General features: G+C 59.2%; 57 protein-coding genes and 2 tRNA genes (1 of these 59 cut by a window edge). 25 read left to right on the top strand and 34 right to left on the bottom strand.

What is annotated here, in order from left to right:
• Window positions 1-20: 20 nt before the first annotated feature.
• The 4 genes from V7660_RS12130 to V7660_RS12115 all read left to right on the top strand — a co-directional run bounded on the left by V7660_RS12130 (window position 21) and on the right by V7660_RS12115 (window position 2,839).
• Complete coding sequence (locus V7660_RS12130) at window positions 21-929, top strand: ribonuclease E/G (RefSeq protein ID WP_335603308.1); 909 nt, start codon at window positions 21-23, stop codon at window positions 927-929.
• Complete coding sequence (locus V7660_RS12125; protein ID WP_335603307.1) at window positions 926-1,135, top strand: DNA gyrase inhibitor YacG; 210 nt, start codon at window positions 926-928, stop codon at window positions 1,133-1,135. Before V7660_RS12130 ends, V7660_RS12125 begins: the two co-directional genes overlap by 4 nt.
• Before the next feature lie 57 nt (window positions 1,136-1,192).
• Window positions 1,193-1,267: transfer RNA gene (locus V7660_RS12120), tRNA-Phe, on the top strand.
• A gap of 177 nt (window positions 1,268-1,444) precedes the next feature.
• Window positions 1,445-2,839: a dicarboxylate/amino acid:cation symporter gene (locus V7660_RS12115; RefSeq protein ID WP_335603306.1), complete on the top strand. Its 1,395-nt coding sequence runs from the start codon at window positions 1,445-1,447 to the stop codon at window positions 2,837-2,839.
• Window positions 2,840-2,865: 26 nt separating this feature from the next.
• On the opposite strand, the gene V7660_RS12110 is transcribed toward V7660_RS12115, so the two are convergent.
• Both V7660_RS12110 and V7660_RS12105 read right to left on the bottom strand, forming a co-directional pair.
• The gene (locus tag V7660_RS12110; RefSeq protein WP_335603305.1) at window positions 2,866-3,498 is read right to left on the bottom strand and encodes a GNAT family N-acetyltransferase; all 633 of its coding nucleotides are present in this window, start codon (window positions 3,496-3,498) and stop codon (window positions 2,866-2,868) included.
• Window positions 3,495-4,073, bottom strand: a complete 579-nt coding sequence (locus V7660_RS12105) for a hypothetical protein (RefSeq protein WP_335603304.1) — start codon at window positions 4,071-4,073, stop codon at window positions 3,495-3,497. The genes V7660_RS12110 and V7660_RS12105 overlap by 4 nt, the downstream gene beginning before the upstream one ends.
• 64 nt (window positions 4,074-4,137) lie before the next feature.
• Between V7660_RS12105 and V7660_RS12100 the strand changes: the two genes are divergently transcribed.
• Window positions 4,138-5,082, top strand: coding sequence for a LysR family transcriptional regulator (locus V7660_RS12100; protein ID WP_335603303.1), 945 nt, complete (start codon window positions 4,138-4,140; stop codon window positions 5,080-5,082).
• 7 nt (window positions 5,083-5,089) lie between these two features.
• Here the strand turns inward: V7660_RS12100 and V7660_RS12095 are convergent, their stop codons facing one another.
• Together V7660_RS12095 and V7660_RS12090 are read right to left on the bottom strand one after the other, a co-directional pair.
• Window positions 5,090-6,130: an acyl-CoA dehydrogenase family protein gene (locus V7660_RS12095; RefSeq protein WP_335603302.1), complete on the bottom strand. Its 1,041-nt coding sequence runs from the start codon at window positions 6,128-6,130 to the stop codon at window positions 5,090-5,092.
• A 4-nt stretch (window positions 6,131-6,134) separates the two neighbouring features.
• On the bottom strand, window positions 6,135-7,328 hold the full coding sequence (locus tag V7660_RS12090) for an acyl-CoA dehydrogenase family protein (RefSeq protein WP_335603301.1): 1,194 nt from the start codon (window positions 7,326-7,328) through the stop codon (window positions 6,135-6,137).
• 113 nt (window positions 7,329-7,441) lie between these two features.
• Here V7660_RS12090 and V7660_RS12085 point away from each other — a divergent pair, with 113 nt between their 5' ends.
• Complete coding sequence (locus tag V7660_RS12085; protein WP_335603300.1) at window positions 7,442-8,206, top strand: crotonase/enoyl-CoA hydratase family protein; 765 nt, start codon at window positions 7,442-7,444, stop codon at window positions 8,204-8,206.
• A gap of 3 nt (window positions 8,207-8,209) precedes the next feature.
• On the opposite strand, the gene V7660_RS12080 is transcribed toward V7660_RS12085, so the two are convergent.
• Together V7660_RS12080 and V7660_RS12075 are read right to left on the bottom strand one after the other, a co-directional pair.
• Complete coding sequence (locus V7660_RS12080) at window positions 8,210-9,433, bottom strand: TIGR03862 family flavoprotein (protein ID WP_335603299.1); 1,224 nt, start codon at window positions 9,431-9,433, stop codon at window positions 8,210-8,212.
• Window positions 9,426-10,187, bottom strand: coding sequence for an RNA methyltransferase (locus tag V7660_RS12075; protein ID WP_335603298.1), 762 nt, complete (start codon window positions 10,185-10,187; stop codon window positions 9,426-9,428). The genes V7660_RS12080 and V7660_RS12075 overlap by 8 nt, the downstream gene beginning before the upstream one ends.
• A gap of 76 nt (window positions 10,188-10,263) precedes the next feature.
• On the opposite strand from V7660_RS12075, the gene V7660_RS12070 reads away from it, so the two are divergent.
• A complete protein-coding gene (locus V7660_RS12070; RefSeq protein ID WP_335603297.1) occupies window positions 10,264-11,484 on the top strand; it encodes an NADP-dependent isocitrate dehydrogenase in 1,221 nt (406 codons plus the stop codon).
• Between the two features lie 171 nt (window positions 11,485-11,655).
• Here the strand turns inward: V7660_RS12070 and gmk are convergent, their stop codons facing one another.
• From gmk to fabD, 7 genes are all read right to left on the bottom strand, one after another.
• Window positions 11,656-12,309 carry a guanylate kinase gene (gene gmk / locus V7660_RS12065; protein WP_335603296.1) on the bottom strand — a complete coding sequence of 218 codons (654 nt, stop codon included), beginning with the start codon at window positions 12,307-12,309 and terminating at the stop codon, window positions 11,656-11,658.
• Window positions 12,299-13,186 carry a YicC/YloC family endoribonuclease gene (locus tag V7660_RS12060; protein ID WP_335603295.1) on the bottom strand — a complete coding sequence of 296 codons (888 nt, stop codon included), beginning with the start codon at window positions 13,184-13,186 and terminating at the stop codon, window positions 12,299-12,301. The genes gmk and V7660_RS12060 overlap by 11 nt, the downstream gene beginning before the upstream one ends.
• Window positions 13,183-14,211 (bottom strand): endolytic transglycosylase MltG, encoded by a 1,029-nt coding sequence (gene mltG / locus V7660_RS12055; RefSeq protein WP_335603294.1) that lies wholly within the window; start codon window positions 14,209-14,211, stop codon window positions 13,183-13,185. Before mltG ends, V7660_RS12060 begins: the two co-directional genes overlap by 4 nt.
• Window positions 14,212-14,273: 62 nt before the next feature.
• The gene (fabF, locus tag V7660_RS12050) at window positions 14,274-15,560 is read right to left on the bottom strand and encodes a beta-ketoacyl-ACP synthase II (protein WP_335603293.1); all 1,287 of its coding nucleotides are present in this window, start codon (window positions 15,558-15,560) and stop codon (window positions 14,274-14,276) included.
• Window positions 15,561-15,575: 15 nt separating this feature from the next.
• On the bottom strand, window positions 15,576-15,809 hold the full coding sequence (locus V7660_RS12045; protein ID WP_027839729.1) for an acyl carrier protein: 234 nt from the start codon (window positions 15,807-15,809) through the stop codon (window positions 15,576-15,578).
• A gap of 114 nt (window positions 15,810-15,923) precedes the next feature.
• Complete coding sequence (fabG, locus tag V7660_RS12040) at window positions 15,924-16,661, bottom strand: 3-oxoacyl-[acyl-carrier-protein] reductase (protein WP_335603292.1); 738 nt, start codon at window positions 16,659-16,661, stop codon at window positions 15,924-15,926.
• 5 nt (window positions 16,662-16,666) lie between these two features.
• A complete protein-coding gene (gene fabD, locus V7660_RS12035) occupies window positions 16,667-17,617 on the bottom strand; it encodes an ACP S-malonyltransferase (RefSeq protein WP_335603291.1) in 951 nt (316 codons plus the stop codon).
• Between the two features lie 208 nt (window positions 17,618-17,825).
• Between fabD and rpsF the strand changes: the two genes are divergently transcribed.
• From rpsF to V7660_RS12015, 4 genes are all read left to right on the top strand, one after another.
• Window positions 17,826-18,164, top strand: a complete 339-nt coding sequence (gene rpsF / locus V7660_RS17285) for a 30S ribosomal protein S6 (protein WP_034815377.1) — start codon at window positions 17,826-17,828, stop codon at window positions 18,162-18,164.
• 15 nt (window positions 18,165-18,179) lie between these two features.
• Window positions 18,180-18,437, top strand: a complete 258-nt coding sequence (gene rpsR, locus V7660_RS12025; RefSeq protein WP_034815380.1) for a 30S ribosomal protein S18 — start codon at window positions 18,180-18,182, stop codon at window positions 18,435-18,437.
• A 12-nt stretch (window positions 18,438-18,449) separates the two neighbouring features.
• Window positions 18,450-19,037, top strand: coding sequence for a 50S ribosomal protein L9 (rplI, locus tag V7660_RS12020; protein ID WP_335603289.1), 588 nt, complete (start codon window positions 18,450-18,452; stop codon window positions 19,035-19,037).
• Between the two features lie 133 nt (window positions 19,038-19,170).
• The gene (locus V7660_RS12015) at window positions 19,171-20,667 is read left to right on the top strand and encodes a replicative DNA helicase (RefSeq protein ID WP_335603288.1); all 1,497 of its coding nucleotides are present in this window, start codon (window positions 19,171-19,173) and stop codon (window positions 20,665-20,667) included.
• A gap of 3 nt (window positions 20,668-20,670) precedes the next feature.
• Here V7660_RS12015 and V7660_RS12010 read toward each other — a convergent pair whose 3' ends face one another.
• On the bottom strand, window positions 20,671-21,639 hold the full coding sequence (locus tag V7660_RS12010; RefSeq protein ID WP_335603287.1) for an alpha/beta fold hydrolase: 969 nt from the start codon (window positions 21,637-21,639) through the stop codon (window positions 20,671-20,673).
• An 8-nt stretch (window positions 21,640-21,647) separates the two neighbouring features.
• Window positions 21,648-22,559 (bottom strand): crotonase/enoyl-CoA hydratase family protein, encoded by a 912-nt coding sequence (locus V7660_RS12005; RefSeq protein ID WP_335603286.1) that lies wholly within the window; start codon window positions 22,557-22,559, stop codon window positions 21,648-21,650.
• Window positions 22,560-22,709: 150 nt separating this feature from the next.
• On the opposite strand from V7660_RS12005, the gene V7660_RS12000 reads away from it, so the two are divergent.
• The 9 genes from V7660_RS12000 (at window position 22,710) to V7660_RS11960 (ending at window position 31,961) form a co-directional block, all read left to right on the top strand.
• Complete coding sequence (locus V7660_RS12000; protein ID WP_335603285.1) at window positions 22,710-24,011, top strand: Xaa-Pro dipeptidase; 1,302 nt, start codon at window positions 22,710-22,712, stop codon at window positions 24,009-24,011.
• Between the two features lie 123 nt (window positions 24,012-24,134).
• Window positions 24,135-25,064, top strand: coding sequence for a sterol desaturase family protein (locus V7660_RS11995; RefSeq protein ID WP_335603284.1), 930 nt, complete (start codon window positions 24,135-24,137; stop codon window positions 25,062-25,064).
• A gap of 110 nt (window positions 25,065-25,174) precedes the next feature.
• Complete coding sequence (locus tag V7660_RS11990; RefSeq protein ID WP_335603283.1) at window positions 25,175-26,722, top strand: acyl-CoA synthetase; 1,548 nt, start codon at window positions 25,175-25,177, stop codon at window positions 26,720-26,722.
• A 59-nt stretch (window positions 26,723-26,781) separates the two neighbouring features.
• Window positions 26,782-27,294 (top strand): aminotransferase class V-fold PLP-dependent enzyme, encoded by a 513-nt coding sequence (locus V7660_RS11985; RefSeq protein ID WP_335603282.1) that lies wholly within the window; start codon window positions 26,782-26,784, stop codon window positions 27,292-27,294.
• 31 nt (window positions 27,295-27,325) lie between these two features.
• Window positions 27,326-27,925, top strand: coding sequence for an aminotransferase class V-fold PLP-dependent enzyme (locus V7660_RS11980; protein ID WP_335603281.1), 600 nt, complete (start codon window positions 27,326-27,328; stop codon window positions 27,923-27,925).
• 110 nt (window positions 27,926-28,035) lie between these two features.
• Window positions 28,036-28,491 carry a MaoC family dehydratase gene (locus V7660_RS11975; protein ID WP_335603280.1) on the top strand — a complete coding sequence of 152 codons (456 nt, stop codon included), beginning with the start codon at window positions 28,036-28,038 and terminating at the stop codon, window positions 28,489-28,491.
• A gap of 147 nt (window positions 28,492-28,638) precedes the next feature.
• Window positions 28,639-29,043, top strand: coding sequence for a peptide-methionine (R)-S-oxide reductase MsrB (msrB, locus tag V7660_RS11970; protein WP_335603279.1), 405 nt, complete (start codon window positions 28,639-28,641; stop codon window positions 29,041-29,043).
• 64 nt (window positions 29,044-29,107) lie between these two features.
• Window positions 29,108-31,348 (top strand): S9 family peptidase, encoded by a 2,241-nt coding sequence (locus tag V7660_RS11965; protein ID WP_335603278.1) that lies wholly within the window; start codon window positions 29,108-29,110, stop codon window positions 31,346-31,348.
• A 151-nt stretch (window positions 31,349-31,499) separates the two neighbouring features.
• Window positions 31,500-31,961: a helix-turn-helix domain-containing protein gene (locus tag V7660_RS11960; protein WP_335603277.1), complete on the top strand. Its 462-nt coding sequence runs from the start codon at window positions 31,500-31,502 to the stop codon at window positions 31,959-31,961.
• Window positions 31,962-32,007: 46 nt separating this feature from the next.
• Here V7660_RS11960 and V7660_RS11955 read toward each other — a convergent pair.
• The 6 genes from V7660_RS11955 to V7660_RS11930 all read right to left on the bottom strand — a co-directional run bounded on the left by V7660_RS11955 (window position 32,008) and on the right by V7660_RS11930 (window position 35,680).
• Window positions 32,008-32,084: transfer RNA gene (locus tag V7660_RS11955), tRNA-Pro, on the bottom strand.
• Window positions 32,085-32,137: 53 nt separating this feature from the next.
• On the bottom strand, window positions 32,138-32,602 hold the full coding sequence (locus V7660_RS11950) for a MerR family transcriptional regulator (protein WP_335603276.1): 465 nt from the start codon (window positions 32,600-32,602) through the stop codon (window positions 32,138-32,140).
• A gap of 16 nt (window positions 32,603-32,618) precedes the next feature.
• Window positions 32,619-32,912 (bottom strand): integration host factor subunit alpha, encoded by a 294-nt coding sequence (locus V7660_RS11945; RefSeq protein WP_335603275.1) that lies wholly within the window; start codon window positions 32,910-32,912, stop codon window positions 32,619-32,621.
• Between the two features lie 103 nt (window positions 32,913-33,015).
• Complete coding sequence (locus V7660_RS11940) at window positions 33,016-33,987, bottom strand: beta-ketoacyl-ACP synthase III (RefSeq protein WP_335603274.1); 972 nt, start codon at window positions 33,985-33,987, stop codon at window positions 33,016-33,018.
• A 23-nt stretch (window positions 33,988-34,010) separates the two neighbouring features.
• Window positions 34,011-35,036, bottom strand: coding sequence for a phosphate acyltransferase PlsX (plsX, locus tag V7660_RS11935; protein ID WP_335603273.1), 1,026 nt, complete (start codon window positions 35,034-35,036; stop codon window positions 34,011-34,013).
• A 92-nt stretch (window positions 35,037-35,128) separates the two neighbouring features.
• Window positions 35,129-35,680 (bottom strand): ubiquinol-cytochrome C chaperone family protein, encoded by a 552-nt coding sequence (locus V7660_RS11930; RefSeq protein WP_335603272.1) that lies wholly within the window; start codon window positions 35,678-35,680, stop codon window positions 35,129-35,131.
• A 75-nt stretch (window positions 35,681-35,755) separates the two neighbouring features.
• Between V7660_RS11930 and V7660_RS11925 the strand changes: the two genes are divergently transcribed.
• Window positions 35,756-36,232, top strand: a complete 477-nt coding sequence (locus tag V7660_RS11925) for an outer membrane protein assembly factor BamE (RefSeq protein ID WP_335603271.1) — start codon at window positions 35,756-35,758, stop codon at window positions 36,230-36,232.
• A gap of 447 nt (window positions 36,233-36,679) precedes the next feature.
• Here the strand turns inward: V7660_RS11925 and V7660_RS11920 are convergent, their stop codons facing one another.
• Complete coding sequence (locus V7660_RS11920) at window positions 36,680-36,865, bottom strand: NepR family anti-sigma factor (RefSeq protein ID WP_335603270.1); 186 nt, start codon at window positions 36,863-36,865, stop codon at window positions 36,680-36,682.
• A gap of 275 nt (window positions 36,866-37,140) precedes the next feature.
• On the opposite strand from V7660_RS11920, the gene V7660_RS11915 reads away from it, so the two are divergent.
• On the top strand, window positions 37,141-38,007 hold the full coding sequence (locus tag V7660_RS11915) for an alpha/beta fold hydrolase (protein WP_335603269.1): 867 nt from the start codon (window positions 37,141-37,143) through the stop codon (window positions 38,005-38,007).
• Between the two features lie 77 nt (window positions 38,008-38,084).
• Entirely contained in the window at window positions 38,085-38,825 is a 741-nt protein-coding gene (locus V7660_RS11910) for an SDR family NAD(P)-dependent oxidoreductase (RefSeq protein WP_335603268.1), read from the top strand.
• Here the strand turns inward: V7660_RS11910 and V7660_RS11905 are convergent.
• Window positions 38,822-39,988: a CaiB/BaiF CoA transferase family protein gene (locus V7660_RS11905; RefSeq protein WP_335603267.1), complete on the bottom strand. Its 1,167-nt coding sequence runs from the start codon at window positions 39,986-39,988 to the stop codon at window positions 38,822-38,824. The genes V7660_RS11910 and V7660_RS11905 overlap by 4 nt on opposite strands.
• Before the next feature lie 545 nt (window positions 39,989-40,533).
• Between V7660_RS11905 and V7660_RS11900 the strand changes: the two genes are divergently transcribed.
• Window positions 40,534-41,577: a LacI family DNA-binding transcriptional regulator gene (locus V7660_RS11900; RefSeq protein WP_335603266.1), complete on the top strand. Its 1,044-nt coding sequence runs from the start codon at window positions 40,534-40,536 to the stop codon at window positions 41,575-41,577.
• 276 nt (window positions 41,578-41,853) lie between these two features.
• Here V7660_RS11900 and V7660_RS11895 read toward each other — a convergent pair whose 3' ends face one another.
• A complete protein-coding gene (locus V7660_RS11895; RefSeq protein ID WP_335603265.1) occupies window positions 41,854-43,116 on the bottom strand; it encodes an MFS transporter in 1,263 nt (420 codons plus the stop codon).
• A 415-nt stretch (window positions 43,117-43,531) separates the two neighbouring features.
• On the opposite strand from V7660_RS11895, the gene V7660_RS11890 reads away from it, so the two are divergent.
• On the top strand, window positions 43,532-44,941 hold the full coding sequence (locus V7660_RS11890) for an alpha,alpha-trehalose-phosphate synthase (UDP-forming) (protein ID WP_335603264.1): 1,410 nt from the start codon (window positions 43,532-43,534) through the stop codon (window positions 44,939-44,941).
• A gap of 9 nt (window positions 44,942-44,950) precedes the next feature.
• Here V7660_RS11890 and V7660_RS11885 read toward each other — a convergent pair whose 3' ends face one another.
• The 10 genes from V7660_RS11885 to V7660_RS11840 form a co-directional block, all read right to left on the bottom strand.
• Window positions 44,951-45,202 (bottom strand): hypothetical protein, encoded by a 252-nt coding sequence (locus V7660_RS11885; RefSeq protein WP_335603263.1) that lies wholly within the window; start codon window positions 45,200-45,202, stop codon window positions 44,951-44,953.
• A gap of 64 nt (window positions 45,203-45,266) precedes the next feature.
• The gene (gene arsB, locus V7660_RS11880; protein ID WP_335603262.1) at window positions 45,267-46,289 is read right to left on the bottom strand and encodes an ACR3 family arsenite efflux transporter; all 1,023 of its coding nucleotides are present in this window, start codon (window positions 46,287-46,289) and stop codon (window positions 45,267-45,269) included.
• 9 nt (window positions 46,290-46,298) lie between these two features.
• On the bottom strand, window positions 46,299-47,690 hold the full coding sequence (locus V7660_RS11875) for an alginate export family protein (RefSeq protein WP_335603261.1): 1,392 nt from the start codon (window positions 47,688-47,690) through the stop codon (window positions 46,299-46,301).
• A 45-nt stretch (window positions 47,691-47,735) separates the two neighbouring features.
• Window positions 47,736-48,146 (bottom strand): hypothetical protein, encoded by a 411-nt coding sequence (locus V7660_RS11870; RefSeq protein WP_335603260.1) that lies wholly within the window; start codon window positions 48,144-48,146, stop codon window positions 47,736-47,738.
• 75 nt (window positions 48,147-48,221) lie between these two features.
• Window positions 48,222-48,557, bottom strand: coding sequence for an ArsR/SmtB family transcription factor (locus tag V7660_RS11865; RefSeq protein WP_335603259.1), 336 nt, complete (start codon window positions 48,555-48,557; stop codon window positions 48,222-48,224).
• 349 nt (window positions 48,558-48,906) lie between these two features.
• Window positions 48,907-50,457: a carboxylesterase/lipase family protein gene (locus V7660_RS11860; protein ID WP_335603258.1), complete on the bottom strand. Its 1,551-nt coding sequence runs from the start codon at window positions 50,455-50,457 to the stop codon at window positions 48,907-48,909.
• A gap of 107 nt (window positions 50,458-50,564) precedes the next feature.
• Window positions 50,565-51,449: an SDR family NAD(P)-dependent oxidoreductase gene (locus V7660_RS11855; protein WP_335603257.1), complete on the bottom strand. Its 885-nt coding sequence runs from the start codon at window positions 51,447-51,449 to the stop codon at window positions 50,565-50,567.
• 67 nt (window positions 51,450-51,516) lie between these two features.
• Window positions 51,517-53,013 (bottom strand): MFS transporter, encoded by a 1,497-nt coding sequence (locus V7660_RS11850; RefSeq protein WP_335603256.1) that lies wholly within the window; start codon window positions 53,011-53,013, stop codon window positions 51,517-51,519.
• A complete protein-coding gene (locus V7660_RS11845; RefSeq protein WP_335603255.1) occupies window positions 53,010-54,296 on the bottom strand; it encodes a serine hydrolase domain-containing protein in 1,287 nt (428 codons plus the stop codon). The genes V7660_RS11850 and V7660_RS11845 overlap by 4 nt, the downstream gene beginning before the upstream one ends.
• A gap of 34 nt (window positions 54,297-54,330) precedes the next feature.
• Window positions 54,331-56,216, bottom strand: the 3' portion of a protein-coding gene (locus V7660_RS11840; protein ID WP_335603254.1) for a TonB-dependent receptor domain-containing protein. It continues 766 nt past the right edge of the window; 1,886 of the gene's 2,652 nt are visible here — the last part of the coding sequence; the start codon falls outside the window, past its right edge — the gene reads right to left on this strand; the stop codon is at window positions 54,331-54,333.

The raw sequence follows: 56,216 nt of genomic DNA, 5'->3' as shown, positions 1-56,216 counted from the left end.
GGTCGGATGAAGCTGGTCGTTTGAAACTAGGCCACCGGGTCAGCGCACGCATCCGCTCTCTCAAACCTGACCAGGGCGGCGCATTCGTTGAGACGTCTGAACAGGCAGAAGCATTCCTGCGCCTGCCTGCCGGACACGGCCTGACCGAAGGCCAGCTGATTGAAGTCACCGTCTTGTCTGAAGCCCGGCAGGACAAGCTGCCACGTGTCTCGATGAAAAACGCTGACGCAGGATCTCTCGGAATTGAGCCCTGGGACAACATCCCCGTCGAAGAGGTCAAAATCGGGGACGAACAGGTCGAATCGGCTTTTGAAGACGCGTTGTCCCCTGCCGTGGTCATTCCGAATGGGGGACGATTGCGCATAGACCGGACCCATGCGCTGGTTGCCGTCGACATCGACTCCGCCGGGCGCCGCGGCAAAGGCAGCGCGGCAAGTAAAGCGCTCCAGCTGAACCTCGACGCCTGTAACGCGCTCTCGCGCCAGATCGGGCTTAGGAAGTTAGGCGGCCTCATCATCCTGGACTGCGTCGCGCCCCTGAATGCCGGGTCGCGCCAAAAATTACAAAACGCCATGAAATCCCACCTTGAAAGAACCGGATTTCCGACGGCTACGGTCCTTGCGCCCTCCCAGTTGGGGCTCATGGAAATGTCCCTGCCCTGGCGCGAAACCCCACTCGACGAGCGCGTACTAGATGAATGCGGGGAGTTCTCCGACGAATCGCTCTGCCTTGCCGGATTGAGACTACTCGAACGCACGGCCACGAAGAGTCCGATGGAAAAGCTCACCCTGGAGCTGCCTGAACGGGCCATGACATGGCTCGAAAGCCGGGGCGCGTCCTTGATGGCGATGCTCTCTGAAAAATATGGTCATCGCGTCTCATACCTGGCCTCGACTAAGCCCGCGCCAATCGTATATCAGGCCCCATGAGCAAACCTGTTTCCCCGAAATCCACCCAACCGAAATGCGCCCAGTGCCGGAAGAATCCCGTCTCTGCGCAGTACCGGCCTTTCTGTTCGAAACGTTGCGCAGATGTCGATCTGAACAAGTGGCTGTCGGAGGGATACGCCATTCCGGGCGCACCCGCCGACCTTGCCGACGACGTGCCCGGCCAAGAGATGTCAGAAGATGACTGAAAACAGCATGGACAAGATTACAAGCCTTCGTTAGATACCGCGCTTCCCCAGTGGCCCGCCCGGGTAGCTCAGGGGTAGAGCAGCGGATTGAAAATCCGCGTGTCGGTGGTTCGATTCCGCCCCCGGGCACCATCTTTTCAAGATACCCTCCCAGCATATTGTGTTTCCTACATTCCGCGCGCCACCGCGAAAGACCCTGAGTTCAGGGGGAAACAGGCCCCCTTGACCTGTATCAACAATATAGAGTGCTGCCTCCCATAAGGCGCTGTCTCGATATGAGTCCCTGACATATATTCTAGAGAGGATCGGATGGCAGCACCGAGGTTTACCTATCGACGACTGAACCGGCGCCTCGATGTCCTGGTCAAAGGACGGCTCTGGCTTCAGGTCATCATCGCCCTGGTCGCAGGCATCTCGCTCGGCTTGGTCCTCGGTCCAGACCTGGCGCTCATCCCGCGCTCCCAGGCAGACCTCATCGGAGACTGGCTGGCCCTGCCTGGAAAGCTGTTTCTGGCCTTGATCCGCATGGTGATCATTCCGTTGGCTTCCAGCTCCATTGTCCTTGGCATAGCTGGGACAGGCGGTGGCGAAGCGCTGAAAACCGTCGCCCGGAAACTCATCAGCTTCGTACTCCTGACGACAATTGCGGCGACGGTCATTGGTGTATCGCTCGCGCGCATGATCCGACCGGGCCGCTCGCTTGACGAAAGCCTCCCCCTGCCGCCGAGCCTCAAACCCGAACATCTGGAACTTGCCGAACCGGCCCCTTCTACGCTGGAGGAAATTACCCACAGCCTGCCGGACCTCATCACGAATTTGATCCCGCAGAACGTTACCGCATCCCTGCTTGAACAGGATATGCTCGCCATTGTCGTATTTTCCTTGTTCGTCGGCATGGCAGCAATCACGACCGACAAGCGCGAACTGACCCGGCCACTCGTGGCCCTGGCTGAAGCGGTGCTTGAGATCAGCATGACGGTCATCCGGACAGCCATGCGGTTCGCACCCCTGGCCGTGTTCGGCCTGATGGCCGAGACAATGTCGGCCAGCGGTATCCGGACGCTTGCTGACCTTGCGATCTATTGCGGCATCGTGCTGAGCGGTCTGGCCATTCTTCTGGTGCTCTACATCCTGATTGCGGCCGTGCTGGGCAGGATGGGCCCACGAGCCTTTCTAAGTGCCGTGGGACCTGTGCAGCTCCTGGCGTTTTCGACGTCCAGCTCTGCAGCGGTCATGCCGCTCACCATGAAAACTGCGGTCGAAAAACTAATGACACCGCCTGCCCTCGCTGGCGCGATTGTGCCGCTGGCCTCCACCGTCAACATGGCCGGCACAGCACTCTACCAGTCTGTCGCAATCGTGTTTCTGGCGGATATTGCCGGCGCGCCCCTGTCATATAGTGACCTCGCCCTTGTCATGGTGACGCTGACCGGCGCATCCATTGGCGCGCCCGCAGCCCCCGGCGCCAGTATCGCCATCCTGTCGGCCACCGCTGCCAGCTTCGGCGCCCCTCTCACAGGGCTGGCGCTGGTCATTGGCGTCGACCGTATTCTCGACATGGCACGAACCCTGGTGAATGTTACCGGCGATCTCGTCCTGTGCCGTATCCTTTCCCCAAAGGCAGGTGCGCTTCCGCCATCCCATGAAGCCAAAGCAGATTCAGTTTCGGATCGACCTCCCCCGCTGGCATCGACGCAAGTATAAGCGCGACTATCCGCAGGGAGCGTCCTTCAGGCTGCCTTGCTGCCCTTGGTCGGCGGCAGAACAGAGGACTCCAATATTCCGGGCTCATCCCAAGCCCCTTCTGGACGAATGATCCGATAAGGGTCTTCATCGAAGGCCAGTTTTTGCGGATGCTGCGGAATGGGAATCTCGATTTCACGGTATTCATAGCCAGAGAACCAGAAAGGCGCGCGGCCCTCGATCAGGCGGCATTTGAACGTCCGCGACCAGACCGGCCAAAGCCGTGCCTGTATCTGACCGACCATCCGCGCATAGCCCTTCCGGGAGACGATTTCGAAACCGGCAGCGAGCAATACCCGCAATCCGGGACGGCCCCGTTCGCTCGTCAACAGGGCGATCCGCTCCAGCTTCGCAAACTCGGCAAACCAGCGGATGCGCAAAGTCCCGACCGGACGGCCATTTGTCCTCAGGATGAGATGAGTGGCGCAGAGATCATTGCCGTCAAATTCCTCCTCATATGGACAATTCTGTTCCGTGAGGAAAACAGCTGACCGGATCGCGCTGACCTGGTGATAACCATCCAGAGTGCGAACCACATCCGCTGAGTAGGTCTGATGAGCTTCCGGTGGCACCGGCCGGAGAAGCACCGATTCCCCGACCTTGTTCCGAGGGCGACTCACGAAGCGTGATCCATAATTTGCTGGAAGGGAGGTTGGACATACAAATCTGAAAGCCCCCCCTCAAATTTCTGAAACCCCAGACTCAGCATGGAACGCCGACCATCCTCGGTAGCCCCGCGCGCATAGGCGGGGAATACGCCGAACATTTCCACCCGCAGCACCGCCGACGCGGTCATGATTTTCTTCCGGGCCTCACGCGTCTTGCCCGCATAGACGCCGACATAGAATGCCGACACGCCCTCCCCCTGTGCAGCAAGATGTTCGCGACGGGGCGCTGCGGGGTCATATGACCCGTCTCGCACGGCATTCTCGCCAGCCTCCGTCAGCGGGAGGGTGAGGAAGATCCCATCCACAGGATCGCCCGTTACCCAGGCCGTCATGCCGGTTTGCGCGTTCATCCTTGAAATCGAATCGACAGACGCAAGTTTCCCATGAATCAGGGTTTCCGCCATGGAAACCGCCGCCTCCAGCTCCTCGCGAGTCGCAAGCCGGAACCCGAAATCTTTCGCACGTGCAACAAGCGCTACAGGGTCCACATTGGCCAAGACCATTTTTCTAGTCTGCGTTGCATTCATGAGATTTCTCCATTACATGGTTAATTTTCATGACACAGTTCTGAGCGGGTGACTTCGGCAAGAAATGAAACGGGGGCTTTCACACGCGGAAGACGATCACGCGCCTTTTGACAGGTTCGACTGGGATCGGCTGAGGGTCTTTCGCGCCGTCGCGCGGACGGGCAGCATGAGCGCGGCGGCAAGTGTGTTGGGAGGGTCACTTCCCACGATCAGCCGCCGGGTGACCGATCTCGAAAGTGCCCTGCACACAGAACTCTTCCACCGGCATCACACAGGCGTTGACCTCACCGAAGCGGGCCGCACCCTTCTGCGTCATGCTGACTTGATGGCCGATACGATCCAGGCTGCTCAGGACGAAGTCGGGGGCGCCGCAAATGACGAGGGGAACTACCTCCAACTCATCTGCAGCGAAGCGCTCGCCCTTTATTGGATTGCGCCCCGGCTCTCAGAATTCCAGCTCAGCAATCCTGATCTGGTGATTGATCTCACAATCACCGACACGCCGTCCGATTTTCACCGACTGGCCGGGGATATCGCCTTGCAAATGTCGCGGCCGACTGAGTCCGATCTGGTGGCCCGCCGCATCGGCCGGTCACATTATGCCGGATTCGTGTCCAGCGACTGGCAGGCGACCTATCCCCTGCCAAGTTCCCTAGCCGACCTCGCGCAAGCCGGAGCCCTGATACATGCACCTTATACGGAACACCTTAATCGATCCGGAAACGCTCTTCCCGAACTCAGCATGATGCGCCGGATGAATGCCATGGAAGCCATGGTCTCGTTCTGTCAGTGCCGCGTGGCTCCGGCCTTGCTACCGACACATTTGACGGACAGATTTGCGCAACTGGTCGCCTGCCCGGCACCCCGCATGCCGGCGCTGGATATCTGGCTGTACCATACCCCGCGCGCACGCAAATTGAAGAATGGGGGCCGCTTGCTTGACTGGCTGCACGGCATATTTGCGCCGGAAGAAAGCGACTGGTTCCGCCAAGTCGACGTGACGCGCTAAGGCCGCCCTAGGCCACCAGCCCTTGCTGCCGTGCTGCGAGTTCTCTCAGTGCCATGGGCGACCCCATGACCTGCCGGTTCACGCCAATCCGCTTGTACCAATAGTGCAAGCCCACAAGGTCCGTGAACCCCATGCCCCCGTGTACTTCGGTCGAGGTTCTCGCAATGAAGGTTCCCACCTCCGAGATGTGCGCTTTCGCCAGGAATGCCATGGCCAGCGCCTCTTCATCCTCGACATCAATCGCATGAGCGGCATGCCAGAGCAGCGCCCGCGCGGGCTCAAGCTTCGCCGCCATTTCTGCGCAGAGATGTTTGACAGCCTGAAAGGATCCGATCACCCGGCCGAATTGTTGTCTTTCGGCGGCATAGGCGACCGCCTTGTCCAGCATGCATTGCGCCGCGCCGAGTGTGTCGGCTGCCATCAGGACGCAAGCGACCGCGAAGACCCGGTCCACATCCCTGACCTGAATACCCTTGTCGATACTTGCCAGGCCAAGCTTTGAAAACACCCGTGTACGGTCAATGGTCTTGACGGGCTCTGCGGCTCCGGACTCGCCAGTATGGATCGCATCATTGGCAAGGCAAAGCATATGTGTTGCCCCGCGCACATCCATGGCCATTAGCGTGCTTCCGGCCACGGTATCGTCATGAATCAGGAGGCCGGAACCATCACGCCTCGACGTGAAATCATTGAGGGCGATCCCGAAACGGGTCTCGCCGGTGGCAATACCGTTAACAAGGGCTGAGCCGGTATCCCGCAGGGCGTATGCGGCCACCGAATTGGAGAGAAACCAAGCGGGCACGATGCCGTAGCCGAAACACTCCTGCACCAGTATGGCGTCCAGCACACCCAAGCCCGAGCCGCCATCCGCTTCGGTGACCAGCAACCCGTCCAGTCCGAGTACGCCGAGGTCGGTCTCAAGCTTGACGGTTGCCGCCTCGTCGCCGTCAGCTACTTTCCGAATCAGGTCGAGCGGCACTTCCTCTGCCACAAACCGACGGACGGTTTCCTGCAACATGATCTGGTCTTCTGAGAGTCCGAATTCCATGTGTCTAGCTCCTCGCCGGCCGGGGTTCGCGCGGCATGCCGAGCCCGCGTTCCGCAATGATGTTCTTCTGGATCTGCGCCGTCCCGCCGCCAATAATCAATCCGAGATCATACATATAGCGCCACTGCCAGCTGCCGCCCGATCTCAGATGCTCTCCCTCCTCGTAAAGGATGCCCAGTTCCCCCAGGGCATCAATGGCGAGCCCCGCAATCTGATGGTTCATCTCGCAGCCTTGCAGCTTCACAACCAGGCCTGACAGGCCAGGTGACTCGCCTTTCAGCCGGTTGGTGGTAATTCGCAGGCCATTCGCCTGCATCGCATAGACTTCCCCTTGCAGTGCCATGAGCCGGTCTCGCAGCACGGGATTATCGATCAGGCGCTGGCCGTTGACAGTTTCTGTCTTCATCAACTCAACCAGCTCGACGAAGCGCGCCTTTGTCGCGTTCGGGTCCCCCAGCATGCCGCGTTCATGGGTCAGCGTGGCATTGGCAACCTGCCAGCCCTTGTTGACCTCGAACACCACGCCGCTCTTCGGGACACGTACGTCTGTGAAAAACACTTCGTTGAAGTTTGCCGCGCCGGTCATGTCGACCAGAGGCCGAACCTCGATGCCGGGGCTGTCCATCGGGAACAGGATATAGGTGATGCCGTGGTGTTTTTTCGCCTCGGGATCGGTACGGACCAGGCAGAACATCATGTCAGCCTGGCGCGCTGTGGAGGTCCAGATCTTCTGACCGTTGATGACAAAATCGTCGCCGTCCTCGACCGCCCGAGTGCGTAATGCGGCAAGATCAGACCCCGCGCCCGGCTCTGAATAGCCTTGGCACCAGATCAGCTCGCCTTTCAGCGTCCGCTCAATATACGCCTCTTTCTGTTCCGGTGTACCGATCTCCAGCAGGGTCGGCACCAGCATTGAGATGCCTTGCCCGGCCAGTGGCCTTGGCAGGCCGGACCGCGCGAACTCTTCCGCGATAATTCGGGATTTCAGAATATCGGGCTCGGCGCCATAACCGCCATATTCGGTCGGAATGGTGCGCGCCGTCAGGCCTTCCCGGATCAGGAACTCCTGCCAGGCAAGGCGTTTTGGATGCTTCAGCCCCTTGTCCTCAGGGCCGGGCGCAAGGTGGGCATTGGCTTTCAACGTGTCCGCAATCTGGTCGCGGAACGCGGCGTATTCGGGGCTAAGTGTCAGGTCCATGAGACAAGTCTCGAATGGCTTCCCCAAGGTCTGGCAATATCTAAATCGAACTCTGCCTTGCAGAACCTTGCGTAAGGCCTGCTAGCGATGGCTCCAGTCAAAGGAGGACACTCATGCCCGTCGAATACAAGAAACAAGGCAATGTCGCGATCATCACCATGAATCGGCCGGACGCGCGTAACGCTATCAATGCTGAAATGGCCAGCACAATGGAAGCCGCCATCGACCAGATGGAATCCGATCCTGAAATCTGGGTTGGCATTCTGACCGCTGTTGGCAAAGCGTTCTGCGCTGGCGCGGATTTGAAGGAAATCTCGGCCGGCAATGGCGCCGGCCTCTCCACCAAGAAGGGCGGATTTGCCGGCATTGCACGTCGCGAACGGACCAAGCCCCTGATCGCTGCCATCACCGGCTCGGCGCTTGCGGGCGGCACCGAGATCGCGCTCTCATGCGACATGATCATCTGCGCCGACAATACCAATTTCGGTCTGCCTGAAGTGAAACGCTCTCTCGTCGCAGGGGCTGGTGGCTTGTTCCGCCTTCCCCGCGCTGTCGGCCGTGCCGTGGCACTGGAAGCTATCCTGACAGGCGATCCGCTCCCGTCCCAGCGCGCCTATGAACTTGGCATGGTCAATAAGGTGGTGGCTGAAGCAGAGGTTATGGGTGAAGCCGAAGCGCTTGCTGCCAGGATCACCGCCAATGCCCCGCTCGCAGTGGCCGCCAGCCGGGCGGTGGCGATGGATGCCACCAGCAAGACCGACGACGAGCTCTGGAAAGACAGCGGCAAGGCGTTTGCAGGCATTGTTGGCACTGAAGACTTCAAGGAAGGCCCGAAAGCCTTCATCGAAAAGCGCGCCCCTGTCTGGAAGGGCCGCTAACGACTATACCTGTGATCTGAGCCACCGGACCGCGCCCAACCCGGCCGCGCGTCCGGTGGCCATGCAGGCCGTCAGCAGATAACCGCCTGTGGGTGCGTCCCAGTCCAGCATCTCGCCGGCGCAGAACATGCCGGGCTGTTGCTTCACCATGCAATGATCGTCCAGCGCATCGAAAGACACGCCGCCCGCCGTGGAGATCGCTTCGTCCGGCGGGAAAGGCTTTTCGAGCGGGATCGGCAGACATTTGATCAGTCGGGCAAGACGTTCCGGCTCATTGGAAACATCCAACCCACCAAACTCAAACAACAAGGCGCGCTTCACACCTTTCAGGTTTGCCACTTTGCGGAGATGATTTGAAAGTGACTGCTTTCCCCGGTCTTGTTTCAGGCGGCTGGCAAGCGTTTCCTCCGTGAGGTCGGGCGCGAGATCAATCTCCAACGTTACCTGACCGTCGGTCTCCAGCCGGTCGCGAATAGCAAGGGACAGGGTGAAGATCGCGCCGCTTTCCATGCCCCGGTTGGTCACGACGAATTCTTCCCGGCTGGTCTGGTCCCTAAAACGCACGGCCACATTCTTCACCGGCGTGCCGACAAATTCCGTCTTCATGTGATCTGACCAATCTACGGTGAAGCCGCAATTGGACGGCCGGAAAGGCTCTGTTTGTATACCCCTCTCGGCGAACACAGATGACCAACTCCCATCCGAGCCAAGCCGCTTCCAGCTTCCCCCGCCCAGAGCGAATATCTGAGCGTCTGATTGCACAGAGATGGGGCCCTCAGGCGTGTCAAAGATGAGGTCGGCATTGTCGCTCCACCCCGTCCAGCGATGCCGCGTGTACAACTGGACACCTTGGGACCGCAGCCGTGCGAGCCACGCCCTCAGGAGCGGCGATGCTTTCATTTGCACCGGGAACACGCGCCCCGTCGGCCCAATTGTCGCCTCAATATCAAGGCCCAGCATCCATGCCGCGATGGATGCTGGGCCAAATTCGCCAAGGGCACTTTTCAGCAAGGGCACCACATCTGGATAGCGCGAGATAAAATCTTCCCCCTCACGCATATTGGTAATGTTCAGGCCGCTCTTGCCGGCCATCAGGAATTTCCGCGCGGGGCTAGGCATCGCTTCATAGAGAGAAACCGAATACCCGGCGTCTGACAGGATTTCCGCTGCCATCAGGCCAGCCGGCCCCGCGCCGATGATGGCAACCCTCGGCGAGTGCTCAGTCATCACGATTGACGCGCGCCTTGCCCCGGCCGAGGGCCAAGGCCTTGATGGCGCCCCGGAAGGTCTGCACTTCTTGCCGCGTCCAGTCAGCCCGGATCAGGGCAGCGCGCAGATTGTCTTTCATCAGCGGTGTCTTTTCCGGCGGGAAGAAATAGCCTGCGCGTTCCAACTCCTCCTCAAAATGCTCGAACATGCGGAAGAGCTCATCGCGCGGGGCAGGCTCGCCCAATTTCGCCTTGTCCTGTGAGATTACCAGATCCGACTGCTCGCGGCGCTTGCCCCACTCGGCGCAGAACACGCAGACGGCTTGGGCAAGGTTCAGGCTCTTGAACTCCGCATCCACCGGATAGGTCATCAGGAAGTCTGACACAGCCACGGCATCATTCGGCAGGCCGGATTTCTCGGCGCCGAACATGATGGCGGACTGGCCCGTCTTCAGCCGCTCATATGCCAGATCAGCCGCTTCGCTCGCGTCCCCTACACGCTTTTCAATGCCGCGAAGGCGGGCTGTGGCAGCTACAAGCCAGGTGATGCCCTCCAGCGCCTCTGGCAAAGTCTCGAAGACGCGCACCACCACGCCCGACTCGAACGCTCCCGCAGACATTGCATCTGCGGCAGGATTCGGCCAGCCATCCCGCGGCGCAACCAGACGAAGGTCCGTCAGTCCGAAATTGCGCATCACCCGCGCCGCAGCGCCGATATTCTCACCCAATTGGGGGCTGTGAAGGATAATTGCGGGGTTGCGCTGATCTGACATGGTTTTCCCTGTTTTGACGCGGCTGTTGGCTCTGCTATAGCCCTGCGAGAATAGTGCAACCGCAGGGAATACAAACATGGCGAAAATCAAGGTCAAAAATCCGATCGTCGAGATGGACGGGGACGAAATGACCCGCATCATCTGGCAGATGATCAAGGACCGGCTGATCCATCCTTATCTCGACATCGACCTCAAATATTACGACCTGTCGGTCCAGAAGCGTGATGAGACGGACGACCAGATCACCATCGACGCAGCCAATGCAACCAAACAATACGGTGTTGCTGTCAAATGCGCCACGATCACGCCGGACGAAGCCCGCGTTGAAGAGTTTGGCCTGAAGAAGATGTGGCGTTCGCCAAATGGCACGATCCGCAACATTCTCGGCGGCGTTGTCTTCCGCGAGCCAATCGTGATCTCCAATGTCCCACGTCTGGTGCCAGGCTGGACGAAGCCGGTTGTGGTCGGCCGTCACGCCTTTGGCGACCAGTACAAGGCCACGGACTTCCTCGTTCCAGGCAAGGGCAAGCTGACCATGAAATGGGAAGCGTCCGACGGGTCCGATTCCAAGGAATTCGAAGTCTTCGACTTCCCGTCCTCCGGCATCGCCATGGGCATGTACAACCTCGACGAGTCCATCCGTGACTTCGCCCGCGCCAGCCTGAACTATGGCCTGCAGCGCAAATGGCCGGTCTACCTGTCGACCAAGAACACGATCCTGAAAGCCTATGATGGCCGCTTCAAGGACATTTTCCAGGAAGTGTTCGACGCTGAATTCGCAGACAAGTTCGCTGAGTTCGGCGGCACTTACGAGCACCGCCTGATCGACGACATGGTCGCAGCGGCCATGAAATGGTCCGGTGGCTATGTCTGGGCCTGTAAGAACTATGACGGCGACGTTCAGTCCGACACGGTCGCCCAGGGCTACGGCTCGCTGGGTCTCATGACTTCCGTTCTGATGACGCCGGATGGCAACACGGTTGAAGCCGAAGCTGCCCACGGCACGGTCACGCGTCATTACCGCAACCACCAGAAGGGCGAAGCGACCTCGACGAACTCCATTGCGTCGATCTTCGCCTGGACCCGTGGTCTCGACCATCGCGGCCGAATGGATGACACGCCTGACGTGCGCGCCTTCGCCCAAAAACTGGAAGAGACCATCATCAAGACCGTCGAGAGCGGCCAGATGACAAAGGACCTCGCCCTGCTCGTCGGTCCGGATCAGGAATGGCTCACGACCGAAGGCTTCATCGAAGCCGTCGACAAGAACTTCCAGGAAGCCATGTCGAAATCCTGATAGGCTCAGGACTTACAGAACAAAGCCCCGCAACTCGGTTGCGGGGCTTTCTTGTTCAGGCAATGAATTTGGCGACAAACCATGCCCCCAGCACGATCCCCAGCAAAGGGATCAGCGCAATCAGCCAGATGGGCCGCGCCTTGATGTTTCCAAGCTTTTCTTCCGGGTCCATCATGCCTCTCCCAACAATATGCGCACATGGTCCTCCAGATCGAGCTGGCGGAGGCGTTTGAGTCGTTCCGTCAACAGAATGCGGCGGAGGCGCTGATAGGCAATTTCGAGATCGTCATTAACGATCACATAGTCATAGCGTCGCCAATGCATGATCTCGCGCTTGGCATCTTCCATGCGGCGCGCCACGATCTCCGGCGTGGATCCCGGCCGTGCCGCCAGGCGCTGTTCGAGCGCGCTGATGCTGGGGGGCAGGATGAACACCGAGACCACATCATTAGGCATCTGGTCGTGCAGCGCATCCGCGCCTTGCCAATCCACGTCGAAGAGGACGTCTTCCCCGCTTTCAAGCTTGGCCACCGTGTCGGCCTTTGGCGTGCCGTAATACTTGTCAAAGACGTGCGCCCATTCGAGGAATTCGCGCCGCTCAATCATGTGATGAAACTCATCAACGGACCTGAAATGATAGTCTTTTCCGTCTTTCTCCCCAGGCCTTGGCGGACGCGTGGTCGCCGAGACTGACAAGTTCACATCATCGAATTCCTCGATCAACTTCTTGGCAAGCGTCGTCTTGCCAGCGCCGGACGGGCTCGACAGGACCAGCATGAGTCCCCGGCGATGGCCGTGGTCCTTTGGATGTCCGCTATTCGACATTGGCTGACTGCTCCTTGAACTGGTCTATTGTTCCTTTGAGGCTGAGACCTGCATTCGTCAAATCCAGACTGACGGATTTGGAGCAGAGCGTATTGGCCTCGCGATTGAGTTCCTGGGCGAGGAAATCGAGCTTCCGGCCCACCGGTGAGTCGCCTGAAAGCAATTTCCGCGCAGAGTCGAAGTGTGCGAGCAAACGGTCCAGCTCCTCGCGGACATCGGCCTTTGCAGCAGTCAGTGCGAGCTCAGCCGCCAGCCGTTCGGGGTCCACCTGCTGGTCTGCCCCCAGTTCTTCCAATTGCTTCGACAGCCGCGCCTTGAGCAGTGCAGGCTGGTCCCCCGCGAGTGAAATAGCGGCATCCGTCGCTGACACCAGTTCGTCGACGAGACCGGAGAGCATCGTTTGCAGCGCGCGGCCCTCGGCTTGGCGGGCCTGGTCCAGCTCCGCAAGCGCCGCACCCGCAGCCGATTCAAGTTCAGCCATGACGTCCGGATTCGCCGCAACGTCCCGGATGTTTGCCGATCCGGTTTCCACAACACCCTTTACAGTCATCAGGGTGGCGATGGCTTCGCTGGAAATGCCGACGCCATGCGCCTTCTCTGCCGCCGCCAGCAATGTATCCAGCAAGGCGTGATCGATCGTGGCGCCCCCTGCCTGATCGCTCAGCTCGATCCTGAGCGAGACCTGAAGGGATCCACGATTGAACCTTTTTGAAGCCGCAGCTTTGACGACACGTTCCAGCGCATCGAACCCGGGAGGGGTATTCACTCGTACATCCAGCCCCCGACCGTTCACGCTCTTGGCTTCCCAAGCCCAGGCGCCCCACTCTGCTTCCCCCGTGACACGGGCAAAGCCGGTCATGCCGGATAGGTTGTTCATTCCCCTGCCCGCTCCCTCTGTATTTCTTCTCGTTCATATTGGCGGTAAGCCGCGACATTCCGGTTGTGCTCGGCCAGCGTCTTCGCGAACAGATGGCCGCCCTTGCCGTCTGCCACGAAAAAGATGTGCCCCGTCTCGTCAGGGTTCAGGACGGCTGCAATCGCCTCCCGGCCCGGATTGCAGATTGGCGTCTTTGGCAGACCATCAATCTGATACGTATTCCAGTCCGTCTTCCGGTCGATCTCGGAGCGATATAGCGTACGGCGCTCTCCCCGGCGGTTATACAGGGGCTCACCCTTGGAGATCCCGTAGATGATCGTCGGGTCGCTCTCCAGGCGCATGCCGCGCTTGAGGCGCGTAGCGAACAGGCCGGCAATCTGCGGACGTTCTCCGGCAATGCCGGTTTCCTTCTCGACAACGGAGGCAAGGATCACAGCCTCTTCCGGGGTTGAAATGGGCAGACCTTCAGCGCGCTTGGGCCATAGATCTGCCAACACATCAGCCTGGGCCTTACGCATTCGCTCGACCAGTTCTGCGCGGGTGGTGCCGCGCTGAAAGAGGTATGTGTCCGGAAGCAGCATGCCTTCACCGATTTCCGTCTCCGGCATCTCGCCGGTAAGGATCGGGTCGGCTTCAATGATTTCCAGTAATTGTGACGTGGTCCGGCCTTCCGGCAGCGTTATCTTGTGGAGGACCGATTTACCCTCAATGAGGACATCCATCACGTCCGTCACACTCGCGCGCGGCTCGAGAATGAATTCGCCGGTCTTGATGGCAAGTTCAGTACCGTCGAGCCGCGCCTTCAGACGTACCAGGCGGTCGTCCTGCACGATACCGTTCTGCTCCAGCCGCAAGGCTACGCGGGTCAGCGTTTCGCCCGGCTCAACCGTGAAGACGTGCTGCTCTGTGGAGGGGCCCGGTTTCGAGACTTCGTTCTGGAACCAGAGCCAGCCGCCGCCAAGTGCTGCGCCACCCACAAACAGCAGGAGCACCAGCACTGAAAGCAGGCCTTTGATGAATTTCATGAACGCCTCGCGAATCCTGACTGTGCTAGCCTACATGCCAACCCCAGCCCGGAGAAACAGGCTTACTGAACTTCCTTGAGAACCAGCGATGCGTTCGTGCCGCCAAAGCCGAAGCTGTTTGACATGGCCGCACGCACCCGGCCCTTCTTGGCCTTGTGTGGGATCAGGTCCAGTACGGTCTCGAAGCTCGGATTGTCGAGGTTCAAGGTCGGCGGCATCACCTGGTCGCGGATCGCGAGTGCGCAGAACGCACTCTCGATGGCTCCGGCAGCGCCGAGTAAGTGTCCTACAGCCGACTTGGTCGACGACATGGACATGTTCTTGGCATGCTCACCGAAGGCTCGCTCAACGGCGCCGGCTTCACCTTCATCCCCCTTCGGGGTCGAGGTGCCGTGGGCGTTGACGTAGTCAATCTCTGACAGGTCCATACCGGAATGTTTGAGCGCCATCTTCATGGCACGGTATCCACCCTCGGCGCCTTCAGCAGGGGCCGTGATGTGATAGGCGTCACCCGTCAGGCCGTAGCCTGCGACTTCCGCGTAGATCTTCGCACCGCGCGCCTTTGCATGTTCGTACTCTTCGAGCACGACGATGGCGGCGCCTTCACCCATGACGAAGCCATCCCGGTCCTTGTCATAGGGACGGGAAGCCTTTTCAGGCGTGTCATTGAAATTCGTGGACATGGCCTTGGCAGCGCAGAACCCTGCGATACCGATGCGGCCAATGACAGCCTCGGCGCCGCCTGCAACCATGACATCCGCATCGCCATATTTGATGAGGCGGGCAGAGTCGCCGATCGCGTGAGCGCCGGTAGCACAGGCCGTCACCACCGAATGGTTGGGCCCTTTGAATTTGTGCCGGATCGATACCTGGCCAGAGGCCAGATTGATCAAGGCAGCAGGGATGAAGAACGGGCTCACCTTGCGCGGCCCGCTCTCATGAAGCGTGATCGCCGTCTTGTAGATGGATTCAAGGCCACCAATACCGGACCCGATCAGAACGCCAGTGCGCTCCTGACCTTCATCGTCCTCGGGCTGCCAACCAGAATCCTCAACAGCCTCATCAGCCGCAGCGATCGCATAAAGAATGAATTCATCGATCCGGCGCATCTCTTTCGGAGATACGAATTTAGCCGGATCAAACGCATGGGGATCACCTTCGCCGCCACCGCGGCCTGTTACCCACGGAACCTGAAACGCAATCTTGCACGGCATGTCCTCGGGATCGAACGTATCAATACGTCCGGCTCCAGACTTGCCTTCAATCAGGCGCTCCCAGGTTGCCTCACGGCCAGCGGCCAGTGGCGAGACAATCCCGATTCCGGTAATAACAACGCGGCGGTCTGACATAGAAATCCCGAAATCTTAGATGTGAGCTTTGATGTGCGTTACCGCATCACCAACCGTGCGGATAGATTCCTGCACGTCATCCGGGATCTCAATGTTGAATTCTTCCTCGAAGGCCATGACCAGTTCAACCAGGTCCAGCGAGTCGGCGCCGAGATCATCGATGAAGCTTGCGCTCTCGACGACTTTGTCACCATCCACGTCGAGATTATCGACAACAATTTTTTTAACGCGTTCTAGAACGTCAGACATGAGTACCTCTCTGAAAATGCCTGAGGACTGGCCCAGATTCGAACCATTGTGTTGCGCCTAGCATACACTGGGGACGAGCGCCAAGTCCTATGAGTGGGGCTTGCTGTAGTGAAATCAGATCATTGCCATACCGCCATTCACATGGAGCGTCTGTCCTGTGACATAAGCGGCTTGGTCGGACGCAAGATAAACGGCTGCGGCGGCAATGTCTGCACCCTGGCCGAGTCGACCGGCCGGAATCTGGCCCAAAAGTGCCTCTTTCTGCTTTTCCGGCAACACATCCGTCATGGGTGATTCGATGAATCCCGGCGCAATCGTGTTGGCCGTAATCCCGCGGCTGGCCACTTCCTGGGCCAATGATTTGGTAAATCCGATCATGCCGGCCTTGGAGGCGCAATAATTCGCCTGACCGGGATTTCCGGTCACGCCGACAATGGATGTAATTCCGATAATCCGGCCGTGGCGACGCTTCATCATGCCTCGCACACAGCTTTTCGTGAGGCGGAAATAGCTACCCAGATTGACCGACAGAACATCGTTCCAGTCATCATCCTTCATCTGCATCAGCAGCTTGTCGCGCGTAATACCGGCATTGGCCACGAGGATATCGAGCGGCCCGATGGCTTCCTCAGCCCGGCCCACAAGGCCATCGACCGATTCCGCGTCAGACAGGTTGCAGGGCACGATGGCGCTCTCGCCCTTCAGCGTGCCGGCAACTTCTTCCAAAACGTTCTCACGCGTGCCCGACAGGGCGACCTTGGCGCCTGCTTCGGACAGGGCTTGTGCGATGGCGCGGCCAATTCCGCCGGAGGCGCCCGTCACGAGGGCCGTACGGCCAGTAAGATCAAACATCGTGTCTATCCCTTCATTGCTTCTGCAAAGGCTTCGAGATCCTCGGGAGTCCCGAGCGTAAAACCGTTGAGCGACTTGTCGATTCGGCGTTGCATCACCGTCAGCACCTTGCCATTGCCTGCTTCGCCCGTCGCTTCAACTCCCTGAGCGACCATGAATTGCACACTCTCTGTCCAGCGCACACGGCCGGTAACCTGTGCGACAAGGTTCTTCCGGATGGTCTCCGGGTCGGTGACGGCGCTTGCCGACACGTTTGCGACCAGTTCAGTAACCGGCTGCGCAATCGACACATCAGCGAGCGCCTCTGCCATCGCATCTGCGGCCGGCTGCATGAGGGAGCAGTGGAACGGCGCGGAAACGTTGAGGAGCATGGCTTTCTTGACGCCACTGTCCTTCGCATGCGCGCAGGCGGCCTCAACCGCGTCCTTGCGGCCCGATATGACGAGTTGGCCCGGCGCATTGTCGTTTGCGATATCGCAGGCCCCGCGGGTTTCGCGTCCAGCTGCACAGGCAGCTTCAGCCTGATCGATATCGGCGCCCAACAGGGCCGCCATTGCCCCCTCTCCCGGCTGCACGGCCGCCTGCATGGCATTCCCGCGAATGCGCAGGAGGCGCGCCGTATCTGCCACGCCTAGCGCACCTACGGCAGCCAGCGCGGAATATTCACCCAGGGAATGGCCCGCGACATAGGCCGCGTCCTTGGCTGACAAGCCGAATTCAGCCTCCAGAGCACGGGCTGCAGCCAAGCTGTGCGCCATGAGGGCGGGCTGCGTATTTGCCGTCAGAGTCAGCTCTGCAATATCGCCGGCCCACATGAGGCCGGACAGATCCTGCCCAAGGGCTTCATCAGTCTCGGCAAAGACATCGCGGGCCGACTGAAAAGCCTCCGCCAGCGCCTTGCCCATTCCGATTTCCTGGCTCCCTTGCCCAGGAAAGATCAGCGCGAATTTTTTCATGTCTGGTTTCTCCAAATTGCGCCCGTGGTTAAAGGTGACCGCGAATGTAAGCAAGCGCTTGAAAAACAGGCCAAAATGCGCTTTACACCCGCCTTCACTCGCAGGCATGCGGCCCTTGGTAGTTTGGAATGAGCCAGACGAAGAGGGGCCATCGCCCGGCAGTTTCCCGCTGTCTGGCGCCGCATGGCTCTACTATGGGACTGAAAACATGGCACTATATGAGCATGTCGTGATCACACGACCTGACATTTCGCCTGCTCAAGTCGAGACGTTTGTCGAAGAACTGAGCGGATTTCTCAAGGAAAAAGGCGCATCCGTTGGCAAGACCGAATACTGGGGTCTTCGCAACCTGGCCTATCCGATCAAAAAACAGCGCAAGGGGCATTATTCCCTTCTGAACATCGACGGCCCAGCCGATGCGGTTCAGGAACTCGAACGCCGCCTTCGCATTTCCGACGACGTCATGCGCTACATGACGATCCGCGTTGAAGCCTTGAGTGATGAGCCGTCGCCGGTTCTCTCTCGCAAAGACCGTCGTCGCGACTAGGGAAGGACACTCGAAATGGCTCAGAAACTGAACATCACGAATATTCCTGCCCGCCGTCCGTTCGGACGTCGCCGCAAGGTCGACCCGTTCACCGGTCAGAACGCGCAGGAAATCGATTACAAGGACGTGAAACTGCTGCAGCGCTATATCTCTGAAAAAGGGAAAATCGTGCCCAGCCGCATCACGGCCGTAAACCTCAAGAACCAGCGCAAGCTTGCTCAGGCGATCAAACGCGCCCGCATGCTGGCCCTGCTTCCGTTCGAAGTGAAGTAAGGAGACACGAACATGCAAGTCATCCTTCTTGAACGCATCGAACGCCTCGGCAAAATCGGCGAAGAAGTGAACGTGAAGAACGGGTTCGCCCGCAACTTCCTGATCCCTCAGGGCAAAGCCCTGCTTGCCAATGATCGCAACCGGGCTCGCTTCGAGTCCGAGCGCGAAGCCATCGAAGCCCGCAATGCTGAAGCTCGCGCGAACGCCGAAGCTGAAGCCGGTACGCTGGACGGCACCGTCTTCACCCTGATCCGTCAGGCTGGCGACACCGGACAGCTCTATGGTTCGGTTACCGCACGCGATGTGGCTGATGCTGCTGAAGCCGCTGGTCACCCGGTGCCTCGGTCCGGCGTCCGCCTCAATCGTCCGATCAAGGCCATCGGCCTGTACGACGTGGCGATCCGCCTGCACGCAGAAGTCACCATCACGGTTCAGGCGAACATCGCCCGCTCCACGGAAGAGGCAGAGCGTCAGGCCAAAGGCGAAGACATTGTTGCTTCGCTCCAGGCTTCGAACCAGGAACTCGCTCAGGAACAGGCCGGTGAACTCGCCGAAGCCGCTGCTGAGCGCGCCGAAGCCGGCGGCGAAGACGAAGAATAGTCTTTCGCACATCCAGATTGAGGGCCGCAGCTATCCACAGCTGCGGCCCTTTTTTGTGGAGCAACGGTGAATTGCGCAGTTCGTTCGGCATCAAGACGATGAATTCGCCTCGCAGGTGAGGTAAAAGAATCGGATGCCTCTTGATGACGCCCCTGCTTCAACCATCGCGCCGCCGCACAATCTGTCGGCCGAGGCGGCTGTGCTCGGCGCCATCCTCTTCGATAACAATGCCTACCAGCGTGTAGCCGACATCCTGCGGCCGTCTGACTTCTACGCGCCTGCGCATCAGGAATTGTTCGACGTTTCGGCAACCATGATCCAGCAAGGCCGAATCGCCGACGGGGTGACCCTTCGCGAGCATTTCGAGAAGGCAGAGAAACTCGCCGAGATCGGTGGCGCGCGCTATCTGGAGCAATTGCTTGATTCGGCCGCGTTCGGCCCGGAAGTGGGCGATTATGCCCGGATGATCCGCGACCTCGCCATGCGGCGCTCGCTGGTTGGTATCGGCAGTGAACTCACGGGGCGCGCCCTGAACCCGACCCCGGAAGAAAACGGCGAACGTCAGATCGAACTGGCCGAACGGCAATTGTTCGACCTGGCAGAGCGCGGCTCGTCCGGACGCGGCTTCACGACCTTCTCCGAGGCCCTGACAGAATCTTTGAAAAATGCCGAAGCGGCCTTCAAACGCGAAGGCAAGATCGCCGGCATCCCGACCGTGCTACGCGATCTCGATGAAAAGCTCGGCGGTCTGCACAGATCCGACCTGATCATCCTCGCGGGTCGTCCCTCAATGGGGAAAACCTCGCTCGCGACCAATATCGCGTACAATGCAGCCGCCGCCTATCGCGCCGAAGTACAGGATGACGGGTCGAAAAAAACCATCGACGGCGCAATCGTCGGTTTCTTCTCGCTCGAAATGTCGAACGAACAGCTCGCCACGCGAATCATCGCCGAGCGGACGGGCATCACCACACACCGCATCCGTCAGGGCGACCTCGACAAGAGCGACTTCGAACGGCTGCGCGAAGCCACCGAAGAACTTCAGAACCTGCCACTCTATATCGATGATACGGGCGGCATCTCGATCAGCCAGCTTGCTGCCCGCGCGCGTCGCCTCCAGCGGTCTGTTGGCCTCGACATGATCGTGATCGACTATCTGCAGCTCATCACCGTGACCAGTGGCAATGCCAATGCGAACCGCGTTCAGGAAATCACGCAGATCACGACGTCCCTCAAGGCGCTTGCAAAAGACCTGAACGTTCCGATCATTGCCCTGTCCCAGCTATCGCGAGCTGTTGAACAGCGCGACGACAAACGTCCCCAGCTGTCTGACCTTCGGGAATCCGGCTCAATCGAGCAGGACGCCGATGTCGTCATGTTCGTCTATCGCGAAGAATATTACCTGTCGCGGACAGAGCCCGGCGCAGACCCGAGCGATCCGTCCTCGAACGAGAAATGGAGCCAGTGGCGCGAGCGTATGGATCAGGTCTATGGCAAGGCCGAAGTTATCATCGGCAAGCAGCGGCACGGCCCGATCGGGCGCGTGGAACTGGCGTTCGATTCGAACATAACCCGCTTCGGGGATTTGTCCCGCGACCAGCAAGGCTATGGCAGCGATTTCGACGAATAGCGACTAAAGCTGTCCCAGCCAGTCCAGCAGCAGGCGGTTCACCTCTTCAGGACGCTCCTGTTGCGTCCAGTGTCCACAGCCTTCAAGCAACTCGGCCCCGCGAAGATCGCCGAGGCTCTGTTTCATGGCGGCAACCATGTCACCCGGAAACATCTTCAGGACGAGGTCTCGGGTTCCCCCAATGAAAAGCGATGGCTGGCCAATGACGGCTGGAGACGAATGCGCTTTCAGATAGGCATGATCGCGATGCCAGTTGCGATAGCGGTTCAGCGGCCCCCGAAACCCGGACTGGCGGAATTGGGCGGCGTAATAAGCGACGTCTTCCTCATTCAGCCACGGCAGAGGCATGTCCGGCTCCGGCAAGCGGTGGAGCAATGTATCGCCATGCTTCTTGTCGAACGGCCATGTACCATCTGGCGCATCGCCTGAAATGGCATAGTAGAATTTCCGGATCGTCTCAGCCGGATCGGCTTCGAGCTCGGCCTCGGGCGGTCCCTGATCCTGAAAATAGATTTGATAGAAGAACAGGCCGCGATCCGTGAACAAGGCGCGCGCCGCGTCGATGAAGACCACATCACCGGGCGGCAGATAAGGCACAGACAGGCCGGCCACCGCGCGGAAGCGATCCGCGTGGAGCCGCGCCGTGTTCCAGGCAATCGGGGCGCCCCAATCATGGCCGACAACAACCGCCTGTTCATCAGGGGACAAGGCCGCCGCGAGACCAGCAATGTCTCCGGTCAGGCTTTCCATATCGTAGGCTTCAACGTCATGGGGCCGGTCGGAGCCTCCATAGCCGCGCACATCAGGTGCCGCGACCCGATAGCCTGCCCTGGAGAGCGCCTCGATCTGGTGACGCCAAGAATACCAGCTCTCCGGAAATCCGTGAACGAGAATGACAAGCGGACCGTCCCCCGCCAGAGCCACGCGCAGGCGGACGCCATTGGTCTCGATCATTCTCAGTTCGGGAGACATTGCTTTGCCTAGTCCTTGTCGCCGATCCATTTGAATTTCGGCTCATCCCACCACGGGTAAAAGTTCGGCATTCCGTCGGAGACTTTCACCGGATAGACCGGCTTGCGCTTTTCGAGGAAGCTCATGACGCCTTCCTTGGCGTCCTGGGTCTTGCCGCGGGAATAGATTGCGGCCGAGTCCACAATGTGGGCCTCCATCGGATGGCTGGCACCGAGCATGCGCCACATCATCTGCCGTGTCAGGGTTGTGGAGACGGCTGCGGTATTGTCGGCGATTTCCCGGGCCATGGCGCGGGCCACATCCATCAGCTCCGCCTGCGGATGAACCGAGCGAACAAGGCCGCCCTCCATTGCCTCCTGCGCCGGGAAGACCCGGCCGGAATAGCACCACTCAAGCGCCTGTGAGATGCCCACGAGCCGCGGCAGGAACCAGCTGGAAGCCGCTTCCGGATTGATACCCCGGCGATTGAACACGAAGCCGAACCGGGCATTGTCCGATGCGATGCGGATATCCATAGGCAGCTGCATAGTCACGCCGATACCGACGGCTGCGCCATTGATCGCGCCGATCACCGGTTTGAGGCTGTCAAAAATCCGCAGTGTTACGCGGCCACCGCCATCGCGTTGGATATCCACGTCATCCGTCCGGCCCGCCTCGCCGTCCTCGGCGCGCTTGTCATAGTCGAAGGTCTTGGCGCCTTCGGACAGGTCAGCTCCGGCGCAGAACGCCCGGTCGCCCGAGCCGGTCACGATGACCACACGCACACTGTCGTCGGCATCGGTAATGTCGAACGCCTCGATCATTTCGTACATCATCTTGCCGGTGAAGGCATTCATCTTGGCCGGGCGATTCAGCGTCAGCGTCGCAACGCCCTCTTCGATATCGAGGATGATCTGTTCAAATTCTTTCGGCTGCGCCACGGCTTGCCTCCCTTGTGCTGATTTTTCGAGCCCAAGCTGCCTGTGCCTCAGCATTCGTCAAGACTTACCCAGCGGCATTCACCCCATCGCTTGACCTTGCCGCGGGCTGCGCTCGATAAACTCAGCCCTCACAGCCAAAGGATCTCCACGATGAAACTGACAGCCCTGCTAGCCGGCGCGTCCATGGCGCTGCTTTCCCTGCCTGCCGCAGCCGAGACCCTCTATCTCACCGCAGGCAAGTTCGTGGATCCCGTAACGGCGGAAACGGTGAACCGGCCAGCCTTCGTGATTGAAGATGGTGTCATCACGGCGCGCGGAACCGCGAACAGGCTGCGCAAGCCGGCGGAGGCGACCTTCATTGATCTTGGCGACGCGACGCTTGTGCCCGGTTTCATCGACATGCACACCCATCTCACCTCCGACCCGGAAGACCCCGCATATTATTCGTTGAGTTTCTCGGATGAGCGGCAGGTCCTCACCGGGGTCAAGAATGCCCGCAAGACATTGCTGGCCGGCTTCACCACGGTCCGGAATGTCGGGGCGTCCAGCTATGGCGACGTCGCATTGCGTGATGCAATCAATGAGGGGGATATTTCGGGGCCGCGCATGTTTGTGTCCGGGCCGCCGGTCGGCATTCTGGGCGGGCACTGCTCCGACACCAATCTGCTTCCGTCGGAATATGAATTGACCGGCGAAAATGTTGCCACCGGCCCCTGGGAAATGCGGGAAAAGGTTCGCCGGAACATCAAATACGGCGTCGACCTGATCAAGACCTGCTCCACGGGCGGCGTGTTTTCGAAGGGCACCAGCCTCGGCGCAGCACAGGGCACGCTGGAAGAGCTGACGGCCATTGCCGAAGAAGCCCACGCGCGGGGGATCAAGGTCGCCTCCCATGCGCATGGCACGATTGGCATCAAGAACGCGATCCTCGCGGGCATCGACACAATCGAACATGCCAGCATCCTCGACGAGGACACGATCAATCTCGCCAAGGAGCACGGCACCTATCTGTCGATGGACATTTACAACACCGAATACACTCTGGCCGAGGGCGAGAAGAATGGCGTGCTGGAGGAATCCCTGGCGAAAGAACGTGCCATTTCAAAGATCCAGCGTGACAGTTTCACTGCGGCCGTGAAGGCAGGCGTGAAAGTCGTTTTCGGGTCCGATTCGGGCGTTTACCCGCATGGAGACAATGGCCACCAATTCTCCCGCATGGTCACGCTCGGCATGACACCGATGCAGGCCCTTCAGGCTGCAACCAGTCTGGCCGCGGAGGCGCTGGACAAGACGGGCGCCCTCGGATGCGGGGATGTCGGGTGCCGCGCTGATTTCGTCGCCGTGGACACCAATCCTCTCGCTGACATATCCGCCTTCGAGGCCGTCGACTTCGTGATGAAGGATGGCACGGTCTACAAGCGTGACGGCAAGCCGGCGGCAGGTACGTACTGACGCAGCCCCCTTTCCCGCTGCGGCCTGATTCGTCTAAACATGATCCAGATCACGATTCCCTGAATGCCGCTCGGCTGCACGGTCGGGAGAGACAGAAACCTTCAAGGACAACACCTGCCACTCATGGAATTCAATCCGCTGCCCGCCGTCACGATATTCGCCGCCCCGATCTTTATTCTATCGGTTGCGCTGGAATGGTGGGCGGTCAAATCAGGCCGGGCGCGGGGCAAATATGACACAAAGGACGCCTTTGCCTCGCTGGCAATGGGACTCGGCAATGTCGTCATCAATACGCTGACCGGGGCGATCGCCATCTGGATGATGCTGGTGGCCTGGCCATTTCGCGTGTTCACCCTGCCTTTCACTCTCTGGTCGGCGGTGATCGGCTTCGTCCTGTATGATTTCATCTATTACTGGAAGCACCGTTTCGCGCACCGCGCCCGCTGGTGGTGGATGGAGCACGTCACCCATCACTCATCGACCAATTACAATCTCACGACCGCTTTGCGCCAACCCTGGTTCGGACCGTTCACCGGGCTGATCTGGATTGGCCTTCCCATGGTTGTCATCGGCTTCCATCCCTATGTCATATTCTTCGTGGGCGGACTGAACCTGCTCTATCAGTTCTGGATCCATACCGAAGCCATTGACCGGATGCCCCGCTGGTTCGAAGCGGTCTTCAATACGCCGAGCCATCACCGGGTCCATCACGCCACCAATGCCCGGTATCTCGATACGAATTTCGCGGGCGTATTCATCACCTGGGACAAGATGTTCGGGACATTCGTTCCGGAACTGGAGGACGAAAAACCGATCTATGGCATCGTGAAGCCGCTCGGAACCCATAACCCGGTGGTCATTGCGTTCCACGAATTCTACGCGCTGATGAAGGATTGTGCCTCGGACGGGCTGCGTCCCCATCGCTGGATAGGTCGCCTAATCAGCGAACCCGGCTGGTGCCCAGAAGGCAAACACAACCGCTCGACCGAACTCAAATACGCCTATCTGCAGGAAAATCCGGAGAAACGCGGCACGCCGGGATTTCCGGAATAAACTCGGCTGACGCGACGTTGCCCGTGGACGAATGCGAATGCCCAGCTAAAAACTTTCCCTGAACATCGAACGCGCTCACCAGAAGCCGCGCCGATCCCCAGGAGGAAGACATGCATCCCTGCCATCACGCGAAGACCCACCCCGACAAGGCCGCCTATATCATGGCCGCGTCCGGCGAGACCGTCACCTTCAAGCAGTTGGATGAGCGGTCCAACCAGATCGCCCACGCATTTCGCGATGCCGGGCTGAAACCGGGCGACACAATCGCGCTTTTCGCCGAAAACTCGCCGCGGTATTTCGAAGTCTGCTGGGCTGCCCAGCGATCGGGGCTTTACTTCGTTTGCGTCTCTTCGCGCCTCACCGCGCCCGAGGTGAAATACATTCTGGAAGATTCCGGCAGCTCGCTCCTGATCGCCAGCGCCGGCAAGAGTGATATCGCAAAGCAGGTCAAACAGGTCACCTCGCTTGATCATTATTGGTCCATTGATGGCGATATCGACGGTTTCCAGCGACTGGAAACGCATCAGTCCGGCTTCCCGGTCACCCCCATTCCGGATGAAATGGCCGGAACGGACATGCTCTATTCCTCCGGCACGACGGGCCGGCCAAAAGGCATCCGCCCTGCCCTGGAACCGAACACCCCAATTGATGGGGACAATGTCCTGATCCAGATCACTCAGGCAATGGCGGGCGCGGGAGCGGGCAATATCTATTTGTCGCCGGCGCCGCTCTATCATGCCGCCCCTCTGCGCTGGTGCATGACGTTCACCCGGCTGGGCGCAACCCTGGTCATCATGGAGAAATTCGATCCAGAGGCCTTCCTCGACTGTGTGCAGACTCACAAGGCAACCCATACCCAGATGGTGCCGACCATGTTCGTGAAGCTCCTGAAGCTTCCGGAAGAGGTCCGCAAATCCTATGATGTCTCCAGCCTGGAATTCGTTATCCACGCCGCTGCGCCATGCCCGGTCCCCGTCAAGGAACAGATGATCGACTGGTGGGGCGCCATCATTGACGAATATTATGCGGGATCCGAGGGCAATGGCATGACATGGGCCAGAAGCGCTGACTGGCTTACCCACAAGGGCACGGTCGGCAAGGCGATCTGGGGCGAACTCCATATCTGCAACGAGGACGGCGACGAAGTGCCTGTCGGCCAGGAAGGCCAAGTCTATTTCGGCGGCACGACCCCGCCGAACTACCATAATGACCCCGAGAAGAATGCCTCTGCGCTCAATCCAAAACATCCTGACTGGTCCTCGCTCGGGGATGTCGGGAAAGTGGACGAGGACGGCTTCCTCTATCTAACAGACCGCAAGGCCTTCATGATCATTTCAGGCGGGGTGAATATCTATCCGCAGGAAGCCGAAAACGTGCTGATTACGCACCCGAAAGTCGCGGATGTTGCCGTGATCGGTGTGCCCGACGAGGAATTCGGCGAGTCGGTCAAAGCCATTATCCAGCCCATGCCGGGCATCGCGCCCTCTGACGAGCTGGCCGCCGAGCTTCTGGAATTCTGTCGGGGTGAACTCTCGAAGATCAAATGCCCGAAAAGCCTTGATTTCGATCTGGAGCTGCCACGCCATCCGACCGGAAAGCTGTACAAGAGGCTGATACGTGATCGGTATTGGGGCAAGAAGGATAGCCGCATCGTCTAGAGGGGCCAAAAAGCGCAGGTCCCACTGTCCCTCATTTTTCTTCCGGGTTAAGGAAGATCATGAGCGTCATCCCAAACCAGCGCCATTTGTTCGATATCCCGGACGATGTCGCCTATTTCAACACCGCAACGATGGGGCCGATGACGAAAGCCTCGGTCGAGGCCGGAAAGATCGGACTCGCCCGGAAGCTGCAGCCCTGGTTCATTCAGGACACAGACTTTTTTGCGGATACCGCGCGCCTCCGCCCCCTACTGGCCCAACTGATCCATGGGGACACCGAGGGCATCGCCTTTGTGCCGTCTGTAAGTTACGCGCTGGCCACCGCAGCCGCGAACATCAGATTGACGAAAGGTCAGGAAATTCTTGTCCTGGGAGATCAGTTTCCCTCGAATGTTTACGTCTGGCGTGCCTTGGCGGAGTCGATCGGCGCTGAGTTGAAAACCATCACCAGCACAGGCAATTCGACTCTGTCCGAGTGTCTCCTCAACGCGATTGGGCCCAATACCGGACTTGTGGCTTGCGCGCATATTCGCTGGACCGATGGCGCACTGATCGATGTTGCCGGTCGGTAAAAAATGCCGGGAAGTTGGGGCTGCGCTCGTATTGGACCTGACCCAGAGCTGCGGCGCTCTCGATTTCAATGCGGAAGAGGTTCAACCCGATTTCGTGGCAGTCGCCGGATACAAATGGCTGCTCGGCCCCTATGCGACCGGCTTCCTCTATGTCGGCCCCGAACACCGGGCGGGCGTCCCCTTGGAGCGGAACTGGATCACCCGGAAAGGCGCCTCTAATTTCGCAAGACTGATTGACTACACCGACGAATACGAGCCCGGCGCAGAACGATTTGACATGGGGGAACGCTCGAATTTCGCGCTCCTTCCCGCCTTCGAAAGCGCCGTACGCACCCTTCTTGGCTGGGGAGTCGACAATGTGGAGCGCACGCTCCGGATCCGCAATGCGGACCTGTCTGAAAGGCTCAATTCGGTTGGCCTGTTCTGCCCTCCGGAGTCCGAGCGCGGCCCCCATTATCTCTGCCCCAGACTGCCGGAGTCGGCGCCAGACGACCTTACGGCGCGGTTGAAGGCAGAGGGCATTTTCATATCTCGCCGAGGTGACCGATTGCGGATCACCCCGCACCTCTTCACGGATGACAAGGACACTGACCGGCTTGTCGAGCGACTCGCACATTTCCTCCAAGTCTAAGCGCCTCACCCGCTGCCTGCCTTGGCACAATCCGCACTTGCCGTTCGGTCAAGCTTGCCGAGACCGCTATCCCAAGCCAAAACAGGGCAGCATTCAAACAGGAGGAATACATGGCGGACCCGCGCACAATTTCATATGACGAGCTCGAATCCCTGGCCGGCCAGGAAGTCGGCGTGTCCGACTGGCACACAATCGATCAGGATCGCGTCAACATGTTTGCCGAAGCCACGGGCGATCATCAGTGGATCCACGTGGACGTCGAGCGCGCCACGAAAGAACTCGGCAGCCCGATCGCGCACGGTTTCCTGACCCTGTCGCTGCTGCCTATGCTGGGCTCTGAAGTCCTGCGCGTCTCGGGCACGACCCGTGGCATCAATTACGGCTCCGACAAGGTCCGCTTCACGAACATGGTTCCGGTCGGCTCCAAGGTTCGCCTGCGCCAGAAATGCCTGTCGGTTGAGCCGAAGGCTGGCGGCAAGCAGATGAAGATGGAAGCCACGGTGGAGATTGAAGGCCAGGAGCGCCCGGCGCTCGTCGCAGAATCCATCACGGTTCTGTACGGCTAGGCCACCTGAAATCTACCCAAATTACGAAGGGACCGTCTCAGGGCGGTCCCTTTTTCTTTTGGGGCACCAACGTCGATTGCACCGCCGATCATGGCGCGATCCGCCGAACCGCCTATATGATGGGAGAACACTATCGTGGAGCTCCTCATGACGAAGACCAAGATCGAGCGGTCGGACCGCGAATGGCGCGAAATGCTGACCGAAGACGAGTATCGCGTTGGCATCAAGGACGGCACCGAGCGTGCCTTCACGCCCGGCAATCATAATGACGAGAAGCGCGACGGACTCTTCCATTGCAAGGGCTGTGACACCCCGCTCTGGTCGTCGGAGCACAAATTCGAGTCAGGGACAGGCTGGCCAAGCTTCTGGCAGCCCGCCAGCGAGGGCGTTGTCGCCACCAAGACCGATTTCAAGATGCTCCTGCCGCGCACCGAATGCCATTGTGCCATTTGCGGCATGCACCAGGGACATGTCTTCAAGGACGGCCCCCCGCCCACCGGGGAGCGTTGGTGCATCAATGGCATCGTTTTGAACTTCAAACCCACCCACTAAACCTAGACACAATCAGGCGTACCTGATCCTATCCGGCCAAACTCATAGCGTCGGAGTCCCAGATATGCGCCTTCCCCTCCTCCTGATCAGCGCCGCCACACTGGCGCTCACCCCCGGATGCACAATGACTGAAACACCCTCCCCAGATGTGGCACAGGCTGAACCCGCGCCCCAGGAATCCCCCGCCCTCAAAACGCTTACACCGCCGGTCGCGCCGCGTATCGATCATGAAATCACGCAGGTCGGCCGCACCCGCAATGATCCGTATCACTGGATGAAGGACGAGAAGTGGCAGGAAGTGATGCGGGACCCCAGCGTCCTGCGTCAGGATATTCGCGACTATCTCGAAGCGGAGAACGCTTTCACCAAGGCCGCGCTGGAAACGCCCACGACAGAGCTGCGGGATGAACTCTTCAAGGAGATGCGCGGCCGTATCAAGGAAGACGACAGCACTGTTCCGGAGATCGACGGTCCCTATGCCTATTATACGCGCTACCGGGAAGGCGGCGAGTATCCGATCATTGCCCGCAAACCGGCTGACAAGGCCTTCGACCCGGACGCAGAAGAGACCATTCTTCTGGATGGGGACGCTCTCGGCAAGGGTGAGGACTATTTCTCCTTTGGGGGCATCGACACCTCACCGGACCACAGCCTGATTGCCTATGCGACTGATACGCAAGGCAGCGAGTTCTACACGATCCGCCTCAAGAACACCGAGACAGGCGAAGACCAGGGCGTCCAGATCGACAGCGCCTATGGCCCGTTCGAATGGAGCACCGACGGCACGCGCATCTACTGGATTCACCGCGACGAGAATGCGCGTCCGGACTCGGTCTGGCAGCGTGACCTGAAGACCGGTGAAGATACGCTGCTCTACAAGGAAAACGATCCCGGCGTATTCCTGAGCATCAGCAAGAGCGCCAGCGAAGACATCATCTTCATCAGCGCTTCCAGCCACACAACATCCGAAGTCTACTGGTTCCCGGCAGCTGAGGCCGACCCGACGCCGCGCATCATCGCGCCGCGCCAGACCGACAATGAATACAATGTCGTCCACTGGGACGGCCAATTCTACATCTACACCAATCTCGACGGCGCCGTTGATTTCAAGCTGATGCGCGCGCCGATGGAGTCGACCAGCCGGGGTGCCTGGGAAGAAGTCATCCCGCACCGGCCCGGTACGCTCATTCTGGGGGTGCAGGCCCAGAAGGATTATCTCGCCATCATGGAGCGGGAAAACAGCCTGCCGCAAATCGTCGTCCGCGCCCGCAAGGATGGCTCCAGCCACAAGATCAATTTCGAGGAAGCCGCCTACTCGCTCGGCCTCGATAGCGGCTATGATTTCGACACGCCGATCCTGCGCTTCGAATACTCGTCTCCGACCACACCTGATCAGGTGTTCGATTATGATCTGAACACGCATGACCGTATTCTCCGCAAGACGCAGGAAGTCCCGTCCGGACATAATCCTGAGGACTATGTCGCCGAACGATTGATGGCCCCATCCTGGGATGGGGTAGACGTGCCAATCACCTTGCTGCGTCACAAATCGACCCCGGTCGACGGATCAGCGCCGATGCTGCTCTACGGCTATGGCTCTTACGGCATCACCTATCCGGCTGACTTCCGGACCAGCCGGCTCAGCCTAGTGGACCGCGGCGTGATCTACGCTATCGTGCATCCCCGCGGCAGCATGTCCAAGGGCTACCAATGGTATCTCGATGGCAAGCTTGAGAAGAAGCCGAACACATTCAAGGATTTCATCGCTGCGGGGCATTACCTCGTCGACCAGAACTATACGTCTGAAGGCAACATCGTGGCCTATGGCGGATCTGCTGGCGGTCTCCTGATGGGCGCAGTCGCCAATATGGACCCTGAATTGTTTGGGGGCATCATCGCCGCTGTCCCGTTCGTGGATGTCGTCAACACCATGTCGGATGAAAGCCTGCCGCTGACCCCACCGGAATGGCCGGAATGGGGCAATCCGCTCGTCTCGGCCGAGGATTACGACACGATCATGGCCTACAGCCCGTATGACAATGTCGCCGACCGGCCGTATCCGCCGATGCTCATCACCGGCGGCCTGTCCGATCCGCGTGTGACCTATTGGGAGCCGACCAAATGGGCTGCGCGCCTGCGCCACGACGCCCCGAATGGCGGTCCCTACTTCCTGCGCATCGAGATGGAAGGTGGCCATGGCGGCGCGTCAGGCCGGTTTGAGGGCCTGAAGGATGTCGCGCTAGATTTCGCCTTCGCGCTGGCTGCAATGGGCAAGGTCGAAGGCGTCGATCTGAAGGACGAGTAGAGCCTGATCCGCTGATACATCCTTGAATTTAATGCACTGGCGGCAAGCTGACGGCCCCGTGGCGGGGTCGTGACGCCTGTCTGGCGTGGAGGAACGCCGCCAGTTGCAGTCTTTTGGGTTCATCTGATAACGAACGCACCCAGGAGAAAACATGTCCTTCAAAGCAGATGCCGCCAAGATCAAGCGCTGGCGCGAAGAGCGCCACTGGTCGCAGGAACACGTCGCCGACCTCGCCGGGATCGGCCTTCGCACCATCCAGCGTATCGAAAACGGCGAACCAGCCTCCCAAGAGTCCCTCAAGGCGCTGGCGGCGGCATATAATGTCGATGTCATCGCCCTGTCGCTTGATCAGGAGGCTGAAGCCACAAGGATGGTTGAACTCCAGAATGAAAAGGTCCGGGCAGGAATCCGCCTCTCCTTCTGGATCCACCTCTCAGGCTATGTGATCGGGGTCTTTGTCTTCCTCGGCATCAGCATAGGCATCGGCGGCGATACGTTCGTGATGAAGTGGCCATTGATCTGGTGGACGGTGGGTCTGGTCTCACATGCCGCGACAGTTGTCATTGTCCACGTCGCCACGCGGTACACCGAACAATTCAAGACCGTGGGGTAAGCTGTCCCGGACCGCAGGCACGAGGCGATACGGCACTGTTTGGAAATGGTCGGAGCGATAGGATTCGAACCTACGACCCCTCGCCCCCCAGGCGAGTGCGCTACCGGGCTGCGCCACGCTCCGACTCCGGCGGCTTGTACCCAAGCCACCCTGTTTCCGCAATGTCTTATGTGGGTTCAGGCTGCGCGAGTTTGGCGAACCGCATCCAGCCGCGCCTTCAGGTCTTTCAACCCGACCAGCGTGTCCTCAAGGCGCTCCCGGGAGTCCCCGGAGGTCTCGCTGGAAACATCGGCCTTGAAGGCGTCAGCCACCGTCTTCTGAAGCTCACGCGCCGGGCTGGTGCCCAGCGTAGCCGCCCCGGACAACACGGCCGGAACGCCCTGCTCCGCCAGCAGCGCCTTGGCACCCTTCAGCGTGAGACCCTTTTCATGCACCAGGATCTGGATGGCGCGGAGCGCGTCGAGATCTTGTGGCCGAAACATTCGGCGGCCATCGGCGCGCTTGATCGGGCGGACATCCTTGGTGAATTTGGTTTCCCAATATCGGATCACATGCGTTTCGAGCCCAAGCTCTCCAGCCGCCTCTCCAATGGAGCGGAATGCTTGAGCTGATTTGGTGATACGGGCCCGGCTTGCCGACATGGGGAATCCTTCCTGATTATTTGTGATCCACCAATGATTTCAACATTGGTGAAGGGCGGAAGGTGACAACGCGGCGTGCGGCGATCACGGCTTCCTGCCCGGTTTTCGGATTGCGGCCTTCCCGGGGTGCTTTTGATCGCACCACGAAATTGCCAAAGCGGGAGAGCTTCACCTCGTCCTCTGTCTCCAGGGCCGAGCCGATCAGTTCCAGTGTTCTGTCCAGCAAGTCTGACGATTCCTGGCGTGTCACACCCACTTCGCGGACGATGGCGTCCGTGACTTCTGCCCTGGTGACGGTCTGGTTGCTCATGGGATTCTCCCGCTCTGGTTAATGATTAGACGCGTTTCGTTAACGGATCCCTAGCGAAGCCGTTGCGTGAGTTCTTTGATAATGCTGATTTTTGCCAAACAGGCTAGAGGCGGAAAAGGCTTGCGCCCCAGGAAAATCCGCCGCCCATCGCCTCTGAGAGAATCAGGTCGCCCGGTTTGGCCCGGCCCGTCCGCACGGCATGGTTCAACGCAAGCGGAATGGACGCTGCAGATGTGTTGGCATGCTGATCCACCGTGATGATCACTTTATCATCGTCGATCTTCATCCGCTTCGCGACCGCATCGAGGATGCGCTTGTTTGCCTGATGGGGAACAAACCAGTCGATCTGCTCAGAGGTCAGCCCGGTTTCATCGAGCACGGCCTGGATGGCTGATGAAATGTTCGCAACCGCATGACGGAACACCCGATTGCCTTCCATGCGGACATGGCCAATCGTGCCGGTGGAGCTGACCCCGCCATCGACATAGAGCAGGTCGGATTTCGTGCCGTCCGTCCGGATGTGATGCGTGATGATTCCGGCATCGTCCGCACCGGTCCATTCCTCGGCCTGAATGACGACGGCGCCGCCACCATCCCCGAACAGGACACAGGTGCCGCGGTCCGACCAGTCGAGGATACGGGTGAAGGTTTCCGCGCCGATCACCAGCGCCGTGTTGAACAGGCCCTGCTTCAACATCGAGTCGGCTGTGGCCAGGGCAAACAGAAATCCCGAACACACCGCCTGGACGTCAAAGGCGGCGCCCTTGTCGATTCCGAGCTTTGCCTGAACGGCGGTCGCCGTCGCCGGAAACGTCTGGTCAGGTGTGGTTGTAGCGAGAACGATCAGGTCGACATCGCTGGCCTGCAGGCCAGCCGCCTCAAGCGCCTGCTTGGCCGCTGCCGTCGCAATGTCCGACGTCAGTTCGCCATCGGCTGCAATATGCCGCCGGCGAATGCCCGTGCGCTCCACGATCCAGTCATCGGTCGTATCGACCATTTTGGACAGATCATCATTGGTCAGAACCTTCTCAGGAAGATAGCTGCCGGTTCCACGGATAAAACTGCGCCGCGCCATGTCTTGCCTATCAATAGGACGGCCTATTCGGCCGCCATACCCTTCTGTCTGATTTTCTCGAGATTGGCTGCAACCTCATCCCTGAAGTGACTTGCGGCGAGGTCGGCGGCCAGTTTGCAGGCCTGGGCAAAGCCCCGACTGTCAGTGCCGCCATGGCTCTTCACCGAAATGCCGCCAAGCCCCAACAGCACGCCGCCGTTTACGTTGCTCGGATTCATCTGTTCCCGCAATTGCTTGAGCCCGCCCATGGCGAGCAAGGCACCGATCTTGGACAGGATGCCGCCGGTCAGGGCTTCGCGTACGCGCATGCCAAGCATTCGGGCCACGCCTTCGCCTGTCTTGAGCGCCACGTTTCCGGTGAACCCGTCCGTCACGATGACATCGACCGTCCCGGACGAAATATCGTCGCCTTCGATGAAGCCGTGATAGGCGAGATCGAGCCCGGAATTGCGCAGCCACTCATGCGCCTCGCGAATTTCGTCATGGCCCTTCATCTCTTCCGAGCCGATATTGAGAATGCCGATAGTCGGCTTCTCAATGCCCAGAATCGCGCGCGCATAGGCTTCGCCCATGATGGCAAAGGTCACCAATTGCGCGGCGTCGGCTTCGAGATTGGCCCCGACATCCAGCACAACACTGCGACCGCGGAGCGTCGGCCAGGCCGCCGTCATCGCCGGGCGGTGGACCCCGTCCATCTTGCGCAGGACCAGCATCGAAATCGCCATCAGCGCGCCGGTATTGCCCGCAGAAACAGAGGCATGCGCGGCGCCGTCTTTCACATCATGAATCGCGTTCCACATCGAAGACCCCTTGCCGCGCCGGAGGGCCTGGCTGGGCTTCATGTCGCTGGTCACATAGAGATCGGTGTGGACAATCTCGATCCGGTCGGACGATTTAGACAGCAGAGGTTTCAGCTGGGCTTCGTCGCCATGCAGCCGCACGGACGCATCAGGACGCGCAGCAAGGAACAGCTCCGCTCCCGCGACCGTTACTTCCGGGGCTGCGTCGCCCCCCATTGCGTCAATTGCGAGAATTAGGCCTTGGGCCATCAGGCTTTCGTGCTCCACGAGTTCCTTCGGAATACTTTCCGGTGTTTACGGTGCGCCTCGAACCTTGGCAACGCCGTGGATGTGAAGGATGGCTAATCTGCGCCGGGAAGCGTCCAGGCCAGTTTGCCGACAAGCACGTCGTCATCCTCCACCGCTTCGAAACGCCCTGCATTGTGTAGTAAATAGGCGGCCAGCAGGGAGTCCTTGTCATCCTGGCTTACGGCATTCCGCTTCACGCAGTCTGTGACAGCCCCAATCCGGTCAGATTGGGGCGTATTCAGCGCCTCTGTCAGGGCCTTTCCCAGCCCATAATGGATTTCCGCCAGCTTGCGGACTTTACGGGCTATCGACGAATCACCGACGCCCAGTTCCCGATAGGCCGCATCGAATCCATCCAGCACCAGCCCGTTCAGCCGTTCGGCGATCTTGCGCGCCAACGGCGTATCAATCCGCTTCAATCGCCACATGACCAGGGTTGCATTCGCGGTAATCATGGCTGCACGGCCTTCGAAAGTGTCCCGCGCAGCGCCCTGTTCGTACAGGGGCGCGTTCAGGGCAGCCGTCGCCAGATCGGCATACAGCGCGCGCGCCGAGGTCCGGGCCTGGGCGCCCTGCCTGTCCCAGAGTTTGCGAAACCCGACCACACCTGCACTCCTCCGCTTGCCAAGACCGGCCACCAACAGCTAGGTCTTTCAGGACGAAATAACAGGAGTAGTCCTATGTCGCGATGCGCGATACTGGCACTGTCACTACTGGCTCTGCCTCTTACAGCTTGCCTGACGCCGTCGCGCGACTATCACGGCTATGTGGCAGACGAAGCCCAGCCGCGCGAAATGAAGCCCGGCGAGGACACTCGCTCCAGCGTGCTGGCCCAGCTCGGCTCGCCTTCGACCACAAGCATCTTCGACGAGAATACCTGGATTTACATGTCCGAGCTTCAGGAGCGGGTTGCTTATCTGAACCCGAAGGTGAAGTCGCGCAGCGTCGTCGCGATCCGGTTCGGCGAGGACGACAAGGTCGAGGAAGTCGTCGAATATGACGAAACAGCCGGCCAGATCGTCAATTACGCCTCACGCGAAACTCCGACCCGCGGACGCGAACTTGGCTTCTGGGAGCAGATCTTCGGCACCATTGGCGCCGTTCAGCTGCCACGCACAGATGAAGCCACGCCGGACAATCCGACGGGCCGCCGTTAGGCCGCTTCAAATATCGTCAATGAACAGGGACGATGGCCACATCACAGGCCATCTGATCCCGCATGGGATGAATTATCGAAAAGTAACTCGCCTGACGGCTGATTTCGGGGTAGTGTTAACTTATTCCGACCGAAGCGGTGAAAGGTGACGCGTCAGACGTTCCAGTCCATCGGGCGGAAAAGGTGTGCAGTTGCGTGGAATTCCGGTTCCTTGCGTACAACCTTGAAGCAGGAGGATGGTGATGGTCTGGAGACTCCCTCTCTTAGGAAAGACACTGAAATCTCTGGAATTATCCAGCGAACGAACGCGGACGCATATCTTGTCGGCCCAAGACGCCCAGAAGCGCTATGAAATGGTGAAAGATCTGGCGAGAAAACGGCTGGATCAGGCAGAGATGTTCTCGCTCGACGCCGACATTCCCCAGCACTTCAGCTGACAGAATAGCGGCTAGTCTTCGGTGTTTTGCCGTTGAGCTTCCTCGGCACGAAGCTGTTCCAGGAGTTTCAACATGGAGTCCGGGCAAGGCTCGGCGAGAATTGACGCGTAGGCTTCACGCAGCGCTTCCCCCAGTTTTACTCCCCGTCTCATGCGAGCAAGGTCGGACTCTTTCAGATGTCTGGCGACCGCTTTCATGCTGCCCCTCCCAATGCGCTTTCTTAGAACATAGTCACCCGTCCTGGCTATGTTCACGCGAGGACCAGATTATGTGAGAAGCTTTAACACCCTCTTACCATTCGCCTTTTGAGCGAATCTGTCCCATGGAATTTCTATTATTAGCATCATTTGGTTAAGGGCGCCATGCAGGGCGTATACCTTTGGCGCGCTCTTAACGCCCCGTTGACCAAGGCGCGATCCCTGCCCCAACGGAGTGTCTGGACAAGCCCGGCGAGGCTCGTGACTATGGCGGCATGATATACGGACCGACTTCCCAAACCTACATTTCGCAACGCCTCCGGCTACACTATGTCGACTGGGGCAATGAGACAGCTCCGCCCCTGATCCTGCTGCATGGCGGCCGGGACCATTGCCGCAGCTGGGATTGGGTGGCGCAGGAACTCCGGAAGGATTGGCATGTCATTGCCCCGGACCTCCGGGGGCATGGCGACAGTGCCTGGTCAACCGATGGCGAGTATTCCGCGCGCGCCTGCGTCTATGATTTTGCGCAATTGATCCACCAGAAGAAACTCGCCCCGGTAACGATCGTCGCCCATTCCTATGGCGGGAATATCGCTCTCCGCTATGCCGGCATCTATCCGGACAATGTCCGTAAGCTGGTGGCGATCGAGGGCCTCGGCCCGTCGCCTACCATGCTGAAGGAACGGTTTGGCCGTCCGATTGGCGATCGGATGCGCGAATGGATCGATTCCAAGCGCAGCATGGCTGGTCGGGTGCCCAAACGGTATGAGACTCTCGAAGATGCGTATACGCGCATGAAGGAAGAAAACAGCTATCTCAGCGATGAACAGGCACGCCATTTGACTGTTCATGGCATCAGCCAGAATGAGGACGGCACCTGGTCCTGGAAGTTCGACAATTATTTCCGGACCTTCCCGCCCTATGACATGGCGCAGGAAGACCTGGAGCATTTGTGGGGCGAAATCACCTGCCCCACCCTGCTGCTTTATGGCGAGAAAAGCTGGGCCTCGAACCCGGCAGAGGATGGCCGCATCGACAAGTTCAACACTGCGAGCGTCAAACTCTATCAGGATGCCGGCCACTGGCTCCATCATGACAAGTTCGACCAGTTCATCGGAGATCTGAACGATTTTCTCTGACCGCCTGCCGCGAGGACAGTGCTGGCGTCGCAACCGGCTGGCCTTAAGCTTCTCGCAAAAGATACGGAGGGAATGTCATGAATGATCCATTGCTGAATTTCGACGGCAAGGTCGCGCTGGTCACCGGCGGCAGCCGGGGGCTGGGATACCAGATGGCGAAAGCGCTCGCTGAGCGCGGCGCGGATATCATCGTGGCCAGCCGAAAGGTCGAAGCGTGCGAGAAAGTGGCCGAGGAAGTTCGCGGACTTGGGAGGCGCGCCTTGGCGATCGGTGCGCATTGCGGGAAATGGGACGAGATCGACCGGCTGATCGAGACGGCCTATGCCGAATTCGGGCGCGTGGATATCCTGATCAACAATGCCGGAATGGGGCCGCGCATGGCGAGCCACGAAGTCCCGGAAAGCCTGTATGACAGTGTGCTCAATCTCAATCTCAAAGGCCCCTATCGTCTGGCCAGCGTGATCGGGCAAAGGATGAAAGCGCAAGGCTCTGGCAGCATCCTCAACATCTCCTCGGTCGCCGCGCTCCAGCCGCTCGCCCAAGTGGTTCCCTACAGCGCAGCAAAAGCGGGCCTGAACGCGATGACCATCGGCATGGCGAAGGAATATGCGCCGGAGGTGCGCGTAAACTGTATCTGCGCCGGACCTTTCCTGACCGACATTGCAGAGGCCTGGACCGAGGAAGCCCGCCAGACCGCAGACAATGCGCTTCACCGGCCCGGACGGCCGGAGGAAATCGTGTCGGCAGCGCTTTACCTGCTCAGCGACGCGGCCAGCTTCTCGACCGGCTCCGTGATTACCGTGGATGGCGGAAGCTAGTCGACGCCCAGACCGAGCTCAGACAGCACAAGCTCTGTATGCTCACCAATTCGCGGTGCCGGCGTGATCTCGCGCTGAGGCGCGCCGCGGAAAGTGACCGGCGGCTGGGTTTCCCAATAGAAACCTTCTGTCGGATGTTCACGGCGCTGGAAGAAGCCCGTTGCGACGAGGTGGGGATCTGATTGCAGGTCCGGGAAATCATTGACGCGGGCGGCGGGAATGTCGGCCATGCCGAGCGCATCGAGCCAGTATTCGGTCGTCTGCTTGTCAAAATATTCCTGCACCCGCCCCATCATGTAATCCTGATTGAAGAAACGCCCTTTCCGGTCCGCTATCCGTTCATCCTGCAATTCTTCCGGCGCGCCCATGACATCGAACAGCTTGATCCAGCGCGCATCGACATAGGGCGCAATTACGATCCATCCATTGGATGTTTTCAAGGGCTGGCGGGACGGGTCGACCTGGCGCTGGTACAGGAAGGGTCCGACCGGCGGATCAAACTCGGCCTCGTAGAAATGTTCTTCCAGCAGGAAGTGCGTGACGCATTCGAACATCGGGACTTCGACATGTACCGCCTCGCCCGTCCGGTCGCGATGATGCAGGGCCGCCAGCGTGGCGTACATGGCGTGCATGCCGGAAACCTTGTCGGCAAAGGCCGTGGGGATGAATCGCGGACGCTCATTGCCGTCGACCTTGGGAAGCAACATCGTGGCACCCGACAGCCCCTGGATCAGATCATCATAGGCTGGCCGGCCCGCATAGGGCCCGTCGGAGCCGAAGCCGAGGCAATGGACATAGACGATGTCCGGTTTGATCGCCTTCACCTCTTCAAAAGTGAGCCCGAGGCGCGCCACGGCGTCGGGGCGGATATTGTGAATGAAGACGTCGCTCTGGCCGATCAGTTCGCGAATGGCCGCCCTGCCCGCATCGGATTTGAGATCCCAGACCACAGAGCGCTTACCGCGATTGATGGTCAAATGGCACGGGCCCATGCTGCGATTGTTGGCTGGCTTTCCGACATTACGGAAATCATCCCCGCCTTTCGGTTCAACCTTCACAACGTCGGCGCCCATGTCGGCCAGGGTCTGCGTGCAATATGGGCCAAAAATGACCGTGGTCATGTCTGCAATCTTGATGTCCGAGAGAAGGTTGGTGCCTGGCATTATGCGCATCCTCCGAATTTGGTCTTCCTGCTGGCTGGCGGGCCGCAGGTGCTTGCAGGCCAATTAGACGGGGTGTCGTTACGACAGACAAGCGTCATCAGCTCAGGTTTGGGGGAAACGGCGATCCAAATGAAAGCGCAGCAATAGTGACACCCGACCGCTCACCCTGTCGATTGGGGTGAACAATGTCTTCGTCGAAGTCCTGTTCACGGAAGCCAAGAGTGGCCGCGTTTTTGACACGGACGATGGCGGAGCAGATGTTATCGTCGTCCGCTCGTTCAATGGAATGTCGGCGACAGCAACGCTCAGATATCGCTTCTGAGGGCCTCCCACCTATAAAAGACGCAGGGGATGTTTTCACCATTTGAAGGGACGATAGACCAAATATCCATGTAGGAATGAACGGTATTTTTCTGCATTCGCCTCTTGATTGATGTTAGCTACGCAACGCTGTATGTCGGACAAAATTCTTGGATAAGCCAATTCAACCCGTAATCGCTGCGCTTTAGCGATTGGGACCCTGCAAAGGGAGAGATATGAGCCACATGAACGATGCTGTTGCATTTCCGCCTCGCAAGATGACGATGGCAGAGCTTGCCAAGCTTGCGGACGTGGATGTGTCCACCGTATCGCGCGCCCTGAATGACAGCCCACTCGTCAAGGAAGAAACCAAACGCCTGATCCTGAACATCGCGGCAGAGACCGGCTATGCCGTCAATGCCTCGGCGCGCAACCTCCGCCGCCAATCCTCCGAAGCCATCGGCATGGTGATCCCGCTGCGGCCGGAATCGGGCCAGACCATTGCGGATCCCTTCTATCTGGAAATGGTCGGAGCGGTCAGCCAGGCCGCCGCCGAGAAGGGGTATGATCTGATCGTCAGTATACCGCGTGACGATGAAACTATTGCCGAACGCCGCTTGCTACAGACGGGCAAGGCCGACGGATTGATTGTGATTGGCCAGGCAGGCATGGCGGGCAGGCTTGATGAAATCGGCCCGCTCGCCCGAAAAGTGGTCGTCTGGGGCGGCCGTGCAGGCGACATGAACTACACACTCGTCGGCAGCGACAATGTGGAGGGCGGTCGCCTCGCCGCGGACCACCTCCTCTCGCTCGGACGCCAGCAAATCCTGTTCCTTGGCCCGGTCAACCTTCCGGAAGTGAAGCTGCGCCATCAGGGCTTTCTCAAGGCGCACGCAGAGCACGGCCAGGACTGGAACGAAAATCTGATCCTGGATGTCGAGTTCGGCGCCAAGAATGCCTTTGAAGGCGTGATTCAATTGCTCGAATCGGGGAGAAAATTTGACGCGATCTTTGCAGCCTCTGATGTCTTGGCCATGTCAGCCTTGCTGGCACTGAATGCGCGGGGGGTTCGGGTCCCGGAAGACATTGCGGTCGTCGGATATGACAATATTGCGCAAGCCGGCATGGCGACCCCGTCCCTGACCACAATCGACCAGAACATCGCACAGGGTGGCCAGTTGATGGTAGAGAAACTGCTCGCCCAATTGGCTGGCGAAACCGTGGACTCTGAATTGACATCGACCCAGCTCATCGTACGTGGGTCAAGCGGCGGCTTTATGCAGGCCTGAAGGCTGGCGTCACATCGAGATTGCGTATCATTGGAAAGCTGAGCTGCTTTCCCGGAGAGGCCTGTTCTGTGTACGGTCCGAGCAATGACAACATACCCCTCGACATGTGATGGTCAACCAGGCTTGAACCAAACATATGCTCAAGCCCCGTCAGCAGACAATAGAGGTGCAAGCCTCCCTCCACCCCCTGCAGCGTCCAGGAATCCCAGAGCCACAGGTCCGGATGCTGTATGCCCGCCTGGAAGGGCTGCGCGGGAATGGGTGCGGTACGCCGGCTCATCCTGTCCTTTTTGCGTATTCGGACTGATCGGCGGCCGCGAGCGCTGATCCGGCAGGATTGGCCATCCAGTTCACGATTCCCATCAGGCACAGCAGGCCCGCAAAGCCTGTCGCGAGCAGGAAGCCTATACGCATGTCTCCCTGCCCAAATGTGTCACTGACCACGGCCATCATGAGAGGCGCAAAGGCAGCAGAGACGGCTGTGAAGAACAGGATCAGGCCCGCAATTGCGCCGTGGTCGCTCTTGGGAAAACAGCTGATCCCCTTGGAATTGAGGGTTGGGTAGATCATCGACATGAACAGGCCCGACAGGGGCAGCAGGAAGACTGCAGCCGTCTTGCCGAGCAAGGCGCTGGCAAGGAAACAGGCGAAGATGATGGCGGTGAATACCATCATGACGGGCTTCCAGTCGATATAGCGCAGCGCAAAAGCCCCGAGGAAACGGCCCACCGTGCGCAGGACAAAGAAAATCATCACGGCATAGGCCGCGAACAACATGGCGAGTTCTGTCCCAGCAAACCCATCCAGAAAGGTCGGGAGCCAGACGAAGATTGCGACTTCACACGCCACATAAAGCGCAATGGCCAGTGAGAAACCGAGCGCGTGAGGGTTGCCGAGCAAGGACAACGTATGGCGGACAGAGGCGGGCGTTTGCGTCTCACCCGACATGGGCGGGTAATCTGTCAACAGGGCGACAAGGATCATGACTGCACACAGGCCGGCGGCGATCATATAGAGCCACGTCCAGGACAGGCCCTGTCCGGTCAGCCAGACGACCAGCAAAGGTCCGGCAATGGCGCCGACCCCGAAGAACCCCTCCACCGCATTCATGCGGGAGGTGTGATCGCCGGTGGAACTGGCAAGGTCGCCCACCAATGCCAGCGCGGACGTCTTGAAGACACCGATGGCCAGGCCCGTAACAAACAAGAGCGTCAGATAGAGCTGGAAGGCGTGTCCAGTCATGAACAGGGCGCTGGCCAGTCCGTACAGGGCGAGCCCGCCAATGATCGTTCTCTTGCGACCGAACCGGTCCGCCAGGAATCCGAGACCGATGCCACTGGCAGCAATGGCAATCATGGTGGCCCAGTGGAACGCGCTGGCCTGGGTATTGCTCAAACTCATGTCGACGCGGGCGATCTTGATGATCTCGCCCACGGCATCGGTGGTCATCGCGAACATGAAGAACATGGCGTAGGTCAGCGCAGACACCAGTCTGTAAGACACGCGCATTTCAGTCGGCACGACAGGTGATGACGTCATTCTGTCGACTCCTCCCTCTTTGTGATAGCCACTACTACAATCGATGGCCACTCGAATATTTTGCTAAGGGCGCGCGCACCTATTCGTGGCTAATTCATGTTATATCCCCTGAGCCTGTTTACCGCTGGTAGCACGCATCATGACTGTCTTGAGTGCTACCGCAGAATTTCGGCAAGACCCCAATATTCGTTTTCGGAAGCAGACAGGGTCGCACTCGGCGAAATTCTCCAACAAACTCCGGGCTTAATCCCTCTTTTCGTCAAACCCATCCCTACACACCCTATCTCGCGTCTTGAAAAGCATTGCAAAGAGACACAGATTTGCTGCTCACACCTTCCACCTTCGCGCAACTTTTCCGGTTCTGACGAGTTGCTTGGTTAATGCCGTCGGGCCTACCAAATGAGATGAGGATACAGTGTCGAGATTAGTTGTTTATTCGAACCGTTTGCCCCTTGGAACATCCCCCTCCGGCGGTCTCGTCGTCGCCCTCGGCAAAGCAATGGATCGGCGCGGTGGGGTCTGGATCGGGGCGAAGCTGGACGAAGACGAGACGACAGGACAAACGCTTAAATCCTATGAAGGTGCCAGCTTCGACCGGTACGCGCTGCACCTACCCGCCGAAGAGTACAACAATTACTATCTGGGCTATGCCAATTCCGTCCTGTGGCCGCTCTTTCATGGCCGCGCGGACCTACTGGACGTGGCCGATGGACAGCTCGCAGCTTATACCAGCGTCAACCGGAAGATGGCGGAAGCGTCGGTCGATTTGCTGGAAGATGACGATGTCATCTGGATCCACGATTACCATTTTATTCCGCTGGCCGCCGAATTGCGCAAACTCGGCGTGACCAATCCGATCGGCTTCTTCCTGCACACGCCCTTCCCGTCTTCCAGCAATCTCCACGCCCTCTCCCACAAGGAAATGCTGCTCGACTGGCTTGCAGCCTATGATCTGGTCGGACTGCAGACCCAGCGGGACGTCTCGGCCATGCTGGAAGTCTGCCGGACCATCTTTGGCGGTCAGGTCCTGTCGGATGGCCGTATTCGCAGCCAAGGTCAGGATATCTGGGCGGCCAGCTTCCCGATCGGTATCGATGTGGAGAAATTCCGGCAGACGGCGGAGTCTCAGGAGGTCACCTCTCCCCAGATTGATCCGCGCCAGAAGCTGCTGATCGGTGTGGACCGGCTCGATTATTCGAAAGGGCTTCCCCACAAATTCCGGGGCTTCCAGCGCTTCCTCGAAGACCAGGCCGATGACAGCGACCGGCTGACCCTGCTCCAGATCGCCTCGCCTACGCGGGAAGATGTCGAGGCATATCAGGAAATCCGGCACGAACTCGAACAGATCACAGGCGAAGTGAATGGCGAATTTGCCGAACTCGGCTACATCCCCATCCAGTACATTCACCGGGCTGTGCCCCGCGACTATCTCGCCGGTCTCTATCGTCAGGCAGCCATCGGGCTGGTGACGCCCCTGATCGACGGGATGAACCTGGTCGCAAAGGAATATGTTGCCGCCCAGGACCCTGAAGACCCCGGCGTGCTGATACTTTCAGAATCAGCCGGCGCGGCCGAACAGCTGAAATGCGGCGCGCTCATTATCAATCCATATGACCCGACCTCCATCGCCGAAGCCATTCGCACGGCGGTCAGCATGTCCCTGGAAGAGCGTATCGAGCGCCATCAGGCGATGTGGACCGAGATATTGAAGCGGAATGTCTATTGGTGGACGGAAACCTTCCTAGACAGACTTAACCGGAACGCGGCCTCGCGCCTGAGCCGCGATCGGTCACTGGCAGATCTGGAAACCGCGCTCCGTCGCTGACCTGATAGGTCAGTTGTCCTCCGCTTCATCATCTTCCGTCGGATCTTCGGTCATTTCCGGTAGCCGGTCCGTCGGGGCGCCCAGCACCACCGGCTCGTCATCCCCCTTGAAATGGCTCACCGGGTCTTCCTTCGGGGGCTCGGCCGGCCCCTTGCCGGGCACCATCTGCGCGCGGCGCCGGTCGGCAGACTGTTGGATCTCCTCAGCTTCTTTCGCGGTCGTACGGGGATAGGCGAGATGGTCGAGTGTCTTGCGGGTCATGGTTATGCCTCCTCAAAGAGGATCAACCCGGTTTCCGGGAATAGGTTGCATACATGCCGTCCTCTCAGCTTTCTGGAAATGCCCGCCGTGTACGGTTGGCAAAGGCGACGAGCGAGAGCATGACCGGCACCTCGACCAGCACGCCCACCACGGTCGCAAGCGCCGCGCCGGAATTCAGGCCGAACAGGCTGATCGCGACCGCAACTGCCAGTTCGAAAAAGTTCGACGTGCCGATCATGGCACACGGCGCCGCAATCCTGTGGGGCACTTTCCATACCCAGGCGGCGCCATAGGCGAGCGCAAAAATGCCATAGGACTGGATCAGGATCGGCACGGCAATAAGCCCGATCACAAGGGGATCGGCGAGGATCACCCTGCCCTGAAAGCCGAATAGCAGGACGACCGTCGCCAGCAGGCCGATGACGGAGAAGGGTTTCACGCGCGCAAGGAAGCGTTCCAGCGCCACTTCGCCGCCATGCCGAAGCAACAGGCTGCGGGCGATCACGCCGGCGACGAGCGGAATGACGACATAGAGCGCGACCGACAGAAGCAGGGTTTCCCACGGCACGCTGATATCCGTGACGCCCAGAAGCACTGCCACGATGGGCGCAAAGGCGAACACCATGACCGCATCATTCACGCTGACCTGGACCAGCGTATAGTTCGGGTCCCCGCGCGTCAGCTGCGACCAGACGAAGACCATGGCCGTGCACGGCGCCGCGCCAAGCAGGATAAGACCCGCAATGTATCCATCCGCATCAGAAGTCGGGATGAAGCCTGCAAACACATAGCGGAAGAACAGGACGCCCAGCGCCGCCATGGTGAAAGGCTTGATAAGCCAGTTCACGACCAGGGTGATGATCAGGCCTTTCGGCTTGTCGCCCACATCCTTCAGTGTGGCAAAGTCCACGCCAATCATCATCGGCCAGACCATGGCCCAGATCAGCAGCGCTACCGGAAAATTGACATTGGCATATTCCATTGAGGAAAGGACGCCGAACACGCCCGGCACGACCTGGCCCAGACCAATGCCTGCCGCAATGGCCAAAGCCACCCAGACGGAGAGATAGCGTTCAAAATTGCCCATGATGGCTCCTCAGAAGGTAAAAGTGAGTTGTGCGTATCCGAACAGTGTCCCGTCCCCATCTGGACCACCCGGTACGTCTTTGGCAAACTCGCCATAGATCAGGGCGGAGGCGCCGAGTTCCAGGCGGAGACTGTCCGGCAGCACCCAGTAGCGGGCCCGCCCATCCAGCGTGTGTCCGATGAAATCGCCGGATTGGCCGGACGGATCCCGCAGCTTGGCAATGACCCAGCTGTCGGTCTTCGACGCCAGATGCGCCGCATGATAGTAGAACCGGGCGTCCCATCGGGCATTCGGTTTCACTTCCACCCGGAAGCCTGGCGCATTCAGATTGGCCGGAGTCAGCGGCCCGTGAATACTGGTATTGTTGAGGTCGGTCCGCCGCGACCCGAACAGGCGCTCATGCTGGTCATAATTGAGGTCAAACGGATCCTCGTCGCCGCTGGCATAATAATATTCCAACGCAAAGCGCGGCTGCCACGGCGTATCAAACGTATACCCGAACGCCGCAAACAGCATGGACGCCTCCACCTCAAGGCTTTTCGTGTCCGATGGAGCGCTGGAGGCGTAGCGGCTGCCGCGTCTCAGGGCGCCCTCAAGGTCAATGTCCCACTGTCCGGAAACAGGCTTCCGGTAGAGACGAAAGCCCGGCGCGAAATAGGACCGGTCCGGCGTCTGGAAGTCGCCCGAGTCCCGCTCTTCCAGTCCGTAAGCAAACACTTCGCCCCAGAGGCCTGGCGCCATCGCCGGCAGGATATCCGCGCGGCGATAATGCACGCCCCAGATACGCCGCTCCCATTGTTCCTCATCCCCTGACAGTTCATTGTCATCCAGCGCAGGCCGCGCATCCGGATAGCGCGCAGTCGGCACGACATAGACGAGATGGAGTTCGTCACCGCGTTCTGCCGTGGAGACAAAATGCGCGCCGGTATAGCTCTTGATGACATTGGCAAAATCGACGCGCTCGATCTGGCGTTTCGAGCCGATGGAGACCGTCTGCCGCCCAAGGGTCAGCTTGCTGGACGAGCTCTCCCCGAAAACGCCCGGCAACTCGTCGATGCGGGCATAGAGCTGGAGGAAGTCCAGCGGATTGGCGATGCTGCTGGAAAGCGGGGTGCCGGCATCGGCCAGATAGGTCCGGCTGTCCTGCACCTCGACCCCGAAAGAGACCGGCCCTGTGTCTGCTTCGGCCAGCAAAAGGCTGCGGAACAGGAGCAATTGGTCGCCGCCCTCGCCGCCGGCCCGAAACTGCCCCTGCAGCGTCTCATAGCGGACGCGGGTCTCTCCCTTGAGCGTCAGCCAGGCCGGAGCCTCTACGGCATCCTTGAGCCGGAAGGCCTCCTCCGCCTCGGCAACAGAGCAGATGTGCGCCATCAGCGCGAAGACCCACAAAATTCGTCGCATACACTCTCCCGCATCGCGCCCGAGTCGCGTTGCGGTTCTTAAACATTATTTGACCGAGAATTGAAGTGTCCCACTCATCTCAGCCGGAAGAATTGTCTGGCAAATCCCGCTTTCAAACGCGCCGAACGGGCATGCCAAGCCTTCCTCCATCAGCTTCAAGGTGACCGGCGAGGCCCCCGTCTGGTAGGTGCAGGCGGCGTTTGAGACGTCGCGTACAAACAACATGTCCGTGCTGGTTGAGCCCCGCCCCTTCACACTGGCATTCGCCTCACCCCGTCCGGTGACGGCAACACAGTCGATATCCCAGTTTCCAGAGCCGCTGGCGCGCAGCTCCAGATCACCGGTTGTGGCAGAAGTGTCGGCCGGGGCCCGGACCGAGTCCGGCGCGCCCGCGCATGCTGCCAGTCCCATACCTGCCAAAGCGATTGTAGCGTATGTCCTCAGTCCAGTTCGCATGTCATCCTCCCGTGCGACTCTGGGAAGACCTTAGCGCGACATAGACATTATTTCAACATTCTATCGAATATTGATTTAACAAATTGCCTTCGATTTCCTGGCGAGCGGATCACACACTTCCGGATGACCGTGGCAGCAATTGTCCACAAGCACCGAGAGCAACTGGTTCACGCCGTCAATACGGGCCGTATAGATCATCCGGCGCCCATCACGCGCGACGCTGACCAGCCCGGAATTCACCAATATGTTGAGATGCCCCGACAGCTTGTTTGGCGCGATGTCCAGATGTTCGGCAATGGCGCCTGCCTGCAAACCGTCCGGCCCCGCCTCCATGAGCGCCCGAAACGTCAGCAGCCGGGTCTCCTGTCCAAGCGCGGAGAGCTGTTTCAGCGTATCGGTTAGATCGGTCATGCGTCCGACTCTACCGCGTTTGGGCCGCGTGTATAGAGCCGCCAGGAACGGACTTTCGGAGTGACAGGTTGGGAACAACCGTCATTCCAGGAGAAGGTCATCATTCCCACTCGATAGTGAACGCACCAAAACTTTAGTGTCCATGCTTCGGATATGATCATCAAAGTCAAAAACCCAGCCCGTGGAAATTGCCCGGCTGCAGCCCTGTACACGCTCTTCATCTACCTCCACCTAGCCACCGCCCCGGAACAGACATGCCGGCTCGGCAATTCCGAAGTCGCGTGTATTGCTTGTGAGACAGGTTACCAACCGGCTAGGTCGCCTGCTCCTGCCTCTGCTAACATTTTCATTACCGGCAAACGGGCGCCAGAGGTGGCAAGGGCGGCGATATCACGCCAACATTCCAGTTCCAGGAAACTCCCCCTTGCGCACGTCGACGGCATATGACCGCCTCGTGAAGCTCGTAGCGATTTGGCGGCTTGGAGAGGGCTTGCGGGCGGTCTTCGAATGCCAGATAGGTTCGACCCTCCCCATAGGGAGGCCAGTCAGTTTCCCCCACCGCGCGCGGGACACCGTCCCGCACGAACGACGCCCAGTAACTGAGCATGGCATCCGACAGGCGCTGCTCCTGCTGAGTTTCTGGAATGGCTGGCCAAAGCGGCGGAGTAAGATTCATAGTTCCGAACACAAACGGAATCTCGGACGCATGAAAGGCGTGGTATCCGCCTTCATCAGCAGACGGGTAACCATGATCGAAAAAGTATAGAAAAGCCTCTGCGCCGATTTCTGTCTGTTTGACAGCCAAGCGCTCCGCTGCCCAGCCATACATGGCGTCACGCGTAGTAGCCAGCATGCTCTCGGAAATCGAATCTTCCGGATAGTGCACGAGAAATTCATCTGCGCGATCCCCATATCGGGCCTCGATCTCTTCCCTGTATTTCGCTGCGTTCGCAGGTGCCGGGGGTAACAGGATCGGAAGAGAGCGGATTTCGCCTTCATTGAATCCTGCGAGCACAGGGACAGGTGCCTGCTCGCCCCGGTCAAACACGTCCACCAGTTGGCCTGGCAAAGTGCGTGCGTCGATGGTGGGGAGCGGGAAATATCCTGCTTGTATCGCCCCTTCGGAAATCGCTTCTGCACTCCGGCCTCTGAGGTCCTGGATATCGGCTGCGCCAAATTGGCCTGAGAGCCATTTGCCGATTGCCTCGGCAGAGGGCAGGTCAGAGAATGTGCTGTTTCGCAATTCCGGCAAAGTGATCATGTAGGCGCTCTGTGCAATTGCCCGATCAAACAGACCACGCGCCGAGGGCGCGGCCATGAGGCAGATGACACTGAGGCCGCCCGCCGATTCCCCAGCGATGGTCACATTGCCGGGATCACCTCCGAAGGCGGCAATATTGTCCTGGACCCACCGCAAGGCCTGGATCTGATCCAGCAGGCCGTAATTGCCGGATATGTTATCCTCCGCCTCGGCACTGAGATCAGGATGCGACAGATAGCCAAGTGCGCCGAGGCGGTAATTGATGGAAACGACAATGACCCCTTCGTCCGCAAAATGCGTCCCGTCATACAGGGCGTTCCTGCCCGTTCCATTCACTAATGATCCCCCGTGAATCCATACCATCACAGGCGCATCTTGCGCATTCGGCGGAACCCAGATGTTGAGGAAAAGACAGTCTTCGCTGATCGGCCCTTGAATCTCGAATCCCGCCGGAAGGGCCGGCTGTACACACGCCGCACCGAACTGCGTCGCGTCCCTGATACCGCTCCAGCGAGGCAGTGGCTGAGGCGCGCGCCAGCGCAGCTCCCCAACAGGGGGCTGCGCATAAGGGATGCCCCGGAAAACGCGCGTCTCTCCAGATTGCACCCCGCGTACATTGCCTGCGGGGGCCTCGACCACTGGCGCTTCCTGGGCACAGGCTGGCGCCGTCCCCCAGACGGTTAATATGACTGCCACCACTCGCCAGATGCGTTTCCAACCACTCAGGAGCAGAAGGACAAATTCCGTCACTGCGCATCGCCGGGCGCGTAGCCAGCCTTGGCCAGTTCCAGGCGACTCTGCTCAAGCGCATTGTTGGGAATGAACGCGTTCCCGGCATCAAGAATCTGGTCCCAATTGGAGACCACCGCCTCCGGCATCTGATCTTCATCAGCGATATGGATGCCTTGTGTCATTGAGATATGGGCGGCCTCGACCCCTTTTGCACCCGCACAGAGAATGGTGCGCGTTGGAGCATCCTCACGCACAAGCGCCAGCATGGCCGGGCTGACATATTCCGGTCTCAACAGGCGCAATTGCTGTTCGGGCAAGACCCCCTCCATCATCTGGGTCGCAGCCGTTGGCGCCAGGCAATTGACCTTGATATCGTACTTCTCGCCTTCGAGCCCCAAGGTCTGCATCAATCCCACGAGCGCCATTTTCGCGGCGCCATAATTGGACTGCCCGAAATTGCCGAACAGACCAGAGGAAGATGTCGTCATTACGATACGGCCATAGCGTTGTTCGCGCATGGTTTCCCATACGGCCTTCGTGCAATTGACGGCACCCATGACATGCACGTCCAGCACGGTCCGGAAATCAGCCAAGTCCATCTTGGCGAACGTCTTGTCACGGAGGATGCCAGCATTGTTGACCAAAATGTCGAGCTGTCCCCAACGCTGCTTCGCGTCGGCTGCCATTTGCAGGACAAAATCTTCGTCCGTTACGGAGCCGACTGCAGCAATGGCCTCACCCCCCTCCGAGACAATCTCCTGCACCACCTGCTCTGCAGCTGCGCCGACATCATTCACGACGACCCGTGCCCCGCGCGCTGCAAGCAGATGGGCATGAGCGCGTCCAAGCCCCCCGCCTGCGCCCGTCACAATGGCCACTCGTCCGTCCAGTCTGATCATCCTGTCATCCTCACATCTATCTATAGTGAATTTGGGCACCGCCATCCGCTGCCGCTCTGGCCCGTATTTATCCGCGGTCTCCCACCGCGTCGACATTTTCTTGCTTGCGCTGTTCCAGCGCCAGGATAATACGCGCATGCCTCTTCCGCGTCAGATGATATCCAAGCAGAAACAAAGGGGAAATGGCAGCAAAAGCAGCTGGTAGAGGTCCGGAGATCAAGGCCAGTTTCTCCAGCACCTCCTGAGGAATCGCCAGATCCGGCCCCTTGGCGGCAATATCGGTTGGAAACTGAATCGCATCCAGCGCCAGTCCGGCGATCAATCCTCCGAGACCCGAGGCTGCCTTGAACGCCAGGGTCAGGCCGGAAAAGAAGAGACCTTCTCGCCGGACACCAAACAAGTATTCATGTTCGTCTGCCGTATCAGCCAGCATTGACTGGAAGCCAATTCCCCCGACCATGATCGCCGTCCCGACCAGAAGTCCGTTCACGAACAGGACTACGGCGGCTGTGGACGGCATCAGGGCATGCGGTCCGTACAATTGAAAAAGTGGCGGCCACATGAGGAAAAGCGAAATGGCCAGGAAAGCACAAATGGAAAGCGTGCGCTTCTCTATATAGCGCAAGGCAAATGCACTGATGGGCGCCCCGAGCAGCGGTCCAAGGGTCGTGCTCAGCAGAACCATCTGGATCGCAAAGGAATCCAGTTTCCAGAAATACCGGCTCGCATGCAATGCCAGAGACACAGATGCGGAGTAGGCGAGAAAATAGGTCAACACCGTCCCGAACAGGACAAGGAAGGACCGGTTGCGTGACAGCTCGACCATTTCCCGTACGAAGCCTGCGAGAAAATGAGTCTGGTCAACTGACGGGGCATGCAGTCGCGGCCCAGCGCGATATACCGCGCCAATTGCTATGCAGCCCGTCAATACGATGGCTGCCGCGCATGTCCAGGCGAAGGGTATGTAATTCTCACGTCCCAATAGTCCCGCAGGGCCGGACATGAAGACGCCAAGCCCCAGCACTACGCCGCACAGAATGCCCGCATTTTGAAAGGTAAGCCGATAGGACACAATGCTCGCACGCTCACGATAGTCATCTGTGACTTCCGCTCCGACGGCCGTGAATGGAAGTACGAAGCAGGATGTCGAGACACGCAACACGATGAGACAGGCGGTGACATAGAGAAACAGCGGGGCACCGGTCAGCGACGGCGGAATCGAAAACAGGAGTCCAAAGGCACAGGCAAACGGAACAAGTCCGCCCACCATGAAGGGAAGCCGCCGTCCGAAGCGCGACCGTATACGGTCACTGGCCAATCCGATCGCGGGATCCGCCACAGCATCCACCAACAAGGCGATGAGCTTGGCGGTTCCGGCCATTGTTCCTGACATGCCGCACACAGCGGTCAGGTAGAAAAGCAGAAAAAACCCGAAGCCGGCACTGACTATGCCATCCGCCATGGCGCCCGCGCCATAGGCCGCCTTGTAGCGACGCGTCAGAGGCACTGCACGGGCGAGCCTGGCCGCAGCCTCACTCCCTATTGGAGAGACGGACGCCCTCATGCGCCGGCCTCCTGAGTCATCGCTGAGACATCGCTTTGAAGAGCCTCATAAGTCCGCCTTTGGTATTCGGGCAAAGCGCGCCGACCGGCGGCGCCGTGTCCCGTGGCGATCGTGGCTCCAGAGCTAGCGGAAACTGGAACCTGGTGCTGGATCATGAAGATCATCACAAGGTCATTGACCGGATCTGCCTGCCACCAGGTGCCGAAAATACCTGGCCACGTCATCGACCCTGGCGCCCCGCAGGCATAGGGATTGTCGACCGGATCTTCGGCGATCGAGACGCCAAGCCCAAAGCCGTTCTTCTGCCAAAGCGGCATGCCTGCGAACGACACATCACGTTGCACTTTGGTCAGGCGGTTTCTCTGCATAAGCTGCACAGTCGCAGGTTGCAGCAAACGTCTTCCCTCCAACGCTCCGCCCCCCAGCAACATCCGGGCGAATCGATGATAGTCCGGCGCAGAGGAGATCAGCCCGCCACCGCCGGGTGTGTAAGCCGGCGGCTCGTCATACATTTCCACCTCGACCTGCGCGAGTTTGCCCGCCTGCGCGTCATACCCATAAAGGTTAGCGAGACGATGTCGTTTGTCTTGGGGAAGCCAGAAGTCCGTATCCTTCATGCCAAGAGGCGCGAATATTCGCTCCTGCAATACTTGTCGCAACGGTTTGCCTTCGACCCGGCCAATCAGGAAACCGAGCACATCCGTCGAATGTCCATAATGAAACCGCTCCCCCGGCTGGTATGCCAGAGGCAACTGGCCGAGCGCTGCCAGCCATTCATCGGGAGTGAAGCGATTCATGGCAGGATTGCCGAGCGTGGCATCATAGGCTTCCTGGAGGGGCCCTTCCGAAAAGAACGCATAGGCAATGCCCGCGCGATGGGTCAGAAGGTCCTCCACCGTGATTTCGCGGTTGGCGGCCACCGTATCAGTGATCGTGCCGGCGGCATGACGCAACACGCGTGGACTGGCGAGTTCGGGAACCCATCGCGAGATCGGATCCGAAAGCGAAAGCCTGCCTTCCTCCACCAGCATCATGGCAGAAACCGAAGTGATTGGCTTTGTCATCGAGGCGATACGGAACAAGGTGTCGGATCGCATGCGCGTGCCCGTCTGGATATCGCTCATGCCAAGGGTCTCGGATTGGATAATATCGCCCCCTCTCGACGTGAGGGTCACAATGCCCGCGAGCTCACCACGATCAATGAAGGCCTGGAGGCAGGGCCTGACCATGGCAAGCTTCGCGGGCTCAAACCCATGTGTGCGGATGCTGGCATCACCAGTCATGAGCAAGATACTTCCGGAAATGTGTGCGGCACGATTAAAATGACTTCCGCAAATTCACCGCAATGTAACGACCGATCGGATTGTAGTCTCCGCCAATTCCATCCGATCCCGGAAAAAAGGGCGGCTCCTGATCAAACAGATCATTCACCTGCAGACCAAGCACCGTGTTTTCCGTCACGCCGCTATCCGGAAGTGTCCAGCTGACGCGCAAGTCGACTGTCGTATATGGATCCGCATCATAGACATCGGTGCCGGTTGGCGTGTTATAGGTATTCGTGATACCATCCCGGTAATTGACAAAGCCCGCCACACTGACCGGCCCACTGGTAAGCCCTGCCGAGGCTCTCAAGGTCGCCTTGGGCAAGCCGAGTTTCAGATTGTCGGAAACAGGCGCGGCCGGTGACAATTGAGTATCGAAATTCAGGATATAATTGCCCGCCAGCCCCGTATAAATCTCGCCCAGTCCGGTAGTGCGGTGATAGCGGAAATCGAAATCCACGCCGTCGGTCTCCCGAACGCCAAAATTGTTGAGGCGGAGATCCAGGGCGTTTCCAATCTGCGGCAGCGGATTTGGCAAATTGACCGGAACGCCTAATCCTACTAAGCGGCTCAATTGATCCGTAGTGGGATCACGATAGACAATGGACTGAAAGGTCGGATCCGCAAAAACAAGGGCAATCGGCGGCGTTCCAATCACATCAGTATATTCGATGTCGTAATATGTCACGCTCCCCCGAAAGTCCGGCAGGAAAGTCGGCTGCCAGTCCACGCCAAAGGAGTAGGTCTCGGCTTCCTCAGGCTGCAGATCGAGATTGCCCCCCAGCAGGTAGACCGTGTTCACCTGATCATTGCCACGGGCCGGGTCGCGGGCTGCAACAGCGGCAGTCGCCGCATCCAGATAATACGCACCAACCGTAGCACCTATCTGGCGCATTCCCGGCGCCCGGAAGGACTGACCATAGGTGCCGCGTACATTCACGCCCTCAGCAGGTCCCCAATTCACCCCGATCTTGGGATTCGTGGTCGATCCGAAATCACTATAGTCGTCGAAGCGGCCAGACAGAGACAGGTCGAGACGCTGGACGAATGGGGCTGAATTGTCGTCACCAACAATCGGAACGAACAGTTCGGCATAAACAGACTTCACGTCTCGTGACAGGTCTTCCGGAACCGGGACAGCCCCGACAAAGCCTCGCTGTTCAAAAGTTTCGCGGCGGAATTCGGCCCCTACGGCGAATTTCAACTCACCGCCCGGCAGATCGGCTAGCGGACCATCCAGCTTGATGGCTCCTAACTTTGTGCGCTGCTGGATGGTGACATCAGTTGCCGAGTCGAGGATCGCATCGACAACAGCTGGCGACGTCCCCTGCCCGAACGGATCCAGCGCCGTGTCAGCACTTGTCCCCGCAGCAGCTACCGCAAGGGCGACGGCATTGATCGTAGGAATGAAGGCGTCATTCTCTGCCCAGTCATAGGTCCCGTAGATGCTCAGATTCAGATCGCCGGGCAACTCGACATCCATTCCAGCAGAGGAATTTCCAACCTTACGGCTGTCAGTATTCGTACGGTAATCGGCGCCAACGAGGTTGTCTGCGCGGAACAGGACAGTCTCGAAGGTTGCTCCCGTACCCGGAGGAGCTTGGAAGAAGGGATTCGTATTGGCAATCGTCATAGTCTGCACCGCAGGCGCAACGCGTGTCTTGTCTTCCAGGTCTGAGTATAGGACTTCGCCCCAGAGCGTGACCCGATCGGTCAAATCTTGTTGCGCACTTACAAATGCGCTGTGGAGGCGCGAACTTGGATAAAGGTCTGCTGCGGCGCCATTATCGCAATAATTGATGGTATTCGGAGCAAGATCCGGGGCGGCATACAGGGTGCCCCCAACCAGAACGTTGGGAGATGGACAGTTAATGGAGCGCG

This window comes from Hyphomonas sp., from assembly GCF_036964145.1.
Classification (GTDB): Bacteria; Pseudomonadota; Alphaproteobacteria; order Caulobacterales; family Hyphomonadaceae; genus Hyphomonas.
Note: the sequence above shows the minus strand (reverse complement) of the source record. Positions and strands in the feature narration are given on the sequence as shown.

Excerpts from the sequence above, each read along its gene's own strand:
- V7660_RS12125 (WP_335603307.1), top strand. The coding sequence starts at position 926 with ATGAGCAAACCTGTTTCCCCGAAATCCACCCAACCGAAATGCGCCCAG.
- V7660_RS12115 (WP_335603306.1), top strand. The coding sequence starts at position 1,445 with ATGGCAGCACCGAGGTTTACCTATCGACGACTGAACCGGCGCCTCGAT.
- V7660_RS12105 (WP_335603304.1), bottom strand. The coding sequence starts at position 4,073 with ATGAATGCAACGCAGACTAGAAAAATGGTCTTGGCCAATGTGGACCCT.
- V7660_RS12100 (WP_335603303.1), top strand. The coding sequence starts at position 4,138 with ATGAAACGGGGGCTTTCACACGCGGAAGACGATCACGCGCCTTTTGAC.
- V7660_RS12095 (WP_335603302.1), bottom strand. The coding sequence starts at position 6,130 with ATGGAATTCGGACTCTCAGAAGACCAGATCATGTTGCAGGAAACCGTC.
- V7660_RS12090 (WP_335603301.1), bottom strand. The coding sequence starts at position 7,328 with ATGGACCTGACACTTAGCCCCGAATACGCCGCGTTCCGCGACCAGATT.
- V7660_RS12085 (WP_335603300.1), top strand. The coding sequence starts at position 7,442 with ATGCCCGTCGAATACAAGAAACAAGGCAATGTCGCGATCATCACCATG.
- V7660_RS12080 (WP_335603299.1), bottom strand. The coding sequence starts at position 9,433 with ATGACTGAGCACTCGCCGAGGGTTGCCATCATCGGCGCGGGGCCGGCT.
- V7660_RS12075 (WP_335603298.1), bottom strand. The coding sequence starts at position 10,187 with ATGTCAGATCAGCGCAACCCCGCAATTATCCTTCACAGCCCCCAATTG.
- V7660_RS12070 (WP_335603297.1), top strand. The coding sequence starts at position 10,264 with ATGGCGAAAATCAAGGTCAAAAATCCGATCGTCGAGATGGACGGGGAC.
- gmk (WP_335603296.1), bottom strand. The coding sequence starts at position 12,309 with ATGTCGAATAGCGGACATCCAAAGGACCACGGCCATCGCCGGGGACTC.
- V7660_RS12060 (WP_335603295.1), bottom strand. The coding sequence starts at position 13,186 with ATGAACAACCTATCCGGCATGACCGGCTTTGCCCGTGTCACGGGGGAA.
- mltG (WP_335603294.1), bottom strand. The coding sequence starts at position 14,211 with ATGAAATTCATCAAAGGCCTGCTTTCAGTGCTGGTGCTCCTGCTGTTT.
- fabF (WP_335603293.1), bottom strand. The coding sequence starts at position 15,560 with ATGTCAGACCGCCGCGTTGTTATTACCGGAATCGGGATTGTCTCGCCA.
- V7660_RS12045 (WP_027839729.1), bottom strand. The coding sequence starts at position 15,809 with ATGTCTGACGTTCTAGAACGCGTTAAAAAAATTGTTGTCGATAATCTC.
- fabG (WP_335603292.1), bottom strand. The coding sequence starts at position 16,661 with ATGTTTGATCTTACTGGCCGTACGGCCCTCGTGACGGGCGCCTCCGGC.
- fabD (WP_335603291.1), bottom strand. The coding sequence starts at position 17,617 with ATGAAAAAATTCGCGCTGATCTTTCCTGGGCAAGGGAGCCAGGAAATC.
- rpsF (WP_034815377.1), top strand. The coding sequence starts at position 17,826 with ATGGCACTATATGAGCATGTCGTGATCACACGACCTGACATTTCGCCT.
- rpsR (WP_034815380.1), top strand. The coding sequence starts at position 18,180 with ATGGCTCAGAAACTGAACATCACGAATATTCCTGCCCGCCGTCCGTTC.
- rplI (WP_335603289.1), top strand. The coding sequence starts at position 18,450 with ATGCAAGTCATCCTTCTTGAACGCATCGAACGCCTCGGCAAAATCGGC.
- V7660_RS12015 (WP_335603288.1), top strand. The coding sequence starts at position 19,171 with ATGCCTCTTGATGACGCCCCTGCTTCAACCATCGCGCCGCCGCACAAT.
- V7660_RS12010 (WP_335603287.1), bottom strand. The coding sequence starts at position 21,639 with ATGTCTCCCGAACTGAGAATGATCGAGACCAATGGCGTCCGCCTGCGC.
- V7660_RS12000 (WP_335603285.1), top strand. The coding sequence starts at position 22,710 with ATGAAACTGACAGCCCTGCTAGCCGGCGCGTCCATGGCGCTGCTTTCC.
- V7660_RS11995 (WP_335603284.1), top strand. The coding sequence starts at position 24,135 with ATGGAATTCAATCCGCTGCCCGCCGTCACGATATTCGCCGCCCCGATC.
- V7660_RS11990 (WP_335603283.1), top strand. The coding sequence starts at position 25,175 with ATGCATCCCTGCCATCACGCGAAGACCCACCCCGACAAGGCCGCCTAT.
- V7660_RS11985 (WP_335603282.1), top strand. The coding sequence starts at position 26,782 with ATGAGCGTCATCCCAAACCAGCGCCATTTGTTCGATATCCCGGACGAT.
- V7660_RS11975 (WP_335603280.1), top strand. The coding sequence starts at position 28,036 with ATGGCGGACCCGCGCACAATTTCATATGACGAGCTCGAATCCCTGGCC.
- msrB (WP_335603279.1), top strand. The coding sequence starts at position 28,639 with ATGACGAAGACCAAGATCGAGCGGTCGGACCGCGAATGGCGCGAAATG.
- V7660_RS11965 (WP_335603278.1), top strand. The coding sequence starts at position 29,108 with ATGCGCCTTCCCCTCCTCCTGATCAGCGCCGCCACACTGGCGCTCACC.
- V7660_RS11960 (WP_335603277.1), top strand. The coding sequence starts at position 31,500 with ATGTCCTTCAAAGCAGATGCCGCCAAGATCAAGCGCTGGCGCGAAGAG.
- V7660_RS11950 (WP_335603276.1), bottom strand. The coding sequence starts at position 32,602 with ATGTCGGCAAGCCGGGCCCGTATCACCAAATCAGCTCAAGCATTCCGC.
- V7660_RS11945 (WP_335603275.1), bottom strand. The coding sequence starts at position 32,912 with ATGAGCAACCAGACCGTCACCAGGGCAGAAGTCACGGACGCCATCGTC.
- V7660_RS11940 (WP_335603274.1), bottom strand. The coding sequence starts at position 33,987 with ATGGCGCGGCGCAGTTTTATCCGTGGAACCGGCAGCTATCTTCCTGAG.
- plsX (WP_335603273.1), bottom strand. The coding sequence starts at position 35,036 with ATGGCCCAAGGCCTAATTCTCGCAATTGACGCAATGGGGGGCGACGCA.
- V7660_RS11925 (WP_335603271.1), top strand. The coding sequence starts at position 35,756 with ATGTCGCGATGCGCGATACTGGCACTGTCACTACTGGCTCTGCCTCTT.
- V7660_RS11920 (WP_335603270.1), bottom strand. The coding sequence starts at position 36,865 with ATGAAAGCGGTCGCCAGACATCTGAAAGAGTCCGACCTTGCTCGCATG.
- V7660_RS11915 (WP_335603269.1), top strand. The coding sequence starts at position 37,141 with ATGATATACGGACCGACTTCCCAAACCTACATTTCGCAACGCCTCCGG.
- V7660_RS11910 (WP_335603268.1), top strand. The coding sequence starts at position 38,085 with ATGAATGATCCATTGCTGAATTTCGACGGCAAGGTCGCGCTGGTCACC.
- V7660_RS11905 (WP_335603267.1), bottom strand. The coding sequence starts at position 39,988 with ATGCCAGGCACCAACCTTCTCTCGGACATCAAGATTGCAGACATGACC.
- V7660_RS11900 (WP_335603266.1), top strand. The coding sequence starts at position 40,534 with ATGAACGATGCTGTTGCATTTCCGCCTCGCAAGATGACGATGGCAGAG.
- V7660_RS11895 (WP_335603265.1), bottom strand. The coding sequence starts at position 43,116 with ATGACGTCATCACCTGTCGTGCCGACTGAAATGCGCGTGTCTTACAGA.
- V7660_RS11885 (WP_335603263.1), bottom strand. The coding sequence starts at position 45,202 with ATGACCCGCAAGACACTCGACCATCTCGCCTATCCCCGTACGACCGCG.
- arsB (WP_335603262.1), bottom strand. The coding sequence starts at position 46,289 with ATGGGCAATTTTGAACGCTATCTCTCCGTCTGGGTGGCTTTGGCCATT.
- V7660_RS11875 (WP_335603261.1), bottom strand. The coding sequence starts at position 47,690 with ATGCGACGAATTTTGTGGGTCTTCGCGCTGATGGCGCACATCTGCTCT.
- V7660_RS11870 (WP_335603260.1), bottom strand. The coding sequence starts at position 48,146 with ATGCGAACTGGACTGAGGACATACGCTACAATCGCTTTGGCAGGTATG.
- V7660_RS11865 (WP_335603259.1), bottom strand. The coding sequence starts at position 48,557 with ATGACCGATCTAACCGATACGCTGAAACAGCTCTCCGCGCTTGGACAG.
- V7660_RS11855 (WP_335603257.1), bottom strand. The coding sequence starts at position 51,449 with ATGATCAGACTGGACGGACGAGTGGCCATTGTGACGGGCGCAGGCGGG.
- V7660_RS11850 (WP_335603256.1), bottom strand. The coding sequence starts at position 53,013 with ATGAGGGCGTCCGTCTCTCCAATAGGGAGTGAGGCTGCGGCCAGGCTC.
- V7660_RS11845 (WP_335603255.1), bottom strand. The coding sequence starts at position 54,296 with ATGACTGGTGATGCCAGCATCCGCACACATGGGTTTGAGCCCGCGAAG.